Genomic DNA, 57,671 nt, shown 5'->3' on the forward strand with positions numbered 1-57,671 from the left:
GAAAGACGAATTGAAGCAATTCTCTAAAAAGAAGCCTCAAAATATAGCACAAATAGTTTTTAACGATTGGAAAAAATAAAGATGATATAGTCAGATTAGCTTGAATTAAATTGTATATGACGCTTAGAAACTTTATTTTTGCCACCTAAAATAGAATTGTAAGCACATACAATATTTATAAAAATATATGTTTGATAATCTTAGTAACAGAATTGACCGAGCGATAAAGAATCTGAAAGGTGAAGGGTCAATTAGTGAAATCAACGTTGCATCAACGGTAAAAGAAATCCGTCGTGCACTACTTGAAGCAGATGTTAACTTTAAGGTAGCGAAAGAAATTACTAATGAAATTCGTGAGCAAGCCTTAGGTGAAAATATTCTTATTGACGTAAAACCAGGTCAATTATTTACTAAAATTGTTAGTGATAAATTAACTGAGTTGATGGGTGGTGAGATGACTCCATTCTCTCCTCAGGGATCTCCTGCAACAGTACTTATCTCTGGTTTACAAGGTTCAGGTAAAACTACCTTTACTGGTAAATTAGGTGCTCGTTTAAAGAAACAAGGTCAACAAGTTCTTTTAGTAGCTGCCGATGTTTATCGTCCTGCCGCTATCGATCAGTTAGAGACTCTTGGTGAGCAAATTGGTGTGGAAGTTTACACGGAACGTGAAAACAAAAACCCAGTTAGTATTGCTGAAAATGCAGTTAAACATGCAAAAACGAATGGTAAATCGATTGTAGTAGTCGATACTGCAGGTCGTTTAGCTGTGGATGAGCAAATGATGAATGAGATTGAAGCTGTTAAAAAGGCGATTAATCCTTCTGAAACTTTATTCGTAGTAGATTCAATGACTGGTCAAGATGCTGTTAATACTGCGAAGGCATTTAACGATCGTCTTGATTTTGATGGTGTTGTTCTTACTAAGTTAGATGGTGATACTAGAGGTGGTGCTGCTCTTTCAATTAGAAGAGTAGTTGAAAAACCAATTAAGTTCATCTCAACTGGTGAAAAATTAGATAATACATTAGATGAGTTCCACCCTGACCGTATGGCCCAAAGAATTTTGGGTATGGGTGACGTTATCTCCCTAGTAGAAAGAGCTCAACAAGCTTTTGACGAAGAGGAAGCAAAACGTTTGAACAAAAAGCTTCGTAAAAACCAATTCGACTTTAACGATTTATTGTCTCAAATTCAGCACATCAAAAAGATGGGTGATTTGAAGGACTTGATCGGAATGGTTCCTGGTTTAAATAAGATGGTAAAAGATCAAGAAATTGATTCTAATGCTTTCAAACCAGTAGAAGCAATCATCAACTCTATGACTCCTCACGAAAGATTAAATCCAGATGTATTGGATCAATCTCGTAAGAAACGTTTGGCTAATGGTTCAGGTACATCTGTACAACAAGTGAACAACCTGATCAAACAATTTGAGGAGATGCGTAAAATGATGAAGAAAGTGAACAAAATGTCTGGAATGCCTGGTATGGGTAAAAAAGGAAAAGGACAAAAGAAAGGTTCGATGCGTTCACGTTTAGGCGGTGGAAAAAGAAGAAAATAATATCAATTTGATATAAATTAAAAAGACCAACATCTTAATTGATGTTGGTCTTTTTTCTATTAGCAAACTTAGTTTATATCTTAATCAAAATAATCTTTTAGAACTTCAAGCCCCATTGATCTGGAACCTTTAATTAAGACAATACCATTATTGATGGGATGATCTTTTAAGTACTGAATAGCATCATCTTTATGATTAAAAAACTGTGCTTTTTCAGAGGAATGTTCAGCAAATCGTTCTCCAATAAACAGACTTGTCTCAAAACCTAATTCAATTGCTTTATCAATAATGTTTTTATGTTCCTGAGAAGATATATCACCTAACTCAAACATATCGCCTAAGACAACATATTTCTTTTTATCAGAATCAATTAATTTAAGATTTTCTAAAGCAACTTCTACAGAAGAAGGGTTAGCATTATATGCATCTAATATTAATGTGTTTTTCTTCGTCTTAACAATCTCTGATCTATTATTTGAAGGAACATAAGAAGAGATTGCTTCATTCATTTTATCAGCATCAATTCCTAGATTTTTACCTACACAAAAGGCCGTTTGAATATTTTCGAAGTTGTATGCTCCAAACAGATTGGTTTCAACGGTAGTTTCTTTTCTATCCTCGTATACAATAAAAGGATTCACTTCTTTGAAAATCAGATTTGAAAAGTCGTATTCTCCTCCATAAAAAACAGGACTTTTCATTCTTTTCGACATATTCATCAATAATTCATCCTGTGAATTGATATAAATGATGCCATCGTTTTTGATGAGGTAATCAAATATTTCACTTTTTGCTCGGATGTTCTGATCGAAACTACCAAACCCTTCAATATGGTCTTTACCAATATTAGTGACAAAACCATGATTTGGTAAAGCGATTTTTACCAACTCTGCAACTTCACCAACATGATTATCACCCATTTCTATTAGGGCAACTTCTGTATCTTGTGGCATTTCTAGGAGAGTGAGAGGTACACCTATATGATTATTGAAATTACCCTTTGTAGCATGTGTCTTGAAAGTAGTTTCACACACCTTTAGAAGTATCTCTTTTGTCGTTGTTTTTCCGTTAGAACCTGTAATGGCAATAACAGGAATATCAAACTGTTGACGGTGATATTGAGCAAGTTCCTGTAGGGTAGATAGAACATCATCTACCAAAATATATTGTTGTGAGGTAGCAATACTTTCGTCATCTACAATAGCATAAGAAGCCCCTTTTTCTAAAGCCCCTTTGGCGTATTTATTGCCATCAAAATTCCCGCCTTTGAGGGCGAAAAATAATGCATTTTTAGTGATGTTTCTTGAGTCGGTTGTAATCCCGTTAGCACTTAAAAAAAGCGAATATATATCTTGAATTTTCATCAGTCTAATCTAAGTTTACCACAAAATACAAGCTTATTTTTAAGGAATCCAATATTTGAATATCTAAAAACTGACAAAAATCATTTTAAACAAATTCTATTATCATTCATATATATTAAATAATTAGTGCATTTTTGCGTGTAATTTTTTTTATAAACAAGTTTTACAAACTAGCATAATAAATCACATGAAAGTAACAGTAGTAGGTGCAGGTGCAGTAGGAGCAAGCTGTGCAGAGTATATCGCAATTAAAGATTTCGCAGACGAAATCGTACTAGTAGATATCAAAGAAGGATTCGCAGAAGGAAAAGCAATGGACTTAATGCAAACTGCTTCTTTGAATGGTTTTGATTCTACAATCACTGGTGTTACAAATGACTATGCTGCAACTGCAGGTTCAGACGTAGCAGTAATCACATCTGGTATTCCTCGTAAGCCAGGTATGACTCGTGAAGAGTTGATTACAACTAACGCAAACATCGTAAAGACAGTAGCTGAGAACTTAATCAAGCATTCTCCAAATGTAATTCTTATTGTGGTTTCTAACCCAATGGATACAATGACTTATTTAGCAGCAAAAGCTACAGGTCTTCCAAAAAATAGAATCATCGGTATGGGTGGTGCTTTGGATAGTGCTCGTTTCAAATACCGTTTAGCTGAAGCTTTAGATTGTCCTCAATCTGACGTATCAGGTATGGTAATCGGTGGTCACTCAGACGTAGGTATGGTGCCATTGATCGAAAAAGCTACTCGTAATTCAGTACCAGTTTCTGAATTCTTAAACGAAGAGCAAAAATCAGGTATCGTAGAAGCTACTAAAGTTGGTGGTGCTACATTAACTAAATTATTAGGAACTTCTGCTTGGTATGCTCCAGGTGCAGCAGTATCTGAATTAGTTAAAGCTGTTGCTTTAGATTCTAAGAAAATGTTCCCATGTTCAGTACTTCTTGAAGGAGAGTATGGTTTAAATGATCTTTGTATCGGTGTACCAGTTCTTATTGGTAAAAACGGTATCGAGAAAATCGTTGAAATCGAGCTTTCAGAAGACGAAAAAGCAAAATTACATACATCAGCAGAAGGCGTTTCTAAAACAAACGGTTTGCTTGAGGTAAATGCATAATTAATCTATTTATAGATTTATAAGAGAAGCCACTTTTTTTAGTGGCTTCTTTTTTTGTTTTAATACAATTCAAGAGGAAGATTTTATCAATTTATAGTAGGGTTAATTAATTGAGTTAATAAAGCTGTGTATTTTTATATTTGTGATTGAATATTAAGAAATTTTACCCTAATTTATTAACTTTGATTCTATTTTAAAGGAAGGTAGATACTTTTATCTTTACTTAATCTAAAGCATGAATAATCATGCTTTACTGACAAACAAAGACACCTAATATTATATGAAGATCGGTATTGTTGGAGGAGGAATTTCTGGTTTAACCACAGCTTTTTATCTAAATAAAAAGGGTTACGATTGTACAGTTTTTGAAAAAAATGATATTGCTGGCGGTTGTATTTCCACTGATCATATTGATGGACGAATTTTTGAAAATGGTCCAAACTCATTATTGTTTTCATCAAAGCATATTCAATTTATTGAAGAAGTTGGTTTTAAAGATCAATTAATCGAAGCCGAAGAAGTAAATAAGGATAGATATATTCTTAAAAATGGTAAGTACCATGTTTTACCTTCGGGGCCGCAAAACTTTTTTACCAACAAATTTTTCTCTGGCAAAACTAAGTGGAAAATAATGACAGAGTATTTTAGGAAAAATACTCCAGTTGAAGAAACGGAAACAGTTTATGATTTCTTTCTAAGAAGGTTTAATCAAGAAATCTGTGATTATGCTTTAGACCCATTTGTTTCAGGAATTTACGCTGGTGATCCTGGCAAATTGGCTATTAAAGCATCTTTTCCATCATTATATGAAGCTGAGAAAAATTATGGCTCGATCATCAAAGGGATGATTAAGAAAAAAAAGGAGAATAAAAATTCAGGTTCTACCACTGAAAGAAGAACTGCTTATAGCTTTAAAAACGGTAATTTTTCATTTGTTCAAAAGTTGATAAATCAACTAAATGTAAAAACAGGTTTTGAAGTAGCAAGTATCGAAAAGCAAAAGGATAAATTTATAATTGAAAATAGTCAGGAGAAATTTGAATTTGATCAAGTTATTATTGCTTCAGATGCGTTTTCAAGTATTAATATTTTAAAGAAAATTACACCTAATGTAGCTCATCAATTAGAGCAAATTCCATCACCACCTATGTGTGTTGTACATAGTGTATATTCTAAGGAAGCGGTTAAAAACGCTCCTGTCGGTTTTGGAGGTTTAAATCCTAAATTAGAAAACTCTTTTACTTCAGGATCAATTTGGACGTCATGTATATTCCCTAATAGAACAAATGCTAAAGAATCGATGATTACTACTTTTGTGGGAGGGATGCAAAATATAGACAAAACAGAATTACCAGAAGAGATAATTAAAGAGAACGTAGCAAAAGAACTTAAGACCACTTTAAATATTAGTTATCCACCTATTTATCAAAAAGTATTTAAGTGGGACAAGGCTATTCCTCAATACACCAAAGAGATTTTAGACCTTTGGGAGGCGATAAAAAGCGAAAGATTGGAAGGTTTACATTTCACCACTAATTGGTCGGGTGGAATTGCAGTTCCAGACTGTATTGATCAGGCGATCAAATTAACCGAAAATTTTGAAGCCTTAAATTCATAAATAAATACCTTGTTTTTAAGATTTTAATCAAATAGCCTATAAAAAAGATAAATTTTTATGGGCTTATCTTATACATACTATTTTTTAATTCTATTTTTGCTAGGAGGAATTCTCTTAATAGATTTAACTCATAATATCTAAACATAAACGATATGAAATTTTTTATTGACACAGCTAATTTAGAAGAAATCAAAGATGCTTACGCAATGGGCGTATTAGATGGTGTAACAACAAACCCATCTTTAATGGCAAAGGTTGGAGTGAAGGGTAAAGAAGCTGTTCATGCACATTATAAAGCAATTTGTGATATTGTTGATGCTAATGTAAGTGCAGAGGTTCTTTCAACTACTTATGAAGAAATGATTAAGGAAGGAGAAGAATTAGCAGCAATCGATCCAAAGATCGTAGTGAAAATTCCTATGATTGAAGATGGTGTAAAGGCAATCAAATACTTTTCTAACAAAGGAATTGATACCAACTGTACTTTAATCTTTTCTGCAGGACAAGCATTATTAGCTGCTAAAGCTGGAGCTACTTATGTATCACCATTTATTGGTAGATTAGATGACGTATCTACAGATGGTATGCAATTAGTTGAAGATATTGTAACAATTTTTGAAAACTATGGATTTGGAACTCAAGTATTAGCTGCTTCAGTTCGTCATCCTATGCATATTATGCAGTGTGCTGCTATTGGTGCAGACGTAGCAACGTGTCCACTAACAGCCATCAAAGCATTATTAAACCACCCATTGACAGACAAGGGATTGGCTCAGTTTGTAGCTGATGCTAAGAAAATGGAAGAATAATAAAAAGGGATGTTGTGTTTTTACATAGCATCCCATTTTTTTAGCTATTAATATATTATGTATATAATCAAAGTGAAAGGGAAGGCTAAAATCCCTAATTATATTCAGTTACGTGACGACAACTTTGTTTTAATCGCTTACTTTAGAGCAGATAGACCTTTATCGAAATTAGAAAAGTACGGTTTAGGGGGTAAAGAAGAAGCATTAAAAAATGTAATTGAGCATTTAGAATTTGGTAAGATTCAAAAACTAGAAATTTAGATCGGATGAATTCAGTAGTTACTTTAAGAGATGTAAAACTCAATATTGACGGAGCGATAATATTAAAAGATATTTCAATAGACATCGCATCTGGTGAATTTGTGTATTTACTAGGACCTACAGGAAGTGGGAAATCATCATTATTGAAACTATTGTATGCCGATCAGCAACCTAGTGAAGGTGTGATTAAAGTGAATGGGTATCAAGTGGATACCATCGTTTCGAAGGATGTGCCATTTTTGAGAAGATCACTAGGAGTGGTTTTTCAAGATTTTGAATTACTTACAGATAGATCTGTAGAAGATAATTTAGAATTTGTGTTGAAAGCAACAGGATGGAAATCAATTCAAAAAATCAATCAAAAAATTGATGAAACTTTAGAAAAGGTCCACCTTTCAAAAATCATAAGACAAAAGATGCCTCATCAATTATCAGGAGGTGAACAACAAAGAGTTGCTATAGCTAGAGCCTTATTGAATAACCCTAAAGTTTTAATTGCTGATGAACCGACAGGTAATCTAGATCCGAAGGTATCACGTTCTATACTTCAATTGTTTAAAGAAATCAATAATGAAGGAACTTGTGTGATTATGGCTACACATCAACATTCATTTTTAAGACTTAATCCAGAAAGATCAATCGTATTTGAAAAAGGAGGAATTAAAGACATTTCCAAAAAACAAGTACAGCAAAAACTAGACTTAAATCAATCCTAATGAACTTATCAGTAATATCAGCAATCTTAAAAAATAGATGTCCGTCTTGTAGAGAAAAGAGTATTTTTACTCATACTGCTTATTCAACATCATTTCAAAAAGTACATAAGAGATGCCCAAATTGTAATTGTAATCTCATACCAGAAACCGGGTTTTATTATGGGGCAATGTATGTTAGTTATGCTATCAATACAGCTATTGTTCTTGGGGTAATGTTTGTTTTTACAGTCATTTTAGATATTGATAATGTTTATGTATTACTTTCTGCAGCAATAGGACCAATGATTTTTTGTATGCCATTAATATTTAGATTATCACGGTCAATTTATTTACATCTAGTAGGAGGGATAAAATATCAAGAAAAAAAATAAGCACTTGTATATATCAAGTACTTATTTTTTATAGATTTCATTAAGGGATTTTTTTCTTCTTAACTCTTCCTTGTTTTTTCTGAGGGGCTTTTATTATTAATTTTTCAATCATTGATTGATCACCTTTAGTGAATTTAATTTCATATTCCCCTTCATCTAAATAGTATTTACCATTCTGTTTCTCTTGTAGTATATACTTCTTTTGATATACCTTTTCATAGGTCTTTTTATTTGATGAATCTATAGTGAAATTATAATCAATATAGTTTAGCCCTTTATCTACATTATATTTATTTTCAAACAACACCTTATCTTTTAGGGTAATTTGCATCGATAATTCTCCTGATGCATTGGTAAATACAGGTATTTTTATAGATGATTCAATAGGTACGCCCCATTCAAAATATCCTTCAATTTGTCCCCATTTTTTATTTAAAGTAACATTACTCAAAGGGTAAGTTGTAATTTCTGTATGAAAAGATTTTTGATTTAAAGACTGTATGTCAGCTAATTTACCTACATAAATACTTCTACCATGTGTACCAACAATGATTTCATTTTCTCTAGGTTGAATAGCTAAATCGTGAATTGCAACTCTAGGTAGGTCACCAAAAACCATAAATGAATTTCCCTTATCAAATGAAATATATAAACCATGATCGGTTCCAACATAAAGTATATTTTCGTTAGACGGATCTTCTTTTACAACGTTAATGCATTCCGCAGGTAGATCGTTACCTAACTTTTTCCAATTTTGCCCTTTATCATCTGATACATAAAGATATGAGTTGAAATCATCAAAGCGATAACCGTTCAAACTAATATATACTCTTTCAGCATTATACTTTGATGCAATAACTCTACTTACCCATAAACCTTTTGGTAAATCTGATGAAATGTTAGTCCATGTAGCGCCAACATTTTCTGATAGTTGAATCATACCATCATCTGAACCTGTATAAATGAGTCCGAATTGTAATGGAGATTCAGAAATTGAGGTGAGTGTACCGTAAGGAACATTTCCTTTGATACCCCCGTGTGTTAAGTCATCAGAAACAGCTACAAAATTATCACCCTGATCTAAAGATCTATGTAAACGATTAGAACCAAAGTAGATGACGTCATAATTATGCTTAGAAACTACGATAGGAGACTGCCAGTTCCAGCGTAATGGTTTTTCACTCAAAGTATGTTTAGGAGTGATGTAAGCCATTTTATTAGTCTTCTGATTGATTTTATAGTAATTCCCAAATTGATATCCAGTATAAATAGTTGTATTGTCTCTTTCATCTACACCTATTTGCATTCCATCTCCACCCATAACGGATTGAAAAGGATACTTACCATTATTTTGCCATTCGCTATTAATTTCAGCATTTGACGATCCAACCCAAACACCGTTATCTTGTAAGCCTCCATAAATATTGTAAGGTTCAGCCATGTCGTAGTTTACAGAATAAAATTGTCCGACAGGGAAACTGTTACATTTAAGATAGTTCTTACCTCCATCATAAGTAATATTTACACCACCATCATTACCCAAAATAAAATGCTGAGGATTATTAGGGTTAATCCATAAAGCGTGATGGTCCACATGAACATTATCATTTCCTAGATCATTCCAAGTTTTCCCACCATCAGAAGATCCTAAAAATGGAACTCCTAAAATATAGATTTGATTATCATTTGTAGGATCAACTCTAATGTTTCCAAAATAATAACCAAAAGTATAAACTACTCTGTCAAGATAATTGTCATGCGTCTTTGTCCAATTTTTACCCCCATCTTCGGATACATATACTTCTGCACCTTTTACTTGTGTATTGAAAAGGTCTTCTTCGGCATCTCCTAGGTAATCAACCAAAGCTTTTGGAGAGTATTTTTTGTTTTTAATATCCTCTTTTATTGATGTAGCGTTGTATTGATTAGGAAAGTTATAATGATCTAAATAGGCATTGATATCATTCTCATCAAGTGTTAAGAAATCTTGATCAGACATTGACTTTAATTGATCAAAATGTAAAGAAATAGTCTTCTTTGTAATCTCTTTTTTGTTATCCTGATTATCTAAAAAGGCATAAATTTTATTAGAGTTTTGTTTAGAAATACTAAGTCCAATTCTACCTACACCTTCTCCTGTAGGGAAACCTGAGTTCTCAATAGAAATTTTATTCCAAGTAGTACCGCCATCAGTAGATTTAAAAATACCAGACTCTTTACCCGAAGCCTTGAAATTCCACGCTTCTCTATGTCTTTCCCATGCTGAAGCATATAATATATTACTGTCTTTCGAATCAATCACTAAATCAATCACCCCAGTACTATCAGAGATAAATAGTGTTTGTTTCCAAGATGCTCCACCATCCGTAGATTTATAAATCCCTCTATTAATATCTTTTGAGTATAAATTACCTATAGATGCCACCCATATATTATTTTCATTTGATGGATCTAAAACTATTCTTCCAATATGTTGTGTGTTTTCTAATCCTATATGAGTCCAACTTTTACCATTGTCAGAAGATTTATAAATTCCATTTCCAGAATAACTTGACCTTGATGAATTATTTTCACCTGATCCAATGTAAATAGTATTTTCACCTTCTTTCCATTGTACGGCAATATCACCGATAGTCATGCTGGCTTCATTTTGAAATAGCGGAGTGAATTGAACACCTGCAGTAGTACTGTACCATAATCCACCTGAGGCAAAAGCACTATAAATTTCATTAGGTTGTGTTGGATTGGCTTCAATGTCAACAACTCTTCCACTCATTACTGTAGGCCCGACATTACGAAAGGGTACATTTTTAAAGAAAGAGTTTTCTTTGAGCTTTTGATATTGTTGAAATGAGGAAGTTCTATTTTCAGAATTTTGAGCTAATAAATAGCTACCTAAAAACAAGAGTAGAAGTGAAGTGGTTATTTTTTTCATTTGTATGTTTATTTGATAATAAATAAATGAGTTAGTGAAATATTGAAAAACAGTGGATGGTTATAACTGTGTGCGATCTTTGAAATGATAAGTGATACCAAAAACAAGATTGAATTGTAAATACATCGCTTCAGTATTATAATTAATATCATTTAGTTCTTTATATGGACGAGCATTTAGATTAACTAATTGTGGATCTCCTTTTGAAAATCCTAGATCTGAAACAATACCAGCAATTACATTAAACCTAGGGCCAAACCATTCCACTCCAGAAGAAATATGATATAAATCCCAATATTCATATGAAAGTATATTCTCTTGCGTAGGGTTAATTTTCCTATCATCAAGGTTATTAAAATCGGTTCTAAACCCTGATAATAGATTGATTTTATCAAACAGTCTATTTTTAAAACCAATAGCAATATTTACTATCTGTTTATTAGCAACCCAATATTGTCCAAATTCAACATTTTGTGGTGCAAAAACTGACTGTTCATCTTTCATCCCAAAAATACCATATCTATCGATAGGACCGAAATAACCGATACGGCATGATATTTCTGATTTATTAGTATGATAACCTAAATTAATATCAGCAGTAAAAGGATGTTTGTACTTACTGTAAATTTTCTCTTGAGAAGACACTACTTTATGAATATTACCTTGTTCATCTTTAGTGTCTAGAGTCCTAATTAAATTGGATTTTGATAAAAATGGTAAACGAATATCTTGTGTTTCAAAGTTGAAACCAAGGTTAAAGTTATTATTTACTAACCAAGCAACCCCAAGTTTCCATAAGATAGAAACTTGATTAAAACGTACATTTTTATAATCTATATGATAATTAGTTATTTCGTTATTATTACTCCATGTTTGATTCGTGTTATTGGTGATCTGAGCATTTTTAATATCAACGAAATGTGTGATTCCAATTCCTAGTTTATCATTTACTCTAAATGTAGTTCCCACTGCAAAGCGATCATTTCTAACACTGCTTTTGTAATTAAAATAACCTTCATATAAAGCATTTGATTCAGGATCGATACCAATATTTTGTGAATTATATTCTTGTTTAGAATTGAGGAGGTTAATAATGGCATAAGTAACTTTGAAATTCTTCTTATCTAACTTAAAAGCAGTACCTGCTACCATTTGAGGTTTAGTTTCCATGGTATTCATTTTAATATGTATACCATCTCCAGCACCATTTTTTATATCAACTATAGTATAGCCAATTAAGTCTGATGTGAAAGAAACGTTTGGAGTCTCAGTAAATGCTAAAGCCCCGGGGTTATAAAATATAGCACTATTATCATTTACTCCTGCAGATAATGAACCACCTAACAAGTTGCCATTTGCACCTTGTTGTTGTTGCCAATAGAAATTACCTTGAGCAGCACAGATAAAAGGGAATAAAATTAAGGTAAAAGTAAATAGATGCCTCATGAGAAAGACCATAAATAAATTGTAATTAAAAAAAGCCATCATTTCTGATGGCTTTTTTTTTATGTAAAAACCTTATTTCGTAGGATAAGGTCTAGCAACTTCTCCTGTATAAATTTGACGAGGTCTAGAAATTGGTTGATTAAGATTTCTAGATTCTTTCCATTGTGCTATCCAGCCTGGAAGACGTCCTAGAGCAAACAATACTGTAAACATTTCAGTAGGGAAGCCCATTGCTTTGTAAATGATACCTGAATAGAAATCTACGTTAGGGTAAAGTTTTCTAGCTTTGAAGTATTCATCATTCAATGCTTTTTCTTCTAAACCTTTTGCAATTTCCAATAGAGGATCATTAATACCTAATTTATCAAGTACAGCATCCGCGTGTTTTTTGATGATTTTCGCTCTAGGGTCAAAGTTCTTATAAACTCTATGACCAAAGCCCATCAAACGGAATGGATCTTCAGGATCTTTTGCTTTCTCGATAAATTTATCAACGTTACCACCACTTGCATGAATGTCTTCTAACATTTCAATTACCGCTTGGTTAGCTCCACCATGAAGTGGTCCCCATAAAGCGTTAATACCTGCAGCAATAGCAACATATAATGAAGCTTGAGATGAACCAACAACTCTAACTGTAGCAGCTGAACAGTTTTGCTCGTGATCTGCATGTAGAATTAATAGTTTGTCTAAAGCATCAACTAATATTGGATCAATCTCATAATCTTCCACAGGAAGACCGAACATCATTTTCATGAAGTTCTCGATATAACCTAATTTGTTTTCCGGATACATTAGTGGGTGACCAATACTTTTCTTGTAGACCCATGATGCTAAAGTTGGTAACTTTGCGATCAATCTGTGTATTGTAAGGTCAACCATTTTAGGATCTCTATTTGGATCCAATGATTCAGGATGGAATGCCGTAAGAGAAGTAACCAAAGAAGATAACACGCCCATAGGGTGAGCATCAGCTGGGAAACCATCAAAAATTTTACGTACATTTTCGTGAACTAAAGTATGACGAGAGATGTCAACTTTGAATTGCTCAAATTCTTGAGCTGTTGGCAATTCGCCATTGATTAGTAAATAAGCTACTTCTGAGAAAGTAGAATGCTCACATAAATCTTCGATTGAGTAACCTCTATATCTAAGAATACCTTTTTCACCATCAAGGAATGTTACCTCACTTGTGGTAGAACCTGTGTTCTTGAAACCTACATCAAGGGTAATTAATCCACTTGTTGCTCTCAGTTTACTGATATCTACTCCTAGCTCATCTTCTGAGCCTTTAACTACTGGTAAATCGTAAGTATTACCTTGATAAGTTAATTGCGCTGTGTTTTCACTCATGTTTTTTTCTGACTTTGTTTGAGGTTTGTTGTGGTCAAGTTCTACTTCTTGCATTTCGGTGTTAATTATATTGTTCGCACGTGTAAAAAAATCGCATCATGGGGTTACCATTGATTTGAGTGCCTAAATATATCTTAATAATAATTTTTAAACAAAAAATTTACTCTTTTTGACGTTGTTATGGTAAGAATTTGTTAATTATCAACGAAAAACTTTTTCAATGATAGAAATGACTAATGTCATTATCAATCCTGATAAATATTATTATTTCGAAACTTTTCATAACCTTTTCAATTTTTTATTCAGTTTTTTTTTGAACTTTAATAATGTTTGTGATAAGTTGTTTCGCGCGGGAGAAATCTTGCAAATGCCATTTTACAAAAAAGACAAGAATAGAGCTTATATATATATGTCAAGAAATTTATTAATAGTCGAGTCACCTGCAAAAGCCAAGACAATTGAAAAGTACTTGGGCGAAGGTTACACCGTTAGGTCTAGCTACGGACATGTTAGGGATTTAAAAAAAGGCAACGATGCAATAGACGTTGATAAAGACTTTTTACCCACATACGAAGTGTCGTCAGATAAAAAAGACGTCATAAGAGAATTAAAGAAATTAACTAAGGAAGCAGAAACTGTTTGGTTAGCGACCGATGATGACCGCGAAGGAGAAGCTATTTCTTGGCATTTACAAGAAGCTCTAAATTTAAAGAATAAGGATACTAAAAGAATTGTCTTTAGAGAAATTACTAAAACAGCAATTCAATCAGCGATTCAAAAACCAAGAACAATTGATATTGATTTAGTCAATGCCCAACAAGCAAGAAGAATACTTGATAGACTTGTAGGTTTTGAACTTTCACCTGTTCTATGGAAAAAGATACAAAGAGGTTTATCTGCTGGCCGTGTACAAAGTGTAGCTGCAAGGTTAGTTGTTGAAAGAGAGAGGGAGATAGAAGCCTTTAAACCAAAAGATTACTATAGAGTTGTTGCTAGTTTTGATTTAGGTGGTAATAAAGCATTAGAAGCCGAATTAAACACAAAATTCAAATCAAAAGAAGAAGCGGAATCTTTCTTGAATGATTGTTTAAAAGATGATTTCAAGATTTCAGATATTAAAACAAGACCAGGGAAGAAATCTCCTGCACCTCCGTTTACAACATCGACACTACAACAAGAGGCAAGTAGAAAACTAGGATACTCTGTAGCTGCTACGATGTCTATTGCACAACGTTTATATGAAGCTGGTCACATTACTTATATGAGAACAGATTCATTGAATCTATCTCAAGAAGCTATTCAATCTGCAACTCAAGAAATAGCAGATGTTTATGGAAATGACTATGTGCAAGAACGTCACTTTAAAACTTCTAATAAAGGTGCACAAGAAGCCCATGAAGCAATTAGACCTACTAATTTTAAAAATCATAAATTAAAGTTAGAAGACAATAGAGAGGCAAGATTATATGATTTAATCTGGAAAAGAGCAGTAGCTTCTCAAATGTCTGATGCTCAACTTGAAAGAACAACAGCTGAGATTACATCACCTAGTAGAAGCGAAAAGTTTACGGCAAAAGGAGAGGTAATTAAATTCGAAGGTTTCTTGAAGGCCTACATCGAATCTAATGACGATGACGATTTAGAAGAAGATGAGAATACTAAAGGAATGTTACCTCCTTTGAATGTTGGACAAGATTTACCAATTAATACTATTAACGCTACTCAAAGGTACACAAGACCAGCGGCGAGATATACAGAAGCAAGTCTTGTAAAAACTTTAGAAGAAAAAGGAATTGGTAGACCATCTACTTATGCACCTACAATCTCTACTATTCAAAAGAGAGAGTATGTTATTAAAGAAGCTAGAGATGGTAAAGAAAGAGCTTACAATCAATTGACTTTACAAGATGGTCAGGTGATTAGTAAAGACTTGAATGAAACATATGGAGCTGAGAAGGGTAAGCTTTTCCCAACAAATATGGGAATGGTAGTGAATGATTTCTTGGTGAAACATTTCCCTAAAGTGGTCGATTACTCATTCACTGCAAATGTGGAAGAGCAATTTGATGAAATTGCCCATGGTAATATGGAATGGCAAAATATGTTGAAAGACTTTTACAAACCATTTCATGATAATGTAGTAGATACTGAAGAAAATGCAGATAGAGCTGAAGCTCATGCAGAAAGAGAATTAGGTATTGATCCCACAACAGGTAAAAGAATTATTACTCGTCTAGGACGTTTTGGTCCAATTGTTCAAATTGGAGAACAAGATGATGAAGAGAAAAAATTTGCATCACTTAGAAAAGGTCAATACTTAGAGTCTATTACTTTAGAAGAAGCACTTGAGTTATTTAAATTACCTAGAACTCTAGGTAAATATGAAGATAAAGTAGTTGTTGCAGCAATTGGTCGATTCGGACCTTATATTCGTCATGACGGTAAATTCGTTTCTTTAGGAAAAGAATATGCACCAGAAACGGTAGAACTTGACACAGCTATTGAATTAATTTTAGCAAAACGTGAAGCAGATGCTAAAAAATTAATTAAAACTTTTGAAGAGGAAGAAAACCTTCAATTGTTAAATGGACGTTGGGGAGCTTATATTTCTTACAATAAGGCCAATATTAAAATTCCTAAAGAATTAAAAGAAAAAGCGGCTGAGTTAACTTACGAAGAAGTAAAGAAGATAATAGAGGAAGCACCAGCACCGAAAGCTCGTGGTGGAAAGGCAGCAGCTAAAAAGGAAACTAAAACAACTGCAAAAAAGGCCCCAGCCAAAAAGACCACAGCGAAAAAGACGACAAAAAAGACAGTTGCTAAAAAAACAACAGCAGCGAAGAAAAAATAAAGTCATCACACACCTAGTTTACTAGGTGTGTTTTTTTTTGTAAACATTTTTTATTCTAAAAGATCTTAAAATCTCATTTGTAAAAACAGCGATTTTCTACATTAAATTAAAAAAGACCCAATTATTTCCACTAATTACCCTTTTTAATTTTGAATATTCGCATAAGCAAATTTGACTTTTGTTTTATTTTATTTAGAATTGTATTACCAAACTGTAATGATTTATATCATTGCGTTAAAAATATAGCAATACACTAAACAAACTTGTGCACCCAAAGGGGTAAAATATCATGAATATTCACGAATACCAAGCAAAAAGTATTCTTCAAGAATACGGTGTTAAAGTTCCAGTAGGATACGTAGCAGAAACTGCTGATGAAGCTGTTGAAGCTGCCAAAAGACTTAACGAAGAAACCGGTACCAACTTTTGGGTGGTTAAAGCTCAAATCCACGCAGGTGGTAGAGGTAAAGGTGGCGGAGTAAAAGTTGCCAAAAGCCTAGAAGAAGTAAAAACACTTTCTGAACAAATCATCGGAATGCAGTTAGTTACTCCTCAGACTGGACCTGAAGGTAAAAAAGTAAACAAGGTGATGATTCAACAGGATGTATACTATCCAGGTGAGTCAGAAATCAAAGAATATTATATTTCTGTTTTATTAAACAGAGCTACAGGTAAAAATATGATCATGTACTCTACAGAAGGAGGCATGGACATTGAAGAAGTAGCTGAAAAGACTCCTGAATTAATCTTCCATGAAGAAATTGATCCAGCAGTAGGTATCCAAGGTTTCCAAGCGAGAAGAATTGCTTTTAACTTAGGTACTTCTGGTAAGTCGTTTAAAGAGATGGTAAAATTTGTTACAGCTCTTTACAATGCTTATGTAGGTATTGATTCTGAAATGTTTGAAATCAATCCTGTTTTCAAAACATCTGATGATCAAGTTATGGCAGTAGATGCTAAAGTAGGTCTTGATGACAATGCTTTATATCGTCATAAAGATATTGCAGCAATGCGTGATGTATCTGAAGAAGATCCTACAGAAGTAGAAGCTGGAGAATCTGGTCTTAATTATGTGAAGCTTGACGGTAACGTTGGTTGCATGGTAAACGGAGCAGGTCTTGCAATGGCTACTATGGATATGATTAAGCTTTCTGGTGGTGATCCTGCTAACTTCCTTGATGTTGGAGGTGGAGCTAATGCAACTACTGTAGAGGCTGGTTTTAGAATTATTCTTAAAGACCCTAACGTAAAAGCAATCCTTATCAATGTATTTGGTGGTATCGTTCGTTGTGATCGTGTTGCCAATGGTGTTGTTGAAGCTTACAAAAATATCGGAGATATTCAAGTGCCGATTATTGTACGTCTTCAAGGAACAAATGCTGAAGAAGGAGCTAAGATTATAGATGAATCTGGTTTAAAAGTTGTTTCTGCTATTACTTTATCTGAAGCTGCAGACAGAGTAAAAGAAGCTTTAGCTTAATTATAAAAAGACTTTAATCTTTAAAGCAGTTGAAAGCCTCGGTTTTCAACTGCTTTTTTTATCTTTGAATATGGAATTTATCTTAAAGCCCCTTTCGAAAATATATGATGCTATCACGCATCAGAGAAATAAATCTTACGATTCAAAACCGTTTAAAACAGTAAAATTTGATCTGCCTATTATAAGTGTAGGAAATCTTTCTGTTGGAGGGACTGGAAAAACGCCATTTGTCGAATTTTTAATTGAAAGACTTAAGGATAAATACTCATTAGGAATATTAAGCAGAGGGTATGGCCGAAAAACAAAAGGAGCTATCATAGCAGATGAAAATTCTACCGCTAAAATTATTGGTGATGAACCTATGCAATATCATGGGAAATATAAAGATATTCAGGTAGTAGTTTCAGAGCTTAGAGTGCTAGGTGTACCATTATTTGAGGAAGTAGATTTAATCATTTTAGATGATGCTTTTCAACATAGAGCAATACATCGAGATTTAAATATTATGCTTTCCGATTATAATAAACCTTTTTTTGAAGACCATGTTTTACCATATGGAAGACTCAGAGAAAGAAAGGAAGGAGCAGGAAGAGCTGATATAATAATTTTCACAAAATGCCCTAGTTCTATTTCAGAAACATCAGTTAATCATTATAAGATTGAAACTAATAACTATACCAATGCAAAAATATTTTTTGCTGAAATAAAATACGGTGATTTTTATGGTCTACATTCTAATAAAAAAATTGATATTACTGATGATATCACTCTATTAACATCAATTGCGAATACTGACCCGTTATTAAGCTATTTAAATGAAAATAAGTTAAATGTCTCTAAGCATTATAAATTTAGAGATCATTATTCTTTTACAGAAAAAACGATTCAAAGAATTGAGAATGAAATAAAGGAGGGTGTAGTATTGATTACCGAAAAGGATGCCGCTAAATTAAAACCAATTACAAAGACATCTCATCTCAAATTTGTGGTCATTCCGATTGAACCTAAAATATTATTTCATAAAGAAGAAGAGTTAGTAAATTTGATTCAAAACGGAATTAACTCAAAAGAAGTTTAATTACGCTGGCGATTTTATTCAAAAGCTTCCCATTTATTGTGTTCCCAATTAAGTCTTTCTAGAGGCTTGAATTTCTTCTTATAGTCATAAAAAGAGGGGATATCGTAGCAGTATCCATGATAATAATAGATGAAATCATTCGCCATGCCAAATTGAATTTCTAAAAGCATGGTTAAAATTCCTAGACTAAATTTAGAATAAGAAGGATCATACATTCCATAAATGGAAGAAAGTGATTTCTCTCCTAAACCAATATAACTGATGGCTATAATCTGATCTTTATCATAAACTCTTAACTCATATATTTTTGTTGGAGTTGCTGAGGTATTTATCTTGGCTAAAAAATCAAAAATGGAGTTAGGTACATTATCATGAAATTTCTTCTTATGTATTTCAAACATTTGATGCGTAGTGTCATCAATAGAGACCTTCTCGATAGAACAAGTGAAATCTACCGCTTTATTTAAAATCTTTTTTTGAGATTTTGATAAACTAAATTGTAGTAATGGAATCCTCAAAGGCAAAACATTACAAACTTGATCGTTATGAAAATTAATATTATATCGGAAAAAGTTTTCACCAAAATGACGGTAGCCCGCGGCTAATAAGTAATCGTATTGAGATGGTGAAACATAACTTTTACTAAAATCATCTACTATATATTGTATTTTCATATAAATGAGTTAATTCAAATTGACCGAATCATTAAACAATTTAGGTATATACTAATTTATATAAAAAATTACAGATCTATTTGATAAGTTAATTTAAAACAATTCTTGATTTTATAGATCAACGTCAATTTTATTGATAACTTTGTAAAGAATAAAAAGATTTTTTAAATGATAGAAAAGATAGGGGCAAATAGTTCATATTTTGGAAATATAAAAGAAGCTTTTCAAACTTCACTTCAGGGATTAAAACTATCTATTATCCACTTAAGGAATGCACTACTTAATAAAAGAGTAGGTAATCAATCCTTTAAAAAAGATGGTTATTTTGATCCTGAGAGTTCTGTGGTAACATTAAAATACCCAGAGGAAGCCTTGCCTGTTCCAGATAATGGTAGATATAAGCTTGATTTAGAGATTGATGACTGTATTGTCTGTGATAAATGTGCAAAAGTTTGTCCAGTCGATTGTATTGATATTGAACCGATTTTATCTCAAGATGTTATTGGTGAAACATCCGATGGAACTGCAAAAAGGATATATGCAGCTAAGTTTGATATCGACATGGCAAAATGTTGTTTCTGTGGTTTATGTACTTATGTATGTCCAACAGAATGCCTGACAATGACAAAATCTTATGATTTTAGTGAGCTTGATATGAGAGAATTAACTTATGGGTTTGCTGAAATGTCAGAAGGTGAGGTAAAAGAGAAGAAAGCTTTATTTGACGAAGCGCAAGCAAAGAAAAAAGCTGAAAAACTTCAAAAGAGTGCAACTTCCGAAGAACCTAAACAGGAAGTGTCTAAAAGACCGAAATTTACACCAAGAGTAACAAAAAAATAATGATCGTTTATATTTTTTACTTTCTTGTGGCTGTGATGTCCATTTCATCTATTGCATTATTTTTTACCAAAAAAGTAATATATAATGCAGCCTATTTATTATTTGCACTTTTAAGTGTTGCAGGTTTATTTGTAATTTCTGCATCTGACTTCTTAGCCATCACACAAGTGATGATCTACATAGGAGGTGTGTTGGTTTTATTGTTATTTGGTATTATGTATACTAAAAATAAAGACGACGAAGGTGTTATTAGTGGTTCAAAAAGAACAGGACTTGGCTTAGTATTAGGTGGATTGTCATTTGGTTTATTAGCTAATAGTATTTTGCAAGAAGAGATGATTGTAATTGCAAGTGTCCCTGATCAAAGTGTAGTAAATATACTTGGAGTACAAATGATGACTAATCATATCTTTTCTTTTGAATTAACGGCCATTTTATTATTGGTTGTGTTAATTGGAGCAGTATTTATCACTACAAAATCTGAAAAAAAGATAGATCATAAATAAAAAATTTTATATATTAATATCCACAATCTATATTTGTGGTCCGAAAAAAAAATAAAAATACGGTCTGATGTAATATTAGATCGTTTTTGATTATAAAATATTGAACATGTCAAAGACAACTTTTTATACACACGAGGGACTTCAGAGATTATCTGAAGAACTTAATGATTTAAAAACTAAAGGTAGAGCAGATATTGCTAAACAAATTGCAGAAGCAACGGATAAAGGTGATTTGAGTGAAAATGCAGAGTATGATGCTGCCAAAGATGCTCAAGGTCACTTAGAAGCTAAAATTGCTGAATTATCTAATTTAGTTGCTAACGCAAGAGTAATCGATGAATCTAAATTAGATACTTCAAAAGTAGGTATCTTATCGATAGTAAAGATTAAAGCACCAACAGGAGCTGAAATGTCATATACTTTAGTCTCTGCTAAGGAGGCTAATGTTAGAGAGAATAAAATCTCGATAGACTCGCCAATTGCTCAAGGTTTAATGGGTAAGAAAGTAGGGGATATTGCAGAAGTAAAAACCCCAAGAGGGATAATGAAATTTGAGATATTAAATATCTCATTATAATTAGAAGAGCGAATGAAAAATCATTCGCTTTTTTTATGTCTTTACCTGACTCAAAAACTTAATATTTTATTTGATGATAAAATACCAAGGCTATTAAAAAAAATTAACACCTGATCAAAAGGTTCACTACCTAAAAAAACATTGATTTTCTACCCAAAAATGCATTAAATACTAAAATCACTGTTTTAACAATATTTTTGTCACCTTTATAGATATTGAGATTAGTTAAAATCGCATTATCAATTAGTCATAATTATCAAAAATTATAAATGTTAGCCTTATGGTACAAGAACTAAAAATTAGAGATCTCACAATGAGAGATGGACAACAATCTCTTTTTGCTACTAGAATGAAGCAGGAACAAGTTGAAAGATTGTTACCTGATTACCAAAAAGCAAATTTTTATGCAATGGAAGTTTGGGGTGGTGCAGTGCCGGATTCAGTAATGAGATATTTAGGAGAAAACCCTTGGCATCGTTTAAAAAGTATTCATGATGCAATTGGTGACGTAAGTAAACTAACTGCATTATCTAGAGGTAGAAACCTTTTCGGTTATACTCCTTACACAGAAGAAATTATTGAAGGATTTTGTAAAACATCAATCAATAACGGTTTAGGCATTATGAGAATCTTTGATGCTCTTAATGATACAAACAATATTCAATCTACAATAAAGTATGTAAAAAAATATGGAGGAATTGCAGATTGTGCAGTTTGCTACACAATCGATCCTCAGTTTTCTACAATGGACCGTATCAAAGGGTTCTTTACAGGAAAACAAATTCCAAAGAAAGTATTTACAGATGAGTATTTCTTAGACAAAGCTTTGGAAATGCAAAGATTAGGAGCAGATATGATCACCATTAAAGATATGAGTGGTTTGATTCCTCCTATGAGAGTTGCAAAATTGATCAAATTATTCAAGTCTAAGTTAAACATCCCAGTAGATTTCCATACTCACTGTACTCCAGGATATGGTTTAGCTGCTGTTTTAGCTGCAGTAATGAGTGGTGCTGATATTGTTGATACTTGTATCTGGAACTTTGCAGGTGGATCTGCAGGTGTTGCTATCGAGTTGATGTATGTCTTCACTCAAAAATTAGGTATCAAGTTAGATGCTAATATGGAAGCAGTTGCTGAAATCAATCAAAAACTTATTGATATCAGAAAAGAGTTGAAAGATTTTGATGCTTACGATAGTTTCCCTAATCCTTTCAACCCGCTTACAGATACTTTACCTGCTAATGTTGATCAATTATTTGATCAAGCTATTTCAGCTGTTAAAGGAGAAGATGAAGAAACATTATTGTCTGTATGTCACCAAATTGAGGATTACTTCAATTTCCCTAAACCTAATACAAAAGTGAAGGAAGCAGAGGTTCCAGGTGGTATGTACTCTAACATGGTAGCTCAATTGAAAGCACTTCAATCTGAAGAGATCTTAGATGAAGCAATGAAATTGATTCCTCAAGTACGTATGGATGCTGGTTTACCTCCATTGGTTACTCCAACTTCTCAAATTGTTGGTGCACAAGCTGTAAACGCTGCACTTAGCTTAAAAGCTGGTAAAGAAATGTATGCAAATACTTCTAACCAATTCATTAGCTTAGTGAAAGGTGACTATGGTAAAACTCCAATTCCAGTAAAACCTGAGTTTAGACAACAAATCTGTGGTTTTGCAGAAGAAAAACCATTTGATACAAGTTCTTATAAATCACAAGACAATCCTACTTTGCCAGAATATGGTAATGTGAAATTAGCAGAAAACTACGAAGAGGTATTGTTATTAGAATTATTCCCTCTTGTAGCTAAAGGTTACTTGAAAAACTTGAAAAAAGAACAATGGGAAGCTAATAAACCTGTTGAAGTTGTCGAAGAGGTAGTAGAAACTAAAGCAGCTGCTGCTGACTTGAAATTAGGAAGAAAAATCAATGTTCCTATGCCAGGTAAAGTTTTAGATGTTTTAGTGAAAACAGGAGATAAAGTAGAGAAAAACCAAGCTATATTGATCTTAGAATCAATGAAAATGGAAAATAATATTCTTTCTGATTTTACAGGTTATGTAAATCATATTTTTGTTGAACCTGGTGATACACTAGCATCAGATCAAATTATGTTTGACCTTGTTAACTCTGAAGAGGAAATTACAGCTAATGCTTAAGACGTTTAAGTTGTAGTTTAATACCTGAGTTTGATGAATAATTTCATCGAACTCAGGTAACTAAAAAAGCCACTCGATTTATATCGAGTGGCTTTTCTATTCATAATGATTGCTTAACTAATCAAATATGATAGTCTTATTTTTGTAAGTAAGTAACTTACGATTCACATGCTTATAGAGGGCTCTAGATAAAACAATTTTTTCTAAATCTTTACCTTTACGAATCAACTCTTTAACAGTGTCTTTGTGACTGACTTTAGCAACATCCTGTTCAATTATAGGACCTGCATCAAGATCTGTAGTTACATAATGTGAGGTTGCTCCAATAATTTTCACTCCTCTTTCATGTGCTGCATGATAGGGTTTAGCTCCTACAAAAGCAGGTAAGAAGGAGTGATGTATATTGATAATTTTAGCAGGAAAAGTTTCAATAAAATTTTCTGATAGAATCTGCATATAACGAGCTAAAACAATAAAATCGATATTGTTTTCTTTCATCAATTTTATTTGTTCAGCTTCAACTTCTTCTTTATTACTTTTATTGATATCAAAATGATAAAAAGGAATATTGAACTTATCTGCTACTTTTTTTAATGTCTGATGATTACTTACAATCATTGGAATATTGACCTTCAATTCACCAGAATCAGCTCTTGATAAAATATCATATAAACAATGTGACATTTTAGTTACAAATAAGGCCATATTAGGTACTTTATCACTAAAATAAAGTTTATAGGTCATATTGTATTTTTGTGCCAACAAAGTATTGAAATAATCTTCAATTTTATCCTTAGGTATTAAAAAAGCATCTAATTCAAATTCAACCCTCATGTAAAATCTATTTTCATCACGATCAACATGTTGATCTAAATAGACAATATTCCCCTGATTTTCATGGATGAATTGAGTGGTATATGATATAATTCCCTTTTGATCGGGACAATGCATTAATAATATTGCTGTATTTGTACTCATATTATAATATTTCTATTGATGCCAATAAAGAATCTATATATTTTCTGTGATTTGCTAGACGAGGAACTTTATTTTGCCCACCTAATTTACCTCTACTTTTCATCCAATTATAAAAAGCTTTTCTCTCTAAGAAATGTACTTTTGGAGCAATTAACGCTAGATCTTTATGTCTTTTAGCATCATAATCTGAATTGACTTCTCTTAATTTATCATCAAGGGTACGAATGAAAAGTGCTCGATCATTTGGAGGATATTTAAATTCAATAGCCCACTCATGACCGCCCTTTTTACCCGATTCAAGATAAACGGGAGCAGCAGTAAAATTGCGTACCTCGGCATTAGTTGCCAATGAAGCGGATTTAATGGCCTCCTCAGCATTTTCAATAACTACTTCCTCTCCGAAGGCATTGATAAAATGTTTGGTACGACCCGATATTTTTATTCTGTATGGATATTTTGAGGTAAACCTTACAGTATCACCAATCATATATCTCCATAAACCGGCATTAGTCGTGATTAGTAAAGCATAATTTTTACCAATTTCAACATCAGCTAGTTGTACTACATTAGGATGGTCATTTTCTAATTCCTCGGTTGGAATAAATTCATAAAAAACACCATAATCCAGGAGTAATAAAAGTTCATCGTTGTTGGTGGTGTCTTGGATGCCAAAGAAACCTTCAGATGCGTTATATACATCCATAAAACTCATGTCATCTTTACCAATAAGTTTTTTGAACGTTTCTCTATAAGGACCAAATGCAACAGCACCATGAAAGAAAACCTCAAGATTAGGCCATACTTCTATTAAAGTATTCTTACCTGTTTTTTCTAATATTCTTTCAAATAATACTAGTGTCCAAGTAGGGACCCCAGCGATGTTAGTAATGTTTTTGTCAATGGTTGTGTCTGCAATTTTTTCAATCTTGCTTTCCCATTCATCCATTAAGGCAACTTCTAATTCAGGAGCTCTCATAAACTCAGCCCAAAAAGGAAGGTTTTTCATGATGATGGCAGAAACATCACCACTAATTGTACCTGAATTAAAATTGTGATTCTGATAAGTACCTCCAATACCCAGACTTTTACCAAACATCACCATAGTAGAGGCATGATTATTCATGTAAATTGTCAGTAAGTCTTTACCTGCCTTATAATGACAATCTTCAAGAGCTTCTTTAGAAACCGGAATGAATTTACTTCTAGCGTTAGTAGTACCAGAAGATTTTGAGAACTCAGATATTTTTGTCGGCCATAATATATTTTGTTCACCATTCATCATTCTTTCTATATATGGATATAAATCTTCATAGGTAGAAATGGGAACATTCTGATGATAATCTTCTAAGGATTTTATATCAGAAAAACCGTATTTTTTTCCAAATTCAGTATTTTTCGCTGTAGATAAAAGATCGTTAAAAAGTTGTTGTTGAACATCTACAGGATATTGCTTAAAATGATCAATTTGATGCATTCTTCGCTTCGTAAACCATTGTATAGCGGACGAAAGTAATTCCATACAAAACTGGGTTAGAGCATAGTTAATGTAATAACACCTTTTGGATGTGTAAAAAAAAAGGATACTCTTTATTCAAAAGAGTATCCTTAAAATAATATTATTTTTTTACTCAGAAAAATCTTTTTTCTTATACTCAGCGTATTCACCAAAGTAAGCCTTTCTTACTTCAGGATCGTTGATTAATTGATCTGGTGTTCCATCTCTAAATACAACTCCACTTTGTAAAATATAAACTCTATCTGTAATAGAAAGAGTCTCAGTTACATTGTGGTCAGTGATAAGAATACCAATATTTTTCTTTTTCAAATTGTAAACAATTCTTTGAATTTCCTCTACTGCAATTGGGTCAACGCCAGCAAAAGGTTCATCAAGAAGTACAAAACTAGGGTTAGTTGATAAAGTTCTAGCAATCTCCGTTCTTCTTCTTTCACCACCAGAAAGAGACATACCTAAGTTGTCTTTTACATGGGTTAAAGAGAATTCTTCTAAAAGATTTTGTACTCTTTTGTTTTTCTCTTCTTTAGAAATTTTTTCCATTTCTAAAGGAAGCATGATATTTTCTTCAACGGTTAATCCTCTAAATACAGAAGGTTCTTGAGCTAAATATCCAACACCCTTTTGAGCACGTCTGTACATTGGAAGTTTAGTGATATTTTCTGACTCTAGATGAATCTGACCATTGTTAGGTTTTATAAGTCCTACGATCATATAGAAACAAGTAGTTTTACCAGCTCCATTTGGTCCTAATAAACCAACAATTTCACCTTGTTCTACTTTAATAGAAACATCATTCACTACTGTACGCTTACCGTAATGCTTAATAAGGTTATCCGCTTTTAGTATCATATAATTTATAATATTTATATCATTGCTATGAAGCAATAAAGATAAGTCTTCTCTATGAATAATAACTTCAAAATTAATATAAATTTCTTCCCTTTGAAGTTACTTACAATTAGCTAACTTTTTTTAACATTCATTTTCGTGGTAGAATATCAGTAAAATAAGAATCGGAGACAATTTCGCCTGAATATGCCTCAAATTCGTTGGTGTCGATTTGATAAATACTTAGAAATTTATCTCTAGTTTCATTTAAATAAAACCATTTTTTCAAAGTACCTATCACTTTTTTAGTTTTAAAAGAATATATAAAACCGTTTTTACCGTACTCTAAATAATAGGGTTGATGATAGAATTCATAGGTATTATTTGCTTTACCTCTTAATTTGATTTCAGTATCTAAATTATCTTTTATTCTAAAGATATTCACCTTTTGGCCAACATATATTTCAGGAGTTGAATTGATGTTGTCCTTAAAGATTACCATTTCATTAAAATCAGACTGATCTAAAGTAGCTGCTTCTAATATGGAAAATTTTTCTTCATAATAATCGTCTCCTAAAGAACGTTCTTGATGATCAATGACTTGATAAGTTCTTGTTCTATAGTCTGCTAAAAATCCTATTTGAATATCATCTATAGACAGTGTAACAGGGTCGTATTTTAATTGTCTTTGTACTTTATACTTGTAGATGTTACCAAACAGTGACTTTACTTTTGGACTATGTTTTTTTAAATAGGAAGGTAATGATTTTAGGTTTTGCGATTTAATGAAGGTGTATCCGAGTGAACCTAATGCAAATAACCACCAATACTGAAATCCAGTAGTATATAAAATGATATTTGAAATAAGTAAGAGACGTCTCGTTCTTTTAAAATTCTTTGAAAATCGATCAACTTCTTTTTTTAATACTATTTTTTTTTCTTCGGGCAGAGTATTCCTTTCCTCATTAAACAGAGGATACACCTGATCTTTTCTTAAACTAGGCCAGAAGTTTTCTTGAATAAGTTTTATTGGATTGAAATTCATAATTTAATTAATTTGACTACCTAAAATTATTCAAATATTACAATAAATCAATATTAAGGGGATAAACTTTTATTAATATTTATTTTAAACTACGTTGGTATGATTTTTTCTAAATCAATTTTATTACATTTGTAGAATTACTAACCTTAACCGCTTTCAAATATATGGCAGTTGAAAAATTACGATATTCAGCTGAGGAATTAGTAGAGTTCGAAACCCTATTAAACCAAAAGCTAGAAGAAACAAACAAAGAATTAGATCACTTAAAAGCATCAATTTCAAAAGATACTAGTGGTCAAGATTCTAATCACACAGGAGGGAAAACATTGGAAGACGGTGCAGATGCCTTCGAAAAAGAACAGTTGAATCATTATGCTGCTCGAGCCATGAAATACAAACAACAAGTTGAAAAAGCGTTGATTCGTATTAAAAATGGAACTTATGGAGTATGTGTAGATTCTGGAAATTTAATTTCTAAAGAAAGATTGAGAGCTGTGCCTCATACACAACAATCAATTGAAGCGAAATTAAAAAGAAAATAATTCTAAAAGTTTAAATAGACACTTAATAGTTCAACTATTAAGTGTCATTTTTTATTATGAAAGATTCAGACATTTTAGGTAAAATCGAAGCAATGGTTTTTATTTCTGATGAACCACTTCAAGTGGATGAAATCATTGCTTTAGTTGAGGAACTTTCAGAGGGTACGATTTCTCTAAATGAAAAAGAGACTTTAAATTTCATTCAAAAACTAAAGGATAAGTTTAATGATGAATCCTATTCATTTGAACTTGTACAGAGTGGAGAGGGGTTTTGTTTTATGACAAAACAAAATTACAGTGATGTCGTCAATGCCCTATTAAAAAATAGATCGAAGAAAAGATTATCAAGATCGGCGTTAGAAACACTTTCAATTATTGCTTATCGACAACCAATTACTAAAGGAGAAATTGAAAAAATAAGGGGTGTTGGTTGCGATTATGCAATGAAAAAACTTTTGGGTAAGGAATTAATAAAAATGAAAGGTAAATCCGAAGCTATTGGTAGGCCTATGTTATATGGTACTACTGATAAATTTTTGGAGTACTTCGGAATTGCATCTTTAAAAGATTTACCATCTCCTAAAGAATTTAAAGAAGAAGATTTAGAAGATGCATCAACCGATACCAAAGAAGTAGTAAATTAAAACATATAAAAAAATCCCACTATTTGTGGGATTTTATTTTTTTAACTTCTTTTAGTGATTTCATCACGAATATTTGCGGCTTTCATGTAATCTTCGTTATCAATTGCTTTTTGTAATAAAGAATTCAATTGATCTATAGATAAATGTGTAAAACCACTTTCATTATCTTCTTCATCAACTTCAAGAGAGAGTTCTTCTTCCTCTTCCTCCATACCTTCAAAATCTTCGATTTCTAAATCGTCCTCATCATCTTCGAGGTCATCGGCATGTTCTACTTCATCTTGCTCAAGCTCTTCTACTTGAATACCTGCTTCACCCATGATATTCTCAAAGGCATAAATAGGGGCGTTAAAACGTATACCTATAGCAACAGCGTCAGAAGGTCTAGCATCTAATATAACTTCCTCACCATCAGCTGTAATGATATGTATATCAGCATAAAATACCCCTTCCTTTAAATTTGAAATTTGTATATGATTGATGCTTGCTCCAAGTTTTAATGCAAAACTTTTAAATAAATCATGGGTCATTGGTCTATTTGAAGAGATCTTTTCGATTTCTAACGCAATTGCTTGCGCTTCAAACATACCAATAATGATAGGTAGTCTTCTATTACCATGTTTTTCACCTAATACTAAGGCAAAAGAACCGTGAGAAGTATGGCTAGCTGAAAGCCCTAGTATTTCTAATCTTACTTTGTTCAAGACTTCTATTTTAAATTATTAGTACAAAACTAAAAATTATCAGCAAAAAATTAAATTGAATTTTGTTGACTTAGTTGTTTTATGGCAATATCTAATTCATCCATAGTATCAACTTCACTTAAAGTGTGATCTGATAATGGTTCGATTAATTTTATATTGGCATCTTCTAAAACGTCTCTTAATGAATTTTTTCCAAAAGCTAAAGATTGTAATAATCTTAGATATGCTCTAGGTTCCCAAATACCTAAAAGGGGTTGTGGGGAGCCTGTATCTTTGGATTTGTATAATGTGGCTATTTTAGACGGGTCTCTTTGTTGAATTAAATGCATGATCGTTTTATCATCAACAAAAGGGAGGTCAATAGCAACTGTCATCCATGCGCAGTTAGGGTTTTGCCTAAATGCAGATAATAATGCCCCGAATGGACCAAGATCTATAAAAGAGTCGGGTAATAGGTCAGCCTGATCTGAAAATTCTTTTAACTGTTGTGGTCGACAAGACATAAAAGCTTTCATTGTATATTTAGTAAGGATCTCTTTCATATGAAATCTTTGTTCCTTACCGTGATAATTAATTCTGGCTTTATCTTTACCGCCCATACGCTTTGAACGTCCCCCTGCCAATAAAAGTCCATTAATATTTCCTGTATCTGCCTTTAATGTTATTTCAATAAATTGAGCAACAGCATGAATATTATTAATATCAAATATTGGTTTGTGTTCTAAATTATGAATTCTTTCATAAAGAATAGGAGGGATATCATCTTTAGTGGCATCATCTGCTAAAACAACGCAAAGCACATTACTCAACCTATTAATTTTTCTATGTAATGTAGGCGTTTTGTCTTTATCAATGATAAGAATTTGCTTTGATGCCTTAAAGTGGTTACCATTAATAAACGCAGCATCAATATCATTTAATAAAACATGACGCTCAGGTACACTAAATGCTTTTCTGAAATCTGCTCTAGAAAATGTTATCTTATCTATAATTTCTACTCTTGCTTTATGTGATAATGCTTTGGAAGAATCAATTCCTAATTCTTTCTCCATTTCAGAACTTTGATGGTCACAATCGATATAACCAAGATTCCAATTATCTGAAAGGTTCTCTATTAATCTAAAAACAAGTTCTTTAACCTTCCCTGGAGATGTTCCAAGGAATGCAATTTCTGTTCTGCAAAATCTTCCCACTTTGGGTCTCACTAAATCACTCTCTTGCATAATCTTGTTATTTCTTTCTCTAAAGTTGCAAAATCATTTTTACATTGAAAAATCTTTGAGATAAAGTATTTGGAACAGCGTACTGTTTTCCATCATATGTCTTCACCCATGTATGTGAAATGACATTATTATTACCTAAAACATTCAATATTTCTAGTCCTATTTGAAGGTTTTTCATAAACTCTTCACTAGGATTTTCTGACTTTTTATTTAACGCTATAATTTTATTGAACCCTAAATCTAATCGCATATACTCGTTTCCACCGCTAAAAGCATTTCTATATTCGGGTTGATCTGGAGGGCCAAAAGGTAAACCAGATCCGAACATAAACCTTAAATTCATCCTCATTGTAGGATTATTGGGTAAATGATCTTGGAAAAACATGGCTAAAGTTACTCTTTGATCTGTTGGTCTTCGAATATATCCTCTAGGATCTCCTTCAATTTTTTCTTTTGTAGACATCACGCTCAAAGCAACCCATGATTGAGTACCTGGAATAAACTCACCACTAATTCGAGTATCTATACCCATAGCGTAAGCAACCCCTTCATTTTCTCCTGAATATCTAATTCGAATATTGTCTACATTGTATGGAACAACATTCCAAAGGTGTTTGTAATAAACTTCTGAAATCAACTTAAATGGGCGACCCCACTGTTCAAAATTATAATTTAAACCACCTATAAAGTGCATTGAACCTTGTGCTTTCAAATCCAAATTTAAAGTACCATCAGGCTTACGCATTTCTCTGTAAAAAGGAGGTTGATAATACACGCCAGTAGCGAAGTTAAAGACAATATCTTTTTCCCACTCAGGTTTAAATGAATACTGTAAACGAGGGGAGATGTTGAGTTCATTATTGATAGTCCAATACGTTCCTCTTACTCCTAAAGTCATTTTATGTTTATCATTAGGAGAAAGATAAGTTGTTTGATAATATCCAGAATAACGTTGTGAATTAAGAGTGTTAGTAGCATCTAATACATTAGATACATCGATCACATAGTCAGCTGAATCTTGGAATTGATATTCTGACAATTGATCATTGATATCCTCAACTTTCAATTGTACACCAAATTCAGAATACAAATGATCATTGTGATCCCATTCATTACGATTTTCAATAATAAATATATTCGCTTTCAGCGTATTTCTAGAGTATTGATAACCTCCGCCTATACCAAGTTCTGTAGAACAATCGTTGATGCTATTGAAATCTTGTGTATCACATATTCTATAGGCATTTTCTAAATTGCTTCTTTCGCGTTCTTGTGTAACTAATGCTGAGGTAATAATATTTGAAGTGAATTTTTTATTGAAGTGATGAATCAATTTTAACCCTCCTTGGAAAGTGTCATAATCTAATTGTTCTTTACCTTCAAAAGCAATAGTCAAATTACTTACACCTTCTCCAGTTTGAAAATTAGATGATCTAGTAGATGGAAAAACACTGTATCTATTTGAAGCATAAGATAGAATAGCATCCAAATAAGTTTTTCCTTTTTTTCCTTTACCTGATAAATCAAAACTTAAATAAGATTGAAAATCACCAAACCTCGGTCTATATTCTCCCTCAGTTTGTAAAGTATTTAATAAATATTCTGTTGATTTATATCGAGCACTAGCAATAGCGGTATGTTTTTTATTTTTTGAAGCACCACCCACTGTTAAACTACCTCCAAGTAGAGACGCTTCTAAAGTACCTTCAAAACTTAATGGTTTCTTGTAGGCAATATTCAATGTACTTGAAAGTTTATCACCATATTTAGTTTCCCATCCACCAGAAGAAAATTCAATATTATCTACCATACGAGAATTGACAAAGCTCAAACCTTCTTGTTGGCCAGCTCTTGCAATAAAAGGTCTATAGATCTCAATATTATTTACATAAACTAAGTTCTCATCGAAACTACCACCTCTTACAGAATAATCAGAAGATAGTTCATTGTTGGAAGCAATTCCCAATGCACCACTTGCAACTAATTGTTGTGTAAATTCACCAAATCCAACGGGAATTTCTTGTAGGTCTTCACCTTTTACATAAATTGAACCTGCTTTTGTTCTTGTTTCTTCTTCTTTTGTACCAGTGATTTTTACTTCATCTAGCTCAAATATCTGCTTGTAAAGTTTAATATCTAAAGTTTTTATCTCCCCTTTATATAGTTTTATCTGAAATGCTCTAGGTGAAAAATTAGGGTGATTAAAAAATATAGTAGTTAAAGAATCAGAATTTAATTCAAGAATATAGGCTCCCTCATCATTAGTGATATAAAAGTTACTTTGATCTGTTCCTGCCTGAACCATAGCCGCAGGGATAGGTTGACCTATCGAATCTAAGACAACACCTCTTAATGTTGCATTTTGTGCTAATGTATCTTGATTACTTAAACAGGTTAATGTCAGTATAAAAAATGATAGAAATGTAAGAGTTCTCAATTTTATGTAGTTATGAACAAATTAATATATACTCAAGGTAATTTATTCTACACCTCAAATCCTACTTAAATTTAATAATTTTGAAATCTTTTTGCATCTTACAAAAAAAAAAGTGTACAATTGGGAATAGTAAAACGATTACTATGTCTAGATGCATACTATTGTTATCGCAAATATCTACTGATTAACTACTATAAAGCTATGAATACAACTGTAATTGATAATGTGAGAAATTATTTTGGTAAAGAGTATCCTGAAGATATTTCTTTAGATCAAGCATATTTACATATAGGACATTTCTTTGGATGGATTATTCTTAATGATCACTACAGCGAAGAATATGAAGACGATTTTGGTACTCAAATTTTACACTTTTCAAGAAAAGATATTACACCTATTATTCTAGCAGAAACTTTAGATGGGGTACTAGATATTGATTTATTTAACGAAGAAATACAGCCATTTATTTTAGACTATTATTGCTCTGGGGATTACCTAAATGATTACAAAGATGCTCTAATGAAAGAACATGAATCTATGTTCCATATTCATGATAATTGGGATAACTTTAAGATCGTGAGTGATTTATTAAGTCAAAGGCTTAATGCTTGGAAAAATAAAAAATAAATCATTTGATATTAATCTGCTTAATTCTCGTAATAAAACATAAAAATCTTTAATTTTAATTTTGGTCACACCACAACTAAATTGAAATAACCGAGAATGAAAGGATCTCTCAAACGTCTTTTCTTTGGAATCCTAGTTTTATTTATCTTACTATTAGGTTTTATCTACGGCATATTAAGAGTGCCTTATGTTCAAAACTATGTAGTAGACAAAGCAACTAAGTATCTATCTGACAAAACAAACAGTGAAGTTAAAATAGGGTATATAGCCTTAAACTTTCCGAAATCATTAGTACTCGAAGATATTCTCCTTAAAAACCCTAATGGAGATGACTTTATATCTATTCAAGACATTGAAATTGATGTAGACGCTGAAACAATTTCATTAGAGAAAATTGTTCTCGACAAATTTGCTGTCAACAATTTAGAAACTCATGTTAGTGTGAACGCTAAAGGTGAATTCAATTTCGATTACCTAATCAATGCATTTGCTTCAGATGAAGAGGTTGAAGTAGAAGAAGATACAACTACTTCAATTATTCCACCAATCATATTAAATGATATAGATTTAAGAGATATTTATATCACTTATATTGATAGCGTTTTAAACTTAAGTACGAAGTTAAAGTTAGGTAGACTTTATACTGTAATCCCAGAGATAAACCTAAATACAGGGGAATATAACATAAGTAATGTTTTACTTGAAAATAGTGAAATTGATTATCTTCAATTTGGTGAAATGCCTGTTTCAGAAGAAGATACAACTGCAACATCATCTACAGATTTCAAACTATTACTTTCAAAATTAGATATTAAAAACGTTGATCTTACTTATGATGATCGCGTAAGTCCTCAAAAGGCAGTTGTGCATATAGGACATTGGAGTGTATTACAACACACGTTTGACCTTAACAAACAAAAAATAGCTTTAGCTAGTATAAATCTTGACCATTCTAAAATAGAGTATCAAATGACATCTGATACTACTATTGTTACTCCACCATCAAAAGTTTTGCCTTTAGAACCACTGACAAGTTTAGGTATTGATTGGGATGTGCAAATTCAAGATATCAGTATAAATGATTTTAACCTGAAATATGATGATCAATTATATACTCCTGTGAAAGGCTTAGATCCAAATCATATTCAATTATCAAACTGTAATCTACGTACACATGACATTAAAGTAAATGATCAACAGATTTACATAGATCTAGATCATTTTGATATGAAGGAGAAGTCAGGTTTACATGTAAGAAGTTTATCGACATATTTAGATGTACAACCTCAAGAATTAAATGTCAAAGAACTACTTGTCGAGATGAACAATAGTTTTTTATTAAATGACTTAAAATTAAACTTCACAAACCTTTATCAAATCGGAGATTATATTGATGATTTACAATTTGAAAACCATTTAAAGAGATCCCATATATCTTTCGTTGATGCTTTAATTTTTGATCCAAATTTAAAACAAGATTCTGCTGTTTCGCCTTATTTAACTTCTACAGTAGATGGAAGTATGATTGTAAAAGGATCAACCAAACAAATGAGAATTTCTAAAGGTAAATTAAATTCAAATTTAGGATTAGTTACTGACTATGATATTGAATTAAGAGATGTAATGTCTGATGATTCATTATATTTTGATATCAAAATTGATTCTTTGAATTTCAATACCCAACCTCTATTAAGTATCAATTTAGAAGATAGTATAAGAAATGCATTTGATATCCCTCCTCATATTCTAGGTGACATAAAACTTAAGGGCAAAATAGATGATCTAGAAGGAGACATGAACCTTAATTTAGATAATTATGGTGCTTTTGATTTGCAATTTTTGTTGCTAAATGATGATGAATATAAAATAACTACAAACACTCGAAAGTTAGCTGTTGGTCAAATATTGAAAGACAGTACGATTGGAGATGTGAGTACTTACTTAACGGCAGTGGGGAAAGGGTTCGATCCTGAAGATGACTTAAAAGCCTTAATTACTTTTAATTTAAAAGAAGCGGTCTATAATAATTATGATTACGGAGGGTTAAAAGCAAACCTAGATATAGATAGAATGTCTGTAAAATGGGATGCAAAAACAAAAGGTGAAGGTGCTCAATTTGTATTGAATGGATATGTTGATATGAATCAAGAAATCCCTCTAGCAGATATTCATGGTAACATCGACCATCTCGACTTCTATAAATTAAACTTGTATTCTGATACTTTAACCATAGGTATGGAAATTGATTCCGATACCAAAGGTTTTGATATAAAGGATTTAAACTCAACTCTAGCGTTAAACGATTTCTACATTTATGATGGTAAAGAGACCTATGAGTTTAAACAAATAAAGCTACATGCAGAATTAGATTCTACTCATATTGCGGGTCGTTTATCAGCTCCATATATGGAAGGTGCTGTAAATTCAGACTTACCATTGGATTCTTTGACGGATGTTTTAGGAAGATATTTTTCTCAATATATATCGTCAAGAGAAATGATAGGAGCACTTCCTCCATCAAAAGGAAAAATGAATGGTTATTTAAAATTAAGTGATAGTGAATTATTGACAAATGGTATTATTGAAGGATTGGATTCATTAGTACTTAGCAAATGTGATTTTAATTTTGATGCCGCTACGAATACATTCGATTTTGATGTATTATTACCTAGAATTACCTATTCAGATATAGATATTGATTCTACTTATTTGTCACTTCATGCAGATGGTACAGTCTTTAAATATGGCACTGGGTTCAATAGGTTGAGGTATATAGGTTATGAAGACTATGCTTTACATCATTGGAGTTTATCAGGCGAAGCAAAAGACAATGATCTAACGTTTATAACGGAGGGTAAATCAGAAGATTTACAAAAACAGTGGCTTTGGGCTGGTGGAGAACTCAGCCTAGATAGTACAACTTATAAATTTAGTCTAGCAGATCATCTAGTAGTTAATGCAATGGATTGGAAGGTAGATAAGGATAATTATATTCTCTCAGATGGAGGGTTACCTTTTATTAATAATTTGAGATTAAAGCAAGAAAACCAAGAAATCAATTTTTATAGCTCTCAATACGACAAACAAGACACCGTTTATAAATTTGAAATCAAAGATTATTCTTTAGATAACTTGACTTACAATAACACGAATGATACTTCTCTTATTAATGGTTTGATTAATATGGATGTAGAAATCGGTGATATTTCTGAAGGAGGGAAGTTACATTCAACTTTAACTGTTGATAAATTTGGCATATTCAATAATATAATTGCAAGTTTAAAGAATACAGCAACCAATACATCAAACATAAATATCTATGAAAACCATACTATAATTGATGGTCCAATAGGTAACATGACCGCTGATGCTACTTTTAATATGGTTGATACTTTAGCTCCATTAGATTTGTCTATGCAAATAGATAGTCTTCTGATAAAACCTTTTGAAAAGCTTTCTATGGGTTATTTATCCAATTTATCAGGTGGTTTTAGTGGTAATATGAAAGTAAGAGCGGGAGGCTCGAATCCTCTTTTCGTAAGAGGTAAACTAAACATGAATCATCCTACTTTTAAAGTAGATATGATCAATTTAACCTTATTTGGTTTAGACGGTTCAGCTACGTTTGGTGATAAGGGGATTACCTTTAATCAATTTGGTTTCATGGATAAACATGAACATTTAGCTTTACTTGGAGGTAGTATTAAAACGGAAGATTATACATCAATGGATTTTGATCTTAAGTTTTCAGCTGATGATATCGTTTTGATGAATTCAACATCACAAGACAATCCTGAATACTTTGGAAAGTTGATTATTGGTAATATTACAACAATTAAAGGGCCTATTGATCATTTAATTATTGATTCAGATATTCGAATATCAAGAGGTACAGATTTGACCTATGTTTACATAGATGGTGGTTTAGGTGATGTGGATACCGGGGACGATATAATTGAATTTATTGAGGAATCTGATACTACTAAAATCAAAAAGAAGTCTGATAACTATGAGTTAAGTGCAAAAATAAATATTGATGATAAATCATCTTTTAGAGTCGTCATAGACCCTAGAGCAGGAGATGCTTTAACTTTAGTTGGTGGTGGTACATTAAACCTGAGAATGGACGCTGGAGGAGATTTAGTAATGTCAGGTCAATATGAAGTAACTAAGGGTGATTATAGCATGACTTTTTATCAATTAATGAATAAACAGTTACTTCTAGAAAAAGGAAGTTCGGTATTATGGACCGGCGATCCTTATAACCCTCAAGCTGACATGACAGCCATCTATGAAATAGGAACTTCACCGTATCCATTAGTGGCCAATCAAATTAGTCAATCTGAATCGAATAAATATAAGTCTAAAAGAGATTTTAAGGTATATATGAATATGAGAGGAGATGTGATTACACCAGAACTCTCATTTAAATTAGAATATCCAGAAGGAAGTCAAGGAGGTGATAAAATTGAATCAGCAGTGGAAAACCTCAATCAAGATGAATCACAATTAAATAAACAGGTATTCGCCTTGTTAATTTTAGGAACTTTCTTAAATGATGCAGGTGGTGATGGTGGTTCTACAACGGATATGGTCGCTGGTTCTGTCAGCTCTATTATTAGTCAGCAATTGAATAATGTGACAAATAACTTAACGAATGGTTTTGTTGATGTAAACTTTGATGTAGATTCTTATTCCCAAAATAATAATGGAGGAGGTTCTTCTAATAGAACTGATGTAGGTGTAACATTAAAGAAAACTTTATTCAATGATCGATTGAGTGTTTCTGTAGGAGGTAAAGTAGCTGTAAATGGAAATGAAGCACAAAATAGTTCTAATACTTTTAATACGGACTTCTTATTAGAATATAATCTTCTAACTGATGGTACACTTAAAAATCGATTATTCAGAACTGTTGATCCACAATATTTCACACCAGATGTTTTTAAGACAGGTGTTTCAATAGTATTTACAAAAGATTATAATCAAGGAAGAGAGTTATTTATAAGAAACCTGGATAAGAAGAAAGATATTAGAAAAAGAATGGGTATGATCAAAAGGTCTAATACTAGTGGTGGTATGATGAGTGCTTCTGATTCAACTCAATCAAATGGCATGCAGCCTTCTAATACTGATTCAACAAGTAATAGAAGTATGCAAGAGGCGGAAGTAGACTCTACTAATAATGCAGGTATGAAACCGGCATCAACAACTGATTCAACCTCTTCTAATAGTACAATGAATCCAGCAAAAGTAGATAGTACAAATGTAGAAATGGATGTAAAAGGAGACTCAATTCAACAATCATCAACTCTTCCCGTACAAAATGATTCTACATCTAACGAACCTAAAAAGTCAACCTCTTTTATAAAAGACTTCACTCCGTTCTACCATAGAACCAAAAACATTTTATTAGCAAGTAATGAAAATTAATAAGTACATATATATTCTTGGTATTACTTTTATTTTCTTCGGATGTAGCATAACAAAATATATCGAAGAGGATAGAAGTATTTATACAGGAGCGATAATCAAATATGATACTCCTGACAGTATTAAGGTGGATGATGATTTAAAATATGATCTATCTGAGAATCTTAGTATTAGTCCTAATAAAAAAACATCTTCATGGTTTTATTATAAAGCCCAAAATGCTAAAAGACCAAAAGGATTGAAAAAACGTTTGAACAATACATTTGGAGAAAAACCAGTGTATTATGATGAGAACGTTTCTAAAAAAACAGTTGAATTATTAACGTCAACTCTTAATAATAATGGCTTCTTTGATTCAAAAGTAAAGTATCATAAAAAATATGACTCAGCGGCTAAATCTATGTCAGTAGATTATTTAGTTGTTGTCAAAGAGAAACCGTATGTTTTAGATAGTATTCATTGGGATTTAGAAGAAGAAAATCCATTCAATAATAGAATAGAAAAACTCAGAAATCTTTCTGTTCTAAAATCTGGAAATAGATATTCTTTAAAAGCATTTAGAGAAGAAAGAATAAGATTAAATAACGCATTAAAAGATAGTGGCTACTATTTCTTTAGTTCTAATTATTTAATGTTTGATTTAGATTCTGCAAATAGAGATAGAACTATTAATGTCTATGCTAATTTTAAAGAAATGCCACCCAAAGTGACAAGACAATATGAAATTGATTCAGTAGTATTACAGCCCGATTTTGATTTGGATGGTTTAAATGTATCGAAAAGGAATCATAAAAAAGTCGATATAGATTCAGGTATTGTTTATTTTGGAGATCCCGTAAACCTTAAACCAAGAATACTTGATGAGACATTGCAATTAAGATCAGGTGAGAAATACTCAAGACATGATCACCAAGCTTCATTAAAGCAATTCTCTGGTCTAGGTGTCTTCAAATATGTGAATATGGAGTTCGAACCTAAAGAAACAGTTGATCCATATAATGGGAAGATGAATGTAAATGCTAAAATGTCTCAGGTTACTCTTCATTCTGTTTCTACTGAACTTTCTATGTCAACATGGTCTACTGGGTATACAGGACCGGAATTAGACTTTACATGGAAAAATAGAAATACTTTTGGAGGAGCGGAAAAACTATCATTCACTTTATTTACAGGGGTACAAAAACAATTTGGTGGTAATTCTAATGGAGTAGATGTCATCTTTTGGTATGGTTTCGATACAAAACTATCAATACCCAGAGTTATTGCTCCTTTTGATGTTCGACCTGGTGGTGATTTTTATATTCCTTATACCAATTTTGGTTTAGGTTTTAAACGTTATCATTTCTTTCCTTCATATACCCTAAATTACTTTAATACAAGCTATGGTTTTGATTGGAGAACAAATGAAGAAATTAGACATACATTAAATCCAGTTTCAATAAGTTATCAAGCAACTGGTTCGACAGATGGAAAAGATATTGGTGAAGTATTTCCTTCACTAAAAGAATCATTTCAAAATCAGTTTATTTTAGGGTCAAATTATACTTTTGAATATGCTCCAATTTGGGATAAAAAATTAAAGAATAGTAGTTTTTATTATAAAGGTAATGTGGATATTTCTGGTAACCTTTGGTATGCTATAATGCAAGGTACTGGCCAAGAAAAAGATCCTGTTGATAATCAATATAAGATTCTTGGAAATCCATTTTCTCAATATGTCAAACTAACCAATGATTTTAGATATTACTTTAAAACAACTAAACGAGGAGAAATGGCTACAAGGTTTGTTATAGGCTACTCAAAACCTTGGGGTAATTCAAGTACTTTACCTTTTATTAAACAGTATTTTGTTGGTGGTCCTAACTCTATCAGAGCATTTAGATCACGATCTTTAGGACCTGGTAGTTTCTATGATCCGGATGGTATAAATACAGCGGGTTCTTTTGGAAACTCAGGAGGTGATATTAAAATTGAAGGTAGTTTTGAATACCGTTATGATTTACATCAATATTTAAAGCTAGCCGCCTTTTTTGATTATGGTAATGTTTGGTTAGCATCAGCAGATCCAGAAAGACCAGGAGGTGAATTTGCCCTTGGAAAAGTAATAGAAGAAATGGCGTATGGTGCCGGAGTTGGTGTAAGAGTCGATGTGCAGTTTTTTGTGATCCGTCTTGATTTTGCCATTCCTTTAAGAGTGCCATATACCCCAGATGATGGAGATAAATGGGTAATCAAAAAGCCGTCATTTAATCAATTAGTTTTCAATCTAGCTATTGGATATCCTTTTTAGCACGACATCTACATCCATTTTTTATAGTAATAAGTACTGCAATCGGGTATACAAACAAAAAAATTGTTTAAAATCGGATATTTCCTATCAAGAATTGCTTTAAAAAAGTACTATTTCTAATTACGTTCATTAAATTGTGTTGAGGTAATTAGTCTTATCTAATACTAATTTGACGATTAAAAGTTGAATTAGTTCTGTACTTCTTATTTTTGATTAAGTTTAAAAATAATAGATCAATGATCTCATTCAAATAAGTTGGATATTACGGAGTAAAAGAGAATAGATATGACATCTTATAGTTTATTTGGTATAACAACTAATGACGCTTAATAAGTTGATTTTTCACATCAACGATATGAATTAAAAACAAAATACTTTTATTGATTTTTTTATTGTAATAAATGCTTTTTTCCACTAAAGTAAAAAATATACAAAGACTTCAGCAGATCATTAAAATTCTACTGAAATATGGTTTCGAAGATGTTGTTTCTACTACATCTTTAAAGCGATTTGTACCCATTGATGATTGGAAAAGAGACAATAAACCTGTTTTTAAATATAGTAGAGCGGAAAGGATTAGAATGGTGGTCGAAGAACTAGGCCCAACGTTCATCAAGTTTGCACAAACACTAAGTAACAGACCCGATATACTTCCACAAGATTTAATTGAAGAATTTCAAAAATTACAAGACAGTGTTCCTCCTTTTTCTGAAGAGGAGGCAATAGCTATTGTAGAAAAAGAAACAGGAATGAGTCTAAATGATTTTGTTTCTTTCTTTGATAATAAACCATTAGGAGCGGCAAGTATTGGTCAAGTACACAGAGCAAGATTAAAAGATGGGAAAGATGTTGTATTAAAAATACAACGTCCTGGTGCCTATGGACAAATTCTAACAGACTTAAGACTATTAAAAGAATTTGTAAAACACACACATCCATTTTTTATTAAATACGGCTTACTTAATCCTGACGATATTGTTGAGACCTTTGAGGAAAGTATCGTCAATGAATTGGACTACACAATTGAAGCAAAAAATTTAGTTCAATTTAGAAAAGCCAATAAAGGAAAGGATCATTTACATATACCTTATGCCTTCTTAGAATATACAACTAAGAAGCTATTAGTGATGGAATATGTTAGTGGTTGTAAGATTACAGATATAAGAACGATAAAATCTTGGGGGCTATCCTTAAAAGATGTAGCCAATGCTGGTATGAATATTTACCTTGATCAAATTTTTGAACAAGGCTTTTTCCATGCAGATCCTCACCCAGGCAATGTTTTAGTTCAGCCAGACGGCAAAATCATTCTAATAGATTTTGGTATGATTGGTCGTTTATCAAAATATCAACGTTTTGCTCTAGCTAATTTTTTAGCTTCTATGGCTCGAAATGATGCAAGAGGAATGGCACTTCATCTACGACGAATAGCCAAAGAAACGGAGAATGAAGATACGAAAGCTTTAGAGCAAGATTTAAGTAATATGGTGGATCGTTATTATACACATGGTAACGAAGAAGCCACTATGGCTGAAGTGACAACTGCATTACAAGATATCATTTATAAACACTCTTTATCAGTTCCTGGAAGTATTTTTCTAATACTTAGGGCATTGGCTATTTTAGAAGGAATCATCAATGTAGTATCTCCTGATTTAGAAGTATTACCAGAGATAGAGCCTTATGCCGAGAAATTAGCTAAAGAACAGTTTTCATTTAAAAATTTAAGCTCTGATTTTTATTATACATTTTATCAATTGTCTTCTTTATTTTATAACCTTCCGATGGAGGTTCGTTATATTTTAAAGAAAACAAGAACAGGTAAATTATCCTTGAATGTTGAACATAAGGGATTGGAACCTTTAATTCAACAAAAGAGCGAAGCTGCATCCAATTTAAACATTGTCATTTTAATAGCAGCTTTATTAATTACTTCAGGTATCATCATGAATGCACCAATACCTTATTCTAGTAGAAACTTTTTAGGCATGCCTATCATGAGTTCTTTAGGTTTTATATCTGCATTTTTAATGATTATCTATTTAGTCTTAAAACCAAAAAAATATTAGATAAATGGCCTCTATTTTTACGAAAATTATTGCAGGAGAAATACCTTCACATAAAGTATATGAAGATAATAATTACTATGCTTTTTTAGATATTTTCCCTGTTCAAAAAGGACATACTTTAATTGTTCCAAAAAAGGAAGTTGATGATATGTTTGATTTAGATGATGAAACTTTAAGTGGGTTATATATTGCTGCAAAAAAAGTTTCTAAAGCCATAAAAGCAGTATTCCCATGCAATAGGGTTGGACATGCAGTAATTGGGCTTGAAGTACCTCATGCACATATGCACTTGATTCCGATTAGCGGAATGTCTGATATGAACTTTGAGCATAAGCTGAAGTTATCGAATGAGGAATTAGCAGATATAGCAAAAAAAATTAGAGAACAATTATAGATTATTTATTTCATAAGTTATGACTTTCAAAGAGGCGGAGAAAAGAGTAGAAGAACTATCTAAATTATTAAATAAATTAGATATTAAATATAGGGAAGGTACTCCTGATATTTCAGATCAAGAGTATGATGATTTAATGAATGAATTAATTTTATTAGAAAAAAATCATACTTCCTTATTAAAAGTGACCTCGCCTTCCCAAAGGGTTGGAGGTGAACCGTCAAAAAACTTTGAAAATGTAGCACATAATTTACCAATGCTTTCTTTATCTAATACTTATGATAAAGAAGATTTAATTGACTTTAACGATAGAATTAAAAAAGATTTAACTATTGATGAAGTTGAATATGTATGTGAATTAAAATACGATGGAGTAGCGTTAAGTCTTACTTATGAAAATGGAATTTTAGTTAGAGCAGTTACTAGAGGTGATGGAGTTAAAGGCGATGATATAACTAGAAATGCTAGAACAATAAAGAGTATTCCATTACAAATATTGGGAGATTGTCCTCCAATTCTTGAAGTAAGAGGAGAAGTATTTATGAGTAAAACCTCTTTTGAGAAAAATAATATAAAAATCTCAGAAGAAAATGAAATTAGGAGATCAAAAGGAAATAAAGAACAACCTCTTTTAGCTAATCCCCGAAATGCAGCGGCAGGTGCACTAAAACAGTTAGATCCAAAAAAAGTATCAGAAAAACAATTAGATATGTATGCATATCAAATTGCTTCTGAAGATGAGAAAATCACGTCTCATTTTGAAGGATTAGAAGCTTTAAAAAATTGGGGTTTTAATATTCCTGATACTTTTGAAGTTAGATCCGATATAGATGAAGTTTGGGATTATATTAATCAATGGAGTGAGAAAAGAAAAGATTTACCTTTAGAAACTGATGGTGTTGTTATTAAGGTAAATAAAATGGAGTTGCATAATAAATTAGGCAATACTGCAAAGAGTCCACGATGGGCAATTGCTTATAAATATAAAGCAGAAGCAGCCAAAACTCCTTTGTTATCAATAACTTATCAAGTTGGAAGAACTGGTGCAATCACTCCTGTTGCAAATTTAGCACCTGTTCAATTAGCAGGTACTACGGTTAGAAGAGCCTCTTTACATAATGCCAATGAAATCGAAAGGTTGGATTTACATTATGAAGATATTGTATATGTTGAAAAAGGAGGGGAGATCATACCTAAAATTACAGGTGTAGATAAACTAGCTAGAAAAGAATCTGCAAAAAAAGTAGAATATATCTCTCATTGTCCTTCTTGTAATTCTGAACTAGAAAGAAAAGAAGGGGAGGCCCAACATTATTGTAGAAATTGGGAGTGTATACCTCAAATTAAAGGCAGAATTCAACACTTTGTTTCTCGTAAAGCGATGAATATTGATTCATTAGGTGGAGAAACAATCGATCAACTCATAAAAATCGGTTTGATAAAAGATGCAGGAGACCTGTACTCATTAAAACCAGAAGATTTGAATCAGTTAGATCGATTTGGAGATAAATCAATAAGTAAATTATTAGCAGGAATAGAGGAATCAAAAAATATTCCTTATGAACAAGTTATATTTGCTTTAGGTATTAGAAGCGTAGGTAGTACTATATCAGAAAAATTAGCAGAAGCATTTACAACAATTGATGCGTTAGCTGATGCATCTGAAGAAGAAATTGCCGAACTATATGATGTAGGTGGAACAGTTGCAGTGGAAGTAAAAAAGTTTTTTAATTCAGAATTACAACTTTTTTTCCTAGAGAAACTAAAAAATGCAGGTATTAAATTTGAACTTGAAAAACAAGATGTAAAAGATACCTTAGATGGTAAATCATTTGTTTGTACTGGTAAATTCTCTATTTATTCCCGAAATGAGATGCATGCTGAAATCAAAAAAAATGGAGGCAGTGTAAAAACTAGTATAACCAAAAATGTTGATTACCTTGTTGCTGGCGAAAAAGCAGGCTCTAAGCTTAAAAAAGCCACAGAACTTGGTATCACAATATTGACTGAAGACGATTTTGCAAAAATGATAACTAACGAATAATGATACAAATTTTTAAAAATAAAGTATTAGGTAATCAATTATTTAATAAAAGATTAGATTCTAAGAGAGAACATAATAATAATTTACCATTAAAAGATGCCAAGTCAGTTGGTTTAATTTTTTATATAAAAGATCTCGAACAATTAAGATCACTTTTAAATGAAAGTAAGATAGTAGATAAAATTCTACCAAAAGGAGTAAATAATATTGAATTTGTTTTTATAACAGAAGAAAAAAAGATCGAATTTGATGTTCCTTTTGGTTACAAAGTAATACCACTTTCAAAAGTTAATTGGAATAAGAAAAGTCCTGAATCAAATATTGAGAATTTTATTAAAAAAGAATTCGATTATTTATTCTCTTTTACTTATGGAATTTCAAAAATTTTAGATCAATTAATTTCACAATCTTATGCTACATGTAGAGTAGCATTAGGAGAACACCAAGATGTTTCATCTTTTGAAATGAAACTAACTTATGATCAAGTTTCTTTTACAGAACGAATACGTGAAGCAGTTGATATTTTACATAAAATGCATAAATAAAAAAAGGGGATGATATTAAAATCATCCCCTTTTTTATTATTCGATCTAAACAGGAATTAACCGTTGTTTTTGATCTCTTGGATATCAAGACGGATATCTTGAGCAAGCTTTTTGATATCTTGCATGTTTTTTCTTACACGAGTTCCAGCGGCTGCTACTTTGTTATTGTAGAATTTTTGAGCGTCCTCTTCAGTTTGCTGGATAAGCTCTTTTAGTTCTGTGAATTTGTCCATTTTACTAAAAAATTTCTATCGATGAATTAAAATATATATATCACAATTTATACATTTTCTTTGATATTGCACAATTTTTCAGCACAAAAAAAAGGATAAAAACCCGTTTTTTTTCACGAATTCCTATCCTTTTATCATCTAATTGAATCTTAATTCTCTATGAGAAAATTTGAGGTTCTGCTTTCGCATACTCACCTGATTCAAGTTTATGTTTTACTGCCTTAAATGCTGTAATTGTTTCTTCAACATCTGCAATAGAGTGAGATGATGTAGGAATTAAGCGAAGCATGATAACATCTTTAGGTACTACAGGGTACACAACTACAGAACAGAAAATATTATAATTTTCTCTTAAATCCATAATCATATTTACTGCTTCGTTTTGACCACCTTGTAAGAATACTGGAGTAACAGGAGTATCTGTTTTACCAATATTAAAACCATTTTTAGTCAAACCGTCTTGTAAATGAGTAGCAACTTCCCAAAGTTTATCTTTAAGCTCTGGCATTGTTCTCAACATTTCTAAACGCTTAAGGTTACCTTTAACCAATGGCATAGGTAAAGTTTTCGCGAAAATTTGAGAACGAGTGTTGTATCTTAAATATTCAATAACTTGTTCGTCTGATGAAATAAATGCACCAACCGAAGCCATTGATTTTGCAAATGTAGAGAAGTAAATATCAATTTTATCTTGACATCCTTGTTCTTCACCTGCACCAGCACCTGTTTTACCTAATGTACCAAATCCGTGAGCATCGTCTACTAACATGCGGAATTGATATTTATCTTTAAGGTCACAAATTTCTTTTAATTTACCTTGGTCACCCAACATACCGAATACACCTTCAGTAATTAAAAGAATAGCACCACCTGTTTGCTCTACTAATTTAGTAGCTCTTTGTAATTGTTTTTCACAGTTCTCGATGTCATTGTGTGGGAATACAAATCTTTTACCAACATGCATTCTCAAACCATCAATAATACAAGCGTGACACTCTGAATCGTATACTACAACATCTTTTCTGTCAAGTACTGCATCAATAACAGACATGATACCTTGGTAACCAAAGTTTAAAACCATTGTATCTTCTTTACCAACGAAAGAACTTAATTCAGATTCAAATTCTTCAATTAGGTTCGAATTTCCTGACATCATACGTGCACCCATAGGGTAAGCTAAACCGAATTCAGCAGCAGCATCAGCATCAACTTTTCTAATTTCAGGGTGGTTTGCTAGTCCCAAATAGTTGTTTAAACTCCAAGTCAATACTTCTTTTCCTCTGAAGGTCATGCGAGGAGCAATTTCTCCTTCAAGTTTAGGGAAAGCATAATAACCATGAGCCATTTTGGAATGTGACCCTAGCGGTCCTCTGTCCTGAAGAAGTTTTTCAAATAAATCCACGATATAGTCTTATTTTAATGTTTGAAACATTATTATAATTACAATCTTTAATATTTAGTAAAACGTCATATTATGACCCAATGTTCATTTAATACACGCACGTTTTCTAAATCCAAATACAAAAATCGTTTATTTAACCATTATACGGGTAATAATATTCCTTGATTTAAGAAACCTTAACAGAAATTACCAGCATTTATTTCATTGTGAGCCCCAAACCCACATTAATTTGATGTGACCAACCAAAAGTATAATCACCATTAAAGTAAACTAAACCGATTTTAAACATCAAACCAGCGGTAAATTTCCAAGATTGAAGCCTATAAATATCTAAAATTTCATCATCCGGAATATTTAGGCTTTCATCTGTAAGATTTAAAAGCGTATAGTCCCCTTTCAATTTTGTCTCATTTTTAGTATAAACATAACCAGCACTTGTATATATAGTAAGCAATGGAAGTGTTTTAGAAAGCATTGCCTCAAAATTTCCTCCCTTTGTTTCAAACATTAATAACCCAGGATCAACAACAGGAGCTATCTGAGAATTATCTAAAGGGTATTGTCCTTCCAATTGGGTATAACCGGCAAATAAACTGAAATCAAATGGTGATTTCTCGTTGAAAAACCATTCTGCAATGTTGTGTTTAAATCCGGCACCCCACATTTTAATGACAATGCCATTATACTCAACCTTAGGAAAAAGCTTTCCAATCAACTCAGTATTCTGACCTACACCTAAACCAATCTTTATTGATGGTAAAACTGAAAAGTCAATATTTATACCTTTAGATGCAGGGATGACAGCTTCAGATCCATCATCATTTTTTATACCGATGACAGTTTCTTGTGTATTGCTACCAAAAAAAGTAGGAAGGTTTTTATTACCAGAAATAACTCTTACACCTTCTATATCATCAACATTAAAGTAAAGAGCATTATCAGGCATTATTATTCCTGCAGTAGAGACTGATATATCGAAACCTATGGGTTTATGGGGACGTGCAGTATACATCCATCCTAGACTTGTTGACCAAGCATAACTTTGGGTTAGGGGAGTGGAGTAACGTCTAAATACCTCTAAGCTTCTTTGCTGTGCTTGAGGTCCATTTGTGGCAAATAATGATAAAACATCCTGTGAAAAAATAGGATGTACAATAAAAGAGACGAATAAAAGGAGTAGTAATTTTTTCAAGGTTTTCAAAGTTGTATGAAAAATTACATAAAAGATTTACAATAACCATCATTCTTGTTGATTTTATTCTATTTAGGTTGCAACTTGCAACTATGAATATATATCAATTAGAACAAATTGAATTAGAATTTGAAATCTTAATTCAAAAGGATAGACGTAATTGGCTAAGGGTGGCTAAATTATTAGATAAAATAGAATCTACTCATTTATATAAACTAAGAGCAAGGTCTTTTACAGAATATGTGAAGGATTTATCAAGAAAAAATGGGATTAATATTTCTACATTATGGAGAGCTAGATCTGGAGCAAAGTTATATGCTGAATTATTAGGTATTAATGATGTAGAAGATATGGATGAGGCACACGTTAAAACTACTCCAGAACAATTAGAGACCTTTAGTAAGGTTAGAACAATAGCCCCACAACGAATAGTTGATGAGGTGAAAGAAAAAATGATCTCTGGTGAAAATATGAGACATGAATTACGTGAGTTATGGAACATATATAGACCATTAAAAGGAGGGAAGACAGAAAGGGGACGAAAAAAGACAGAGGAACATACTGTAGTAAAAGATAAATTGAAATCTCAATTTGTAGTGCCTTATCAGCTTACTGATTCTAATAAGAATGATCATGTTAAAACAAATTCATTAGATAAATATTGGGAAGATTTGAAGAAGATGGAAAAATACCAAGTTTCATCTGAAAATGTCGCTAGAGCAAATATTATTAATGCATTGAGGTCTGAACAATGGTTAGCTAGAACATATGCAGAAGATTTCACTTTTAAACATGAACATCTAATTAGTTTTAGATTAGGGGCTTATACAGAGATTGATATATTATCATTATGTAAACCGAATAAAATAACAAAAGAAAGACCTCAGTTTGTTGGTATTGAAGTAGTTACGAACTTGGATGATTTCAAAAAAAACAAACTTAAAATTGAACAAAAGTCTCAATACTGTGATCATTTTTACATAGGAATCCCTTTAAATCAGTCATTTATCGATGAAATAACGAGTTTTTGCGAAGCTAAATCTATAGGTATAATATGCGTTAGCGATCAATTAAATGAAGATTCTAAGCACGATTGGAAAATATTGAAAAAAACCACTAAAAATACCTTAACGCCACAAAACGAATACATTATTATGCAGAAATGTATGGAACGTTTACTAGGTTGGACATAATAGCTAGTAAATCCCTCTTACTATGCAGTACAATATATATAATATAATTTATGTTATGTTAAATAGGAATTCATACATATCTTTTATACTCATCTTCTAGTTAAGTAATTTCGCTTATTCAATTTCATAGACTTTAAAGTATGGAGTATTTAGTAATATCCTTCTAGGAATTCTGAAATGCTTTTGTGTCATCACAGTACAAATTCCAATTTGAATACAGCCTTATTGATTTTGAATAATATATACTCATTCTATTTTAATGAATTTTATTCAATTGATTCAAAAATAAAAACGAAAAATCAAATAATTGCCCCTCTCCTCTTAATGTATTTAACTAACTGATATACAATTTATTAAATCTAAAATATTTAATAAATTATTTGGATATGTAACAATGTTACTATACTTTTGAAAAGTCGATTAATTAAAAGAACAAATTCTTCAAACTATGAAAAAGTCTATTTTAAAAATTTTAGCTACTACCCTATTTGCTATTCAATTATTTACAGTAAATGCAACAGCAAGTGATGAGAAGAAAATTATAAAGTCTCATACAATTGATGTTTCTCAAATTGTTATGACTATCCAATATGGGGATGGTTTCTTTACTCTGACAAGAAGATTGTTTAAGGCTTTAGATAAAAATCCCGAAAATGTAACTTGGGAAGATGTTTTTTTATTGAAGACGATATATGAAGAACAGAAAGGTAACGATAAGTTAAAAGTTGGAGATAAATTTATCATTGTAAAAAATGAATTTATATAAATGAAAAAAGGGTGATACATTTTATTGTATCACCCTTTTTTGTCTTTGGTTGACTATCTTAACTCTAATGCTACAACATTCTCAACATGATACGTTTGAGGGAACATATCTACAGGAGTAACTTGAGTGACTTTATATTTCCCATCAAGTAAAGCTAAGTCTCTTGCTTGTGTAGCTGGGTTACAGCTAACATAAACAATTCTTTTAGGTTCTACCTCTAGTATTTGGTTGATCACATCCTCATGCATACCTGCTCTAGGAGGATCTGTAATAATAACATCAGGACTACCATGTTCTTTAATAAATTTCTTTGTCAGAATATCTTTCATATCACCAGCAAAGAATTTACAGTTAGTAATACCATTTAAGTCTGCATTAATGTGTGCGTCCTTAATAGCATCTTCAACATATTCGATACCTATTACCTCTTTGGCTTGTTTAGAAACAAACTGAGCAATTGTACCCGTACCTGTATATAAATCATAAACTCTTTCCTCACCCGTTAATTGAGCAAAATCTCTAGCAACCTTATATAAAGTATAGGCTTGTTCAGAGTTTGTTTGATAGAAAGATTTTGGTCCTACTCTAAAACGTAATCCTTCCATTTCTTCTTCAATATATGGTTTACCATTGAATACATTGAAGGTTAAGTCTTGGTAAGAATCATTTCTCTTTTGATTAATAACATATAGTAAAGAGGTGATTTCAGGGAATGAATCTTTTAAATGATTCATCACTAAATCTATTTGTTCTTTGTTATCATCATAAAACTGAACCATAACCATAAGATCTTTAGTAGAAGAAGTTCTTATAATTAAGTTTCTCAATAATCCAGTATGCTCATAATGATCAAAAGTAGTTAAATCATTATCTAGAATAAATTGATATATTGATTTTCTTATTTTATCAGCGGGCTGATTTTGTAGAAAACAATCGTTTAAATGAAGAACTTTATTCCACATACCAGGCAAGTGTAAACCAACACCTCTATGTTCAATACTTTCATCACCAGAATCAAGTTGCTCTTTTGTCAACCATCTATTTGATGTAAAAGTATAATCCATTTTATTTCTGTACTCTTTAGTTTTTTCAGAACCTAAGATGGGATTAAACTCAGGGAGTTCAATTTTACCTATTCTAGTTAATTGATCCTCTACTTGTTTGTGCTTGTAATGCAATTGAGATTCATAACCTAACATTTGCCACTTACAACCACCACATTCACCAAAATGCTCACAAAAAGCATCTACACGTAAATCAGATTTTTTATGGAACTGTATAGGTCTAGCTTCCATAAATGATTTACGCTTTTTAGTCACTTGTAAATCACAAATATCACCTGTTACCGCACCAGTAACAAAAACAGTCATATTATCTTCTGTTTTAGCTATTGCTTTACCTTCAGCACCGATATCGATGATTTCTATATTTTCTAAAACGATATTTTTCTTTCTTCTTGCCATTTTGGTATAATTTAGTCCATTACTTTTTGTAAGCGTTTTACAGACAATGGATCTTTACATTGCAAAAGTAATTCACTTATACTGAGATTTAAAACAGGGTGAATATACTTCGGGATAATTTCTGTTAATGGTTCTAATGTGAACCTTCTATCTTGAATATATGGATGTGGAACAATTAAATTCTCTGTTTCAATTATATCATTATCATAAAATAATATATCGACATCAATTATTCGTGCCCCCCATTTTTCTTTACGTATTCTTCCTAATTCATTCTCTATCTGCTGTGTTATCAGAATTAATTCTTGTGGAGAAATATTGGTAGATACTTTTATTGTTTGATTATAATAAGACGGTTGGTTTTCTTTACCCCAAGCGGCAGTTTCATAGATATCAGAGATTAAATCAATATCACCGATATATTTAATAATTAATTCAACTGCTTTATTTAAGGTGAGCAGCTTGTTACCAAGGTTTGCTCCTAATAATATTATTACTGAACTCATTTATTTATTTTTCTGCAAAAATAAGCATTAGAACGGATAACCAATACCTATATTAAATTCTGTTGTGCCTTTTCCTAGAAAATCATAGCCTGCAATAAATCTTGAACCTTCTTGTCTTGCAGGATCATAAATTTTTGTGCCTACATCTAAACGAATAATTAAAAATGAGAAATCTATTCTAGCACCTAAACCAGCTCCAACTCCAAATTCTTTCCAAAATCTTGAAAGTTCAAAGTTACCACCCGGTCGTGTTTTATCTTCTTCAAGCAACCAAACATTGGAGGCATCAATAAAAAAGGCCCATTGTAATAGTCTAGAAATTTTATATCTCCATTCAACATTAAACTCCATGATCATATCTCCAGGTTGTTCATAGCTATAATCAAAAGTGCCATTTTCTCTTTGTGGAGGTGTATATGAACCTGGTCCCAATCTTCTTGGTCGCCAAGCTCTATTTGAATTACCACCACCTGAAAAGAAGTATTTTTCATAGGGTAATGCATCTACTTCTCCATATGATTTAGCAACACCCATATGGATTCTTGAGGCAAAAATATGTTTCTTCTTCTCCCCAATTGGAACTACTCTTCTAAGATCAAAATATAATTTATAGAATTTATAATAGCGCAAACCATAAATAGAACCAGCTTGACTACCTGTCCAATCATTTACGAGATCTAGGAAATTACCACCAATCTCTCCAAACAATTTAATGTAAGTGGCTTTTGATGTGCCATTCACATAATCACCTCTCATTCTAGATAAACTTAGGTGTGAACTTGATACAAATGAGTTATCAAAAGAATAGTGTAAGGTGTTTCCTTGTTCGGCCAATTGTTGAAGACGAACTCTAAAGTCATTACTTAAATATGGAGTTCTAATAGCATTCAAATCAGCTAAAGAAAATTCAAAAAGATCTTCTTTTCTATTTCTCCATTCATAACCAAACTGACCTTTTAGGTTTAATCTTGTGTATTCGGGTCTACTAACATATGCTAAATCCGTTAAGATCTTAGTTTTAGCTGTTCTATAGTAGTAGAGATCATTAAGTTTTGATGAAAAAGGAATTAATGGTCTAGGAATTTTTAAAATAGTACTGAAACCATATTCTGTTCCATTATATAATTCATCACTAGTTTCTGTTACCGAAGCTTGTGCTTCTAATGAAAAACGACCTCTAAATTCTAAAGATTCTGCTCCTCTAAATATATTTCTACTCTTTAATGATATACTTGCAAAAGGACCCGGCAACGATCTACTAACGTTCAAACCTGTTTCAAAAGCATATTGATATTTGTTAAATGAGCTAGTATAGATATGAGCGTTTAATGAGTCTTCTCCTTGCTTGATATATTCTATATTCACAAATTTGAAGGCATCCATTTGACTTAAAAAGAAACGTGTATCATTAGTCAATGATTCATTAAATGGTTTTGACTCTTTTAAAGCCATCTTCCCGTTTAATATTTTTTCTTTGTACTTTTTGGAATGTTGTATATATGTGATGTCATTATATTCAGTAGAATCAGTTTCCGATTGATCATTAGGATCTGTTTCTATTTTAATGTCCTTGACATAGTATTTAGTATGCGATTCCTTATCAACAGGTGGAGTAATAATCAATTTTACATCAACTAACCCATGCGTCTTATTAGTGTCCACTTCATATTTGATATAATTTGAATTAAAATCAAAATAACCATTATTCTTTAAAAGCTTAGTTATTCGATTTCTTTCAACTTGTAATTTTGATTCTGAATATTGGGTCTTCTTCTTCAGTTTAGATTTACGGTCATACGTCTGAATTAAATTCAATACTTCTTTATCATTAATATCAAGAACTATTTTATTTATTATCCAAGGTTTTTGTTCATCAATAGAATAAATTTCTCTTATGAAAGGATAATATTCGGTACTAACAGTATCAAAACTATGCGTAACAGTTGCATTTAAATAGCCTTTTGTGACTAAATACTTTTGTATACTTATTGCTGCATTTTCCGACCCTTTTTGATTAAAATAAGAAGGAGGCTCACCTGCTGACCTCATTAACCAATTTCCTTTTTCAAGTCTTTGATTTAATTTCTCTGTTTTTGAAATAGATTTAGATTTTATTTTTCTAAGTTTTCTAATGCCTCGTACTGAGTCTTTTATACTTCTTTTTTCTAAACTATGAATTTCACTGTAAGTAGTATAGAGGTCTAGTTGATATAAACTATCGAGTTGAGCTCTGTTTGTTTCTATTGTATTTAATAACTCTTCTTCTTTATAGCTAATTAGCGTTTCATAATAATCATTTAAATCTGATAATTTGACACTGTCCTTAACAGATTGTTTCTCATAATACTTTGCCCCTTTTTGATAAGCAGCTAAAGGAGTTCGAAGACCAGTACCTAAAAATGTTCTGTTGGGTTGGTTTCTGATTAACTCTTCTAATATTGATTTATCAGCATACTTAACACCTTCTATTCGTTGTTTAACCAATAAGGAGTTTTCTTTCTCTAAATCTTTGTAAGATACACAAGCTGAGAAAATAAAAGCGATTCCAAATAATATGTAAAACTTAGTTTTATACAAAAAGAAAGTATTAAGAAGTGAATTTGTATTCTAAACGAGGATGTAAAAAATATAGTGATAAAAAATAACTCATCTTTACGTATAAATTTATCGAAATGTAATTAAACACAATAAAGATGAGTGATATATATTCTTAAAAATATTTATTCATTTATTTTAAAAAGGAGGATCATTTGATGGAGGAGGAACATTGTTATTATTATCTTCATTCCTATTTAATTTAGAAGGGAATGTCATCGGTTGATCATCATTCTGGTTAGCATCATCTAAATTAAGATCAGGAGGCAATGCATTCATTTGATCGAATGTTACTTCTCCACTTGGCATATTAGCAGGAATTGGAGCACCTGCGAAGCCACCCATATCCATACCTCCCATCATGTCATCACCCATGAAAGAGCTTTCTTCCCAATCCGTAAATTTGGTGTATTGTCCAATAAATTTAAGGCGAACATTTTCCAATCCACCACTACGGTTTTTAGAAATAATAACTTCACCCATTCCTTTAGTAGAATTACCTTCTTCATCCTCATCTAAACCATAGTATTCAGGACGATATAAGAACATTACCATATCAGCATCTTGCTCAATTGAACCAGATTCACGAAGATCGGATAGTTGAGGTCTCTTGTCTCCACCCCTAGTTTCTACTGCTCTAGATAATTGAGATAAAGCAATTACTGCTACATTCAATTCCTTCGCAATTTGTTTAAGGGAACGTGAAATGAAGGCAATTTCTTGTTCACGATTACCTTTGGATTTATTGTCTCCAGCACTCATCAATTGAAGATAATCGATAACGATTAGCTGTATATCATGTTGTGCTTTTAATCTTCTACATTTTGCTCTTAATTCAAGAACCGTTAATGCAGGAGTGTCATCAATATATATTGGAGCTGAAGAAAGTTGACCTGTTTTGTCTACTAATCTTCTCCACTCTTCATCACTTAGGTTACCTTTTTTAAGTTTTTCACTTTCTAGTTCGGCTTCAGCAGATACCAAACGTTTTACAAGTTGTGCTGCAGACATCTCCAAAGAGAAGATTGCTGTTGCTTTTTGAAAACCAACAGATGCATTACGACAAGCGGATAAAATAAAGGCTGTTTTACCCATTGCAGGACGAGCCGCAATAATGATTAAATCAGAAGGTTGCCATCCAGATGTTACTCTATCTAAACCTGTAAATCCAGAAGGAACACCTGTCATGCCATCACCATTGTCTTTTAATGATTCAAGCTCCATGAAAACTTCTTTTACTACATCACTCATTCCGACATAGTTTTTACGAACATTTTC

Annotated in this window: 45 protein-coding genes (2 of these 45 cut by a window edge); 26 read left to right on the forward strand and 19 right to left on the reverse strand. The window is 32.0% G+C overall.

Going from position 1 to position 57,671, the window contains the following annotated elements; genetic code table 11:
• Positions 1-79: the 3' portion of a hypothetical protein gene (locus tag NH26_RS03370; protein ID WP_044225408.1), read on the forward strand. 389 nt of this gene lie to the left of the window's left edge; only the last 79 of its 468 coding nucleotides appear in the window; its start codon lies off the left edge, out of view; its stop codon occupies positions 77-79.
• A gap of 108 nt (positions 80-187) precedes the next feature.
• Positions 188-1,564 carry a signal recognition particle protein gene (gene ffh / locus NH26_RS03375; protein ID WP_044225405.1) on the forward strand — a complete coding sequence of 459 codons (1,377 nt, stop codon included), beginning with the start codon at positions 188-190 and terminating at the stop codon, positions 1,562-1,564.
• Positions 1,565-1,644: 80 nt separating this feature from the next.
• On the opposite strand, the gene NH26_RS03380 is transcribed toward ffh, so the two are convergent.
• Positions 1,645-2,928, reverse strand: coding sequence for a UDP-N-acetylmuramoyl-tripeptide--D-alanyl-D-alanine ligase (locus tag NH26_RS03380; protein WP_044225402.1), 1,284 nt, complete (start codon positions 2,926-2,928; stop codon positions 1,645-1,647).
• 187 nt (positions 2,929-3,115) lie between these two features.
• Here NH26_RS03380 and NH26_RS03385 point away from each other — a divergent pair, with 187 nt between their 5' ends.
• The 6 genes from NH26_RS03385 to NH26_RS03410 all read left to right on the forward strand — a co-directional run bounded on the left by NH26_RS03385 (position 3,116) and on the right by NH26_RS03410 (position 7,823).
• Complete coding sequence (locus tag NH26_RS03385) at positions 3,116-4,048, forward strand: malate dehydrogenase (RefSeq protein WP_044225399.1); 933 nt, start codon at positions 3,116-3,118, stop codon at positions 4,046-4,048.
• 280 nt (positions 4,049-4,328) lie between these two features.
• Entirely contained in the window at positions 4,329-5,666 is a 1,338-nt protein-coding gene (hemG, locus tag NH26_RS03390) for a protoporphyrinogen oxidase (protein ID WP_044225395.1), read from the forward strand.
• Positions 5,667-5,818: 152 nt separating this feature from the next.
• Positions 5,819-6,475: a fructose-6-phosphate aldolase gene (gene fsa / locus NH26_RS03395; protein WP_044225392.1), complete on the forward strand. Its 657-nt coding sequence runs from the start codon at positions 5,819-5,821 to the stop codon at positions 6,473-6,475.
• Between the two features lie 57 nt (positions 6,476-6,532).
• Entirely contained in the window at positions 6,533-6,736 is a 204-nt protein-coding gene (locus NH26_RS03400; RefSeq protein WP_044225390.1) for a hypothetical protein, read from the forward strand.
• A gap of 5 nt (positions 6,737-6,741) precedes the next feature.
• Complete coding sequence (locus NH26_RS03405) at positions 6,742-7,452, forward strand: cell division ATP-binding protein FtsE (RefSeq protein ID WP_044225387.1); 711 nt, start codon at positions 6,742-6,744, stop codon at positions 7,450-7,452.
• Positions 7,452-7,823 carry a DUF983 domain-containing protein gene (locus NH26_RS03410; RefSeq protein WP_044225384.1) on the forward strand — a complete coding sequence of 124 codons (372 nt, stop codon included), beginning with the start codon at positions 7,452-7,454 and terminating at the stop codon, positions 7,821-7,823. Before NH26_RS03405 ends, NH26_RS03410 begins: the two co-directional genes overlap by 1 nt.
• 40 nt (positions 7,824-7,863) lie before the next feature.
• Here NH26_RS03410 and NH26_RS03415 read toward each other — a convergent pair whose 3' ends face one another.
• The 3 genes from NH26_RS03415 to NH26_RS03425 all read right to left on the reverse strand — a co-directional run bounded on the left by NH26_RS03415 (position 7,864) and on the right by NH26_RS03425 (position 13,557).
• On the reverse strand, positions 7,864-10,758 hold the full coding sequence (locus tag NH26_RS03415) for a WD40/YVTN/BNR-like repeat-containing protein (protein ID WP_044225381.1): 2,895 nt from the start codon (positions 10,756-10,758) through the stop codon (positions 7,864-7,866).
• Between the two features lie 60 nt (positions 10,759-10,818).
• Positions 10,819-12,204: an outer membrane protein transport protein gene (locus NH26_RS03420; protein WP_044225378.1), complete on the reverse strand. Its 1,386-nt coding sequence runs from the start codon at positions 12,202-12,204 to the stop codon at positions 10,819-10,821.
• A gap of 72 nt (positions 12,205-12,276) precedes the next feature.
• Positions 12,277-13,557: a citrate synthase gene (locus NH26_RS03425; RefSeq protein WP_044225533.1), complete on the reverse strand. Its 1,281-nt coding sequence runs from the start codon at positions 13,555-13,557 to the stop codon at positions 12,277-12,279.
• Between the two features lie 409 nt (positions 13,558-13,966).
• Here NH26_RS03425 and topA point away from each other — a divergent pair, with 409 nt between their 5' ends.
• From topA to lpxK, 3 genes are all read left to right on the forward strand, one after another.
• Positions 13,967-16,408: a type I DNA topoisomerase gene (gene topA, locus NH26_RS03430; RefSeq protein WP_044225531.1), complete on the forward strand. Its 2,442-nt coding sequence runs from the start codon at positions 13,967-13,969 to the stop codon at positions 16,406-16,408.
• Positions 16,409-16,697: 289 nt separating this feature from the next.
• Positions 16,698-17,888: an ADP-forming succinate--CoA ligase subunit beta gene (gene sucC / locus NH26_RS03435; RefSeq protein ID WP_044225375.1), complete on the forward strand. Its 1,191-nt coding sequence runs from the start codon at positions 16,698-16,700 to the stop codon at positions 17,886-17,888.
• Between the two features lie 70 nt (positions 17,889-17,958).
• Positions 17,959-18,966, forward strand: coding sequence for a tetraacyldisaccharide 4'-kinase (gene lpxK / locus NH26_RS03440; RefSeq protein WP_044225373.1), 1,008 nt, complete (start codon positions 17,959-17,961; stop codon positions 18,964-18,966).
• Positions 18,967-18,980: 14 nt separating this feature from the next.
• Here lpxK and NH26_RS03445 read toward each other — a convergent pair whose 3' ends face one another.
• On the reverse strand, positions 18,981-19,640 hold the full coding sequence (locus NH26_RS03445; protein ID WP_044225370.1) for a GNAT family N-acetyltransferase: 660 nt from the start codon (positions 19,638-19,640) through the stop codon (positions 18,981-18,983).
• 168 nt (positions 19,641-19,808) lie between these two features.
• On the opposite strand from NH26_RS03445, the gene NH26_RS03450 reads away from it, so the two are divergent.
• The 4 genes from NH26_RS03450 (at position 19,809) to NH26_RS03465 (ending at position 23,724) form a co-directional block, all read left to right on the forward strand.
• The gene (locus NH26_RS03450; protein ID WP_071397072.1) at positions 19,809-20,480 is read left to right on the forward strand and encodes a 4Fe-4S dicluster domain-containing protein; all 672 of its coding nucleotides are present in this window, start codon (positions 19,809-19,811) and stop codon (positions 20,478-20,480) included.
• Positions 20,480-20,986 carry an NADH-quinone oxidoreductase subunit J family protein gene (locus NH26_RS03455; RefSeq protein WP_044225367.1) on the forward strand — a complete coding sequence of 169 codons (507 nt, stop codon included), beginning with the start codon at positions 20,480-20,482 and terminating at the stop codon, positions 20,984-20,986. The genes NH26_RS03450 and NH26_RS03455 overlap by 1 nt, the downstream gene beginning before the upstream one ends.
• Positions 20,987-21,092: 106 nt before the next feature.
• Positions 21,093-21,563 carry a transcription elongation factor GreA gene (greA, locus tag NH26_RS03460; protein WP_044225364.1) on the forward strand — a complete coding sequence of 157 codons (471 nt, stop codon included), beginning with the start codon at positions 21,093-21,095 and terminating at the stop codon, positions 21,561-21,563.
• Positions 21,564-21,843: 280 nt separating this feature from the next.
• Positions 21,844-23,724 carry a biotin/lipoyl-containing protein gene (locus NH26_RS03465; protein WP_044225361.1) on the forward strand — a complete coding sequence of 627 codons (1,881 nt, stop codon included), beginning with the start codon at positions 21,844-21,846 and terminating at the stop codon, positions 23,722-23,724.
• A gap of 117 nt (positions 23,725-23,841) precedes the next feature.
• Here the strand turns inward: NH26_RS03465 and purU are convergent, their stop codons facing one another.
• From purU to NH26_RS03485, 4 genes are all read right to left on the reverse strand, one after another.
• Positions 23,842-24,702 (reverse strand): formyltetrahydrofolate deformylase, encoded by an 861-nt coding sequence (purU, locus tag NH26_RS03470; RefSeq protein ID WP_044225358.1) that lies wholly within the window; start codon positions 24,700-24,702, stop codon positions 23,842-23,844.
• Between the two features lies 1 nt (position 24,703).
• Positions 24,704-26,221 (reverse strand): GH3 auxin-responsive promoter family protein, encoded by a 1,518-nt coding sequence (locus NH26_RS03475; RefSeq protein ID WP_044225355.1) that lies wholly within the window; start codon positions 26,219-26,221, stop codon positions 24,704-24,706.
• Between the two features lie 105 nt (positions 26,222-26,326).
• Positions 26,327-27,067: an LPS export ABC transporter ATP-binding protein gene (gene lptB, locus NH26_RS03480; protein ID WP_044225352.1), complete on the reverse strand. Its 741-nt coding sequence runs from the start codon at positions 27,065-27,067 to the stop codon at positions 26,327-26,329.
• A 130-nt stretch (positions 27,068-27,197) separates the two neighbouring features.
• Positions 27,198-28,091, reverse strand: coding sequence for a hypothetical protein (locus NH26_RS03485; protein ID WP_044225350.1), 894 nt, complete (start codon positions 28,089-28,091; stop codon positions 27,198-27,200).
• 164 nt (positions 28,092-28,255) lie between these two features.
• On the opposite strand from NH26_RS03485, the gene NH26_RS03490 reads away from it, so the two are divergent.
• Entirely contained in the window at positions 28,256-28,633 is a 378-nt protein-coding gene (locus tag NH26_RS03490; protein ID WP_044225346.1) for a TraR/DksA family transcriptional regulator, read from the forward strand.
• Positions 28,634-28,689: 56 nt separating this feature from the next.
• Entirely contained in the window at positions 28,690-29,277 is a 588-nt protein-coding gene (gene scpB, locus NH26_RS03495) for an SMC-Scp complex subunit ScpB (RefSeq protein WP_044225344.1), read from the forward strand.
• Positions 29,278-29,318: 41 nt separating this feature from the next.
• Here the strand turns inward: scpB and NH26_RS03500 are convergent, their stop codons facing one another.
• Genes NH26_RS03500 through NH26_RS03510 form a run of 3 tightly spaced genes read right to left on the reverse strand, consistent with a single transcriptional unit; the run spans position 29,319 to position 33,641 of the window.
• Complete coding sequence (locus NH26_RS03500; RefSeq protein ID WP_044225340.1) at positions 29,319-29,981, reverse strand: bifunctional nuclease family protein; 663 nt, start codon at positions 29,979-29,981, stop codon at positions 29,319-29,321.
• Positions 29,982-30,031: 50 nt separating this feature from the next.
• The gene (locus tag NH26_RS24980) at positions 30,032-31,204 is read right to left on the reverse strand and encodes an NTP transferase domain-containing protein (protein WP_052432102.1); all 1,173 of its coding nucleotides are present in this window, start codon (positions 31,202-31,204) and stop codon (positions 30,032-30,034) included.
• A gap of 19 nt (positions 31,205-31,223) precedes the next feature.
• Entirely contained in the window at positions 31,224-33,641 is a 2,418-nt protein-coding gene (locus NH26_RS03510; protein ID WP_084812049.1) for a TonB-dependent receptor, read from the reverse strand.
• 201 nt (positions 33,642-33,842) lie between these two features.
• Between NH26_RS03510 and NH26_RS03515 the strand changes: the two genes are divergently transcribed.
• The 7 genes from NH26_RS03515 (at position 33,843) to NH26_RS03545 (ending at position 47,043) form a co-directional block, all read left to right on the forward strand.
• Positions 33,843-34,268, forward strand: a complete 426-nt coding sequence (locus tag NH26_RS03515) for a DUF7832 domain-containing protein (RefSeq protein ID WP_044225338.1) — start codon at positions 33,843-33,845, stop codon at positions 34,266-34,268.
• Positions 34,269-34,364: 96 nt separating this feature from the next.
• A complete protein-coding gene (locus NH26_RS03520; RefSeq protein ID WP_044225336.1) occupies positions 34,365-39,701 on the forward strand; it encodes a translocation/assembly module TamB domain-containing protein in 5,337 nt (1,778 codons plus the stop codon).
• On the forward strand, positions 39,691-41,991 hold the full coding sequence (tamL, locus tag NH26_RS03525; protein WP_044225334.1) for a translocation and assembly module lipoprotein TamL: 2,301 nt from the start codon (positions 39,691-39,693) through the stop codon (positions 41,989-41,991). The genes NH26_RS03520 and tamL (NH26_RS03525) overlap by 11 nt, the downstream gene beginning before the upstream one ends.
• 401 nt (positions 41,992-42,392) lie before the next feature.
• Positions 42,393-44,060, forward strand: coding sequence for an ABC1 kinase family protein (locus tag NH26_RS03530; protein WP_044225332.1), 1,668 nt, complete (start codon positions 42,393-42,395; stop codon positions 44,058-44,060).
• Positions 44,061-44,064: 4 nt separating this feature from the next.
• Entirely contained in the window at positions 44,065-44,454 is a 390-nt protein-coding gene (locus tag NH26_RS03535) for an HIT family protein (protein WP_044225330.1), read from the forward strand.
• Between the two features lie 19 nt (positions 44,455-44,473).
• Positions 44,474-46,498 (forward strand): NAD-dependent DNA ligase LigA, encoded by a 2,025-nt coding sequence (gene ligA / locus NH26_RS03540; RefSeq protein WP_044225328.1) that lies wholly within the window; start codon positions 44,474-44,476, stop codon positions 46,496-46,498.
• Positions 46,498-47,043, forward strand: coding sequence for a DUF6913 domain-containing protein (locus tag NH26_RS03545; protein ID WP_044225326.1), 546 nt, complete (start codon positions 46,498-46,500; stop codon positions 47,041-47,043). The genes ligA and NH26_RS03545 overlap by 1 nt, the downstream gene beginning before the upstream one ends.
• 56 nt (positions 47,044-47,099) lie before the next feature.
• On the opposite strand, the gene NH26_RS03550 is transcribed toward NH26_RS03545, so the two are convergent.
• From NH26_RS03550 to NH26_RS03560, 3 genes are all read right to left on the reverse strand, one after another.
• Positions 47,100-47,276 carry a hypothetical protein gene (locus NH26_RS03550; protein ID WP_044225324.1) on the reverse strand — a complete coding sequence of 59 codons (177 nt, stop codon included), beginning with the start codon at positions 47,274-47,276 and terminating at the stop codon, positions 47,100-47,102.
• Between the two features lie 157 nt (positions 47,277-47,433).
• A complete protein-coding gene (locus tag NH26_RS03555; protein WP_044225321.1) occupies positions 47,434-48,678 on the reverse strand; it encodes an aminotransferase class I/II-fold pyridoxal phosphate-dependent enzyme in 1,245 nt (414 codons plus the stop codon).
• Positions 48,679-48,874: 196 nt separating this feature from the next.
• Entirely contained in the window at positions 48,875-49,870 is a 996-nt protein-coding gene (locus tag NH26_RS03560) for a DUF6588 family protein (protein ID WP_139262835.1), read from the reverse strand.
• A gap of 92 nt (positions 49,871-49,962) precedes the next feature.
• On the opposite strand from NH26_RS03560, the gene NH26_RS03565 reads away from it, so the two are divergent.
• Both NH26_RS03565 and NH26_RS03570 read left to right on the forward strand, forming a co-directional pair.
• Positions 49,963-51,063 carry a hypothetical protein gene (locus tag NH26_RS03565; RefSeq protein ID WP_044225317.1) on the forward strand — a complete coding sequence of 367 codons (1,101 nt, stop codon included), beginning with the start codon at positions 49,963-49,965 and terminating at the stop codon, positions 51,061-51,063.
• 448 nt (positions 51,064-51,511) lie between these two features.
• Entirely contained in the window at positions 51,512-51,829 is a 318-nt protein-coding gene (locus tag NH26_RS03570; protein ID WP_044225315.1) for a hypothetical protein, read from the forward strand.
• A gap of 53 nt (positions 51,830-51,882) precedes the next feature.
• On the opposite strand, the gene rlmD is transcribed toward NH26_RS03570, so the two are convergent.
• The 4 genes from rlmD to dnaB all read right to left on the reverse strand — a co-directional run.
• Positions 51,883-53,292: a 23S rRNA (uracil(1939)-C(5))-methyltransferase RlmD gene (gene rlmD, locus NH26_RS03575; RefSeq protein WP_044225313.1), complete on the reverse strand. Its 1,410-nt coding sequence runs from the start codon at positions 53,290-53,292 to the stop codon at positions 51,883-51,885.
• Positions 53,293-53,303: 11 nt separating this feature from the next.
• The gene (folK, locus tag NH26_RS03580) at positions 53,304-53,798 is read right to left on the reverse strand and encodes a 2-amino-4-hydroxy-6-hydroxymethyldihydropteridine diphosphokinase (RefSeq protein WP_044225311.1); all 495 of its coding nucleotides are present in this window, start codon (positions 53,796-53,798) and stop codon (positions 53,304-53,306) included.
• A gap of 27 nt (positions 53,799-53,825) precedes the next feature.
• Positions 53,826-56,375 (reverse strand): translocation and assembly module lipoprotein TamL, encoded by a 2,550-nt coding sequence (gene tamL, locus NH26_RS03585; RefSeq protein WP_044225309.1) that lies wholly within the window; start codon positions 56,373-56,375, stop codon positions 53,826-53,828.
• 156 nt (positions 56,376-56,531) lie between these two features.
• On the reverse strand, positions 56,532-57,671 hold the 3' portion of the coding sequence (gene dnaB, locus NH26_RS03590; protein ID WP_242427345.1) for a replicative DNA helicase. It continues 444 nt past the right edge of the window; the window shows 1,140 of its 1,584 coding nt (coding positions 445-1,584); its start codon lies beyond the right edge, outside the window; the stop codon is at positions 56,532-56,534.

Origin of the sequence: Flammeovirga pacifica, from assembly GCF_000807855.2 — a bacterium.
GTDB lineage: Bacteria > Bacteroidota > Bacteroidia > Cytophagales > Flammeovirgaceae > Flammeovirga > Flammeovirga pacifica.

What these genes read in the sequence shown, in the direction of transcription:
- ffh (WP_044225405.1), top strand. Translation starts at nt 188, where the DNA reads ATGTTTGATAATCTTAGTAACAGAATTGACCGAGCGATAAAGAATCTG.
- NH26_RS03380 (WP_044225402.1), bottom strand. Translation starts at nt 2,928, where the DNA reads ATGAAAATTCAAGATATATATTCGCTTTTTTTAAGTGCTAACGGGATT.
- NH26_RS03385 (WP_044225399.1), top strand. Translation starts at nt 3,116, where the DNA reads ATGAAAGTAACAGTAGTAGGTGCAGGTGCAGTAGGAGCAAGCTGTGCA.
- hemG (WP_044225395.1), top strand. Translation starts at nt 4,329, where the DNA reads ATGAAGATCGGTATTGTTGGAGGAGGAATTTCTGGTTTAACCACAGCT.
- fsa (WP_044225392.1), top strand. Translation starts at nt 5,819, where the DNA reads ATGAAATTTTTTATTGACACAGCTAATTTAGAAGAAATCAAAGATGCT.
- NH26_RS03400 (WP_044225390.1), top strand. Translation starts at nt 6,533, where the DNA reads ATGTATATAATCAAAGTGAAAGGGAAGGCTAAAATCCCTAATTATATT.
- NH26_RS03405 (WP_044225387.1), top strand. Translation starts at nt 6,742, where the DNA reads ATGAATTCAGTAGTTACTTTAAGAGATGTAAAACTCAATATTGACGGA.
- NH26_RS03410 (WP_044225384.1), top strand. Translation starts at nt 7,452, where the DNA reads ATGAACTTATCAGTAATATCAGCAATCTTAAAAAATAGATGTCCGTCT.
- NH26_RS03415 (WP_044225381.1), bottom strand. Translation starts at nt 10,758, where the DNA reads ATGAAAAAAATAACCACTTCACTTCTACTCTTGTTTTTAGGTAGCTAT.
- NH26_RS03420 (WP_044225378.1), bottom strand. Translation starts at nt 12,204, where the DNA reads ATGAGGCATCTATTTACTTTTACCTTAATTTTATTCCCTTTTATCTGT.
- NH26_RS03425 (WP_044225533.1), bottom strand. Translation starts at nt 13,557, where the DNA reads ATGAGTGAAAACACAGCGCAATTAACTTATCAAGGTAATACTTACGAT.
- topA (WP_044225531.1), top strand. Translation starts at nt 13,967, where the DNA reads ATGTCAAGAAATTTATTAATAGTCGAGTCACCTGCAAAAGCCAAGACA.
- sucC (WP_044225375.1), top strand. Translation starts at nt 16,698, where the DNA reads ATGAATATTCACGAATACCAAGCAAAAAGTATTCTTCAAGAATACGGT.
- lpxK (WP_044225373.1), top strand. Translation starts at nt 17,959, where the DNA reads ATGGAATTTATCTTAAAGCCCCTTTCGAAAATATATGATGCTATCACG.
- NH26_RS03445 (WP_044225370.1), bottom strand. Translation starts at nt 19,640, where the DNA reads ATGAAAATACAATATATAGTAGATGATTTTAGTAAAAGTTATGTTTCA.
- NH26_RS03450 (WP_071397072.1), top strand. Translation starts at nt 19,809, where the DNA reads ATGATAGAAAAGATAGGGGCAAATAGTTCATATTTTGGAAATATAAAA.
- NH26_RS03455 (WP_044225367.1), top strand. Translation starts at nt 20,480, where the DNA reads ATGATCGTTTATATTTTTTACTTTCTTGTGGCTGTGATGTCCATTTCA.
- greA (WP_044225364.1), top strand. Translation starts at nt 21,093, where the DNA reads ATGTCAAAGACAACTTTTTATACACACGAGGGACTTCAGAGATTATCT.
- NH26_RS03465 (WP_044225361.1), top strand. Translation starts at nt 21,844, where the DNA reads ATGGTACAAGAACTAAAAATTAGAGATCTCACAATGAGAGATGGACAA.
- purU (WP_044225358.1), bottom strand. Translation starts at nt 24,702, where the DNA reads ATGAGTACAAATACAGCAATATTATTAATGCATTGTCCCGATCAAAAG.
- NH26_RS03475 (WP_044225355.1), bottom strand. Translation starts at nt 26,221, where the DNA reads ATGGAATTACTTTCGTCCGCTATACAATGGTTTACGAAGCGAAGAATG.
- lptB (WP_044225352.1), bottom strand. Translation starts at nt 27,067, where the DNA reads ATGATACTAAAAGCGGATAACCTTATTAAGCATTACGGTAAGCGTACA.
- NH26_RS03485 (WP_044225350.1), bottom strand. Translation starts at nt 28,091, where the DNA reads ATGAATTTCAATCCAATAAAACTTATTCAAGAAAACTTCTGGCCTAGT.
- NH26_RS03490 (WP_044225346.1), top strand. Translation starts at nt 28,256, where the DNA reads ATGGCAGTTGAAAAATTACGATATTCAGCTGAGGAATTAGTAGAGTTC.
- scpB (WP_044225344.1), top strand. Translation starts at nt 28,690, where the DNA reads ATGAAAGATTCAGACATTTTAGGTAAAATCGAAGCAATGGTTTTTATT.
- NH26_RS24980 (WP_052432102.1), bottom strand. Translation starts at nt 31,204, where the DNA reads ATGCAAGAGAGTGATTTAGTGAGACCCAAAGTGGGAAGATTTTGCAGA.
- NH26_RS03515 (WP_044225338.1), top strand. Translation starts at nt 33,843, where the DNA reads ATGAATACAACTGTAATTGATAATGTGAGAAATTATTTTGGTAAAGAG.
- NH26_RS03520 (WP_044225336.1), top strand. Translation starts at nt 34,365, where the DNA reads ATGAAAGGATCTCTCAAACGTCTTTTCTTTGGAATCCTAGTTTTATTT.
- tamL (WP_044225334.1), top strand. Translation starts at nt 39,691, where the DNA reads ATGAAAATTAATAAGTACATATATATTCTTGGTATTACTTTTATTTTC.
- NH26_RS03530 (WP_044225332.1), top strand. Translation starts at nt 42,393, where the DNA reads ATGCTTTTTTCCACTAAAGTAAAAAATATACAAAGACTTCAGCAGATC.
- NH26_RS03535 (WP_044225330.1), top strand. Translation starts at nt 44,065, where the DNA reads ATGGCCTCTATTTTTACGAAAATTATTGCAGGAGAAATACCTTCACAT.
- ligA (WP_044225328.1), top strand. Translation starts at nt 44,474, where the DNA reads ATGACTTTCAAAGAGGCGGAGAAAAGAGTAGAAGAACTATCTAAATTA.
- NH26_RS03545 (WP_044225326.1), top strand. Translation starts at nt 46,498, where the DNA reads ATGATACAAATTTTTAAAAATAAAGTATTAGGTAATCAATTATTTAAT.
- NH26_RS03550 (WP_044225324.1), bottom strand. Translation starts at nt 47,276, where the DNA reads ATGGACAAATTCACAGAACTAAAAGAGCTTATCCAGCAAACTGAAGAG.
- NH26_RS03565 (WP_044225317.1), top strand. Translation starts at nt 49,963, where the DNA reads ATGAATATATATCAATTAGAACAAATTGAATTAGAATTTGAAATCTTA.
- NH26_RS03570 (WP_044225315.1), top strand. Translation starts at nt 51,512, where the DNA reads ATGAAAAAGTCTATTTTAAAAATTTTAGCTACTACCCTATTTGCTATT.
- rlmD (WP_044225313.1), bottom strand. Translation starts at nt 53,292, where the DNA reads ATGGCAAGAAGAAAGAAAAATATCGTTTTAGAAAATATAGAAATCATC.
- folK (WP_044225311.1), bottom strand. Translation starts at nt 53,798, where the DNA reads ATGAGTTCAGTAATAATATTATTAGGAGCAAACCTTGGTAACAAGCTG.